Raw genomic sequence first — 56,316 nt, forward strand, 5'->3', positions numbered from 1 at the left:
GCCGCGATGTCGGCGAGGTTCTGTGCGGCGGCCTTGCGGCCGACGTCGTAGGCGGTGGACCAGTCGCGCCTGAAGTGCCGGCCCTCCAGGAGGATGTCGGTGCTGGCGACCACCCTCCGGTCCGGCGCGGTGACCACCGCGGCGTCGTCACCCGGCCCGATCCGTACGGCCGGAGTGGTGGTGAGCCGGGAGGTGAGCTCCCTGATCAGCCCGAACTCCCCCAGCTCGCCCACGGTGCCCTTCATGCTGTTGCCCTTCCCATGTGTACGGACGGTCCGTACGTGGCTGACGACTGTGCCGTACTTGCCGTGTTCACCGCGCGGGTCTCCCCGCTCCGCTCGGTGACGCGGTACCGTGGCGTCCCTTCTTCCCACATGATCCTCGTAGCCGCCCTGGAGGTTCCGTGGTACAGGCCTACATCCTGATCCAGACCGAGGTCGGCAAGGCCTCGGCGGTAGCCGAGACGATCTCCACGATCCATGGTGTGCTGCAGGCCGAGGATGTGACCGGTCCCTATGACGTCATCGTGCGCGCTCAGGCCGGCACGGTCGATGAGCTGGGGCGCATGGTGGTCGCCAAGGTCCAGCAAGTGGAAGGCATCACGCGCACCCTTACCTGCCCGGTCGTCCATCTCTAGCTCCCCCGTATCCTCGGCCGGGTGATCTCTACGCGCCGCCGGTACCTGGCCCTTCCGGTACTCACCGTGCTGTTCGCCGCGGTGAGCTGCACCCCGTCCGAAGACGTGGCCGTGCCCTCCCCCCAGGGGGCGGCGGCGCGGTACTGCAGGGCGCTGCACAAGGAGTTGCCGGCGACCGTGGACGGGCTGAAGCGGGGTACCCCCGAGCCCGTATCCGACTTCACTGCCATATGGGGCGATCCTGCCGTGAAACTGCGCTGCGGGGTGCCGAAGCCCGACGTCCTGACGTACGGGAGTGAACATTACAACCCCAGCGCCGACGCGGCGGAAGTCAACGGGGTCGAATGGCTCTTTGAGAAGCAGGACGACGGTTACCGCTTCACGACGGTGCTGCGCAAGGCATTCGTCGAGGTGACCGTTCCCGGGAAGTACGCCCCCGAGGTCGATGCGCTCACCGATCTCGGGGGCGCCGTGAAGAAGACGGTTCCCACCGGGGTCTAGGGGCGTTGCCGGGGTCTCGCCCCCGCGGGTGCCGACCGGCCGCCGGGGCGGGCGGTCGGCTCAGCGCAGTCCCGTGGAGCGCTGCAGCGCGGCCTGCAGGAGCCGGTCGATCAGCTCCGGGTAGCTCACACCGCTCTCCTGCCACATCCGCGGGTACATCGAGATGGGCGTGAAGCCGGGGAGCGTGTTGATCTCGTTGATCACGAACTCGCCGTCGTCCTGCAGGAAGAAGTCCGCCCGCACCAGCCCCTCGCAGGACGCCGCCTCGAAGGCCGCGACGGCCAGCTCCTGGACCTTCGCGGTCTGCTCGTCGCTCAGCGGGGCCGGCACGATCCCGTCCGCCGAGTCGATGTACTTGGCCTCGAAGTCGTAGAAGTCGTGCGCGGTGACCGGCGGAATCTCGGCCGGCACGCTGGCCCGCGGGCCGTCCTCGAACTCCAGCACCCCGCACTCGATCTCGCGGCCGCGCAGCAGCGACTCCACGAGGATCTTGGGGTCGTGCCGGCGGGCCTCCTCGATCGCCTCGTCCAGGCCGCCGAGCTCGTCGACCTTGGTGATGCCCATGGACGAGCCGGCCCGGGCGGGCTTCACGAAGAGCGGCCAGCCGTGCTCGCCGGCGAAGTCCACGATCTTCCTGCGGGCGGCTGCCGGGTCGTTTTCCCACTCGCGGGGGCGGATGACCTCGTACGGGCCGACCGGCAGCCCGAAGGAGGCGAAGACCCGCTTCATGTAGTCCTTGTCCTGGCCGACCGCTGAGGCGAGCACGCCCGAGCCGACGTAGGGCACACCGGAGAGCTCCAGCAGGCCCTGCAGGGTGCCGTCCTCGCCGTAGGGGCCGTGCAGCACGGGGAAGACGACATCGACCTCGCCCAGCGCCTTGGGGACCGAGCCCGGCTCGCTGTAGACGACCTCACGGTTGGTGGGGTCGACGGGGAGCACCACGGCGCCCTCGGTGGACTCGGCGAGCGCGGCCACCGAGGGCAGCTGCCGGTCCGCGATGGCCATCCGCTCGGGGTCGTCGGCGGTCAGCGCCCAGCGGCCGTCGGTGGTGATGCCGATGGGCAGCACGTCGTACTTTTCGCGGTCGATGGCGCGCAGCACGGCGCCGGCCGTGAGCACGGAGATCTGGTGCTCGGAGCTGCGGCCGCCGAACACGACGGCGACGCGGGGCTTGTGTGGGGAGGTCTCGCTGCTCATATCGGGTTGAGGGTACCTGCTGACCGGCGCGGAGTCAGTGCTGCGGCGGCCGTTGGTGGCGTCGCGCCGGCGGCCGCCGGGGTGCCGGGGGCCGGGCTCCCGGACGGAACGGGACCGGACCGGACGTTTCGGTGCCGGTCTCAGTGCCGTTCGGACTTGGCGCTGCGCGACATCAGCTCCTTGAGGGCGACCATCGGCGGCTTGCCCTCGTGGACGATCTCCACGACCGTCTCGGTGAGCGGCATGTCGACGCCGTGCCTGCGGGCCAGATCCAGTACGGATTCGCAGGACTTGACGCCCTCGGCGGTCTGCTTGGTGACCGCGATGGTCTCCTGGAGCGTCATCCCGCGGCCGAGGTTGGTGCCGAAGGTGTTGTTGCGCGACAGCGGCGAGGAGCAGGTGGCGACGAGGTCTCCCATGCCGGCCAGCCCGGCGAAGGTGTGCGCGTCGGCGCCCATGGCGAGGCCGAGCCGGGTGGTCTCGGCCAGACCGCGGGTGATCAGGGACGCCTTGGCGTTGTCGCCCAGGCCCATGCCGGTGGCGATGCCGACGGCGAGCGCGATGACGTTCTTGACCGCGCCGCCCAGTTCACAGCCCACCACGTCGGTGTTGGTGTACGGGCGGAAGTACGAGGTGTGGCAGGCGGTCTGGAAGCGCCGGGCGACCGCCTCGTCGGCGCAGGCCACCACGGCGGCGGCGGGCTGCCGGGCGGCGATCTCCTTGGCGAGATTGGGCCCGGTCAGCACCGCGACGCGCTCCGCGGGGACCTTGGCCACCTCCTCGATGACCTCGCTCATGCGCTTGGCCGTGCCCAGTTCGACGCCCTTCATCAGGGAGACCAGGACCGTCCCGTCGGGCAGCAGCGGCGCCCATTCGGCGAGATTGCCGCGCAGCGTCTGGGCGGGCACCGCCAGCACCGCGAACTCCGCGCCGCGCGCCGCTCGTGCCGGGTCGGTGGTGGCACGTACGGACGCGGGCAGCTCGACCCCCGGCAGGTAGTCGGGGTTCGTACGGCCGTTGTTGACGGCGTCGACCAGGGCCGCACGGCGACCCCACAGGGTCACCTCGCATCCCGCGTCGGCGAGCACCATCGCGAAGGCGGTACCCCAGGACCCCGTGCCGTAGACGGCGCAGCGCGTCACTTGCTTTCATCCTCCTGTGCCTGCTGGGTGCTTCGGGCCTGCTGCGGGCCGACGGCCGGTTCCGGGGCGGCGGCCCGCTCGGCGGGAGCCGTGGCCGCAGCGGCGCCCCGGGCCGCCTTGGCGGCTTCCCGGGCGGCGCGGCGCTCCCGGGCGACCGCCTTGCGCCAGTCGTACGGTTCGGCCGGCGCGGGCTCGCCGCGCACGACGGCCAGCTGCTCGGTGATCGCGGCCATGATGACCTCGGTGACGGCCCGCAGCACCTCGGCGGTCGGCTCCTGGTCGTAGAACGCGCTCAGATCGACCGGCGGTCCGGCCTGCACCCGCAGTGTCTTGCGCGGCAGGAGGCGGAGCTTGTTCTCCTTGGCGTAGGGCGGCATCGCGTCATTGGCGCCCCACTGGGCGACGGGAATGACCGGCGCCTTGGTCAGCAATGCCACCCGGGCGGCACCCGTCTTGCCCTGCATGGGCCACAGCTCGGGGTCGCGGGTGAGGGTGCCCTCGGGGTAGAAGGCGACGCATTCGCCCTTCTCGATGGCGCTGACGGCGGCGCGGAAGGCGGTGGCGGCGTCGGTGGTTTCCCGGTAGACGGGGATCTGCCCGGTGCCGCGCATCATCAGGCCGACAAAGCCGCTCTTGAAGAGTCCGGCCTTGGCGAGGAATCGGGGGACCCGCCCGGTGTTGTACTGATAGTGCGCATAGGAGAGCGGATCGAGATACGAGTTGTGGTTGACCGCGGTGATAAATCCGCCGGCGGCCGGAATGTGCTCCATTCCCTGCCAGTCCCGCTTGAACAGAACCAAGAGCGGCGGTTTGCAGATGACCGCGGCCAAGCGGTACCAGAAGCCGATTCTGCGGCGGGACACTGGGACACCCTCCTTGTGGGACCTGCAAAGCTGCTGCGGGCCGGCAGCCGCACAAGTGTCGCCCCAGGTACCCGCTATGTCGAGGACACCGTAACCCCGACGCTCCCGGAGAGCGGCGGCAGCAGGTGAGAATGGCGCCGATGCGAAGAGACGGAGCGGATGTGGGCTGGAGCCTGGTGGTACCGCTGAAACCGCTGCTGCAGGCCAAGAGCAGGCTCTCCCCGGCCGCCGGTGAGGAGTTCCGGCCCCGGCTGGCCCTCGCTTTTGCCCTGGATACCGTGGCAGCGGCGCTGGCCTGCAAAGACGTCCGCGATGTGGCGGTTGTCACGGATGACCAGCTGGCCGCGGGACGTCTGGCGGCGCTCGGCGCGCGCATTGTGCCCGACACACCGGCCCGCGGGCTCAACGCGGCACTGGCCCACGGAGCGGGCGCGGTCCGGGCGCGCCGCCCGGGCGCGGCCCTCGCCGCGCTGAACGCCGACCTTCCGGCGCTGCGCCCCACCGAACTGGAACAGGTGCTCCATTCCGCTTCGCTATTTCCCCGCGCATTTCTCGCGGATGCGGCGGATATCGGGACAACACTTCTGACCGCGACTTCCGGAGTGGAATTGGAACCGGCATTCGGAGGTCCGTCCCGGGCCCGCCACCTGGCATCCGGGGCACGGGAGATCACCACGTCCACAGCGCCCTCGGTACGCCGGGACGTGGACACCGGCGAGGACCTGCTGGCCGCGCTGGCGCTGGGCGTGGGCCCGCACACGGCGCTCCAGGCGCCGCAGCTGGCGGGCGGGGCGGGCCGGGCGACCACGGCCACCGACGCGCAGGACGGCTCACCACGGCTGGTGCCGCCGCAGGTCAGAGCGTCCGGAGCGTGACCGGTCGGAGCGCCGGGGCGTGGCCGGTCAGAGTGTCTGGAGCGTGACCAGGGCGATCTGCCGGTCGTCCCCTTCGCCGGTGACCTCGATACGGACCCGCTGACCGGGCCGCAGCAGCAGCAGACCGCCGGCGTCGAAGGCCGCCGCGTCGAAGGGCAGCGGGGTGCCGTCGTCCAGCAGCACACTGCCGGAGCGGGTCTGGGAGTCGTACGTATACGCGGTGGCCTGCATGGGAGAGAGCCTAGACGAGCAGGCCCCGGGCCCCTTCTCCCGCCCGTGGACCGGGAGGACCGGGGGGGGCCGCGAGGGACCGGGGAGGCGTCCGCCCGAAGGGCCGCGGACGCACCGCGGGCCGGGCTCCCCGAAGGGAGACCGGCCCGACGCGTGGCGTCGCCGCTGCTGAATTACCGCTTGCGTGCGGTGGTCTTCTTGGCGGTGGTCTTGCGTGCGGTGGCCTTCTTCGCGGGTGCCTTCTTCGCCGTCGCCTTCTTGGCGGGGGCGGTCTTCTTCGCGGTGGCCTTCTTCGCGGTGGTCTTCTTGGCCGGGGCCGCCTTCTTGGCGGTGGCCTTCGTGGCGGCCTTCTTCGCCGTCGTCTTCTTGGCCGTGGTCTTCTTCGCCGCGGTGGTCTTCTTCGCCGTGGTCTTCTTCGCGGCGGCCTTCTTCGCCGTGGCCTTCTTGGCGGTGGCCTTCTTGGCGGCGGCCTTCTTGATGGCCGTACCACCGGTGAGGCTGCCCTTGGGGGCCTTCTTGACCGAGACCTCTCCGCCCTTGGGGAGCTTCTTCGAGCCGCTGACCAGGTCCTTGAAGCCCTGACCGGCGCGGAAGCGCGGAACGGAGGTCTTCTTGACCCGTACGCGCTCACCCGTCTGCGGGTTGCGGGCGTAGCGGGCGGGGCGGTCGACCTTCTCGAACGAGCCGAATCCGGTGACCGAAACGCGGTCGCCGGAGACAACTGAACGGACGATTGCGTCCAGTACGGCGTCCACCGCGTCCGCGGCGTTCTGGCGGCCGCCGAGCTTGTCGGCAATGGCTTCTACGAGCTGCGCCTTGTTCACGTCTTCCCCTTCGGAGACATTGCTGGAACGAAAGTTTCCAAGCTTTTTCGCACGTTAGGCAGATATATACCGCAAATCAAACACGAAACGGGCTAATCACCCTTGTGCCGCAACGAAGTCGACCTTCACGGACTTCCGTCGGCGCGCACATCTTCGGGATAACGACCTTCGTCGAGGTCTTCCATGAACCACTCCAGACGCCTTGCCGCGTCCGCAAGATCGTGTTTAGCCGCGGCCGTGATGACGAGCAGCTTCCGGGTCAGCGCCATCCGTACGCCCTCCGGGACTTGCAGTGTGCGCACTCTTGTATGCGCGTCCTTGAGCCGGTCGGCGACGAGACCGTAGAGCTCGAGTTGGTCGTCGCGTTCCATGCGCTAATTGTGCCATCTGCGGCGAGTTGTCGCTTCACGGGGCCTCAACAGCCGCCTCGGCAAGCAGAAGCGCCCCCTGCCAACTGCACAGGGGGCGCATCGTACGCAATATAGCTTTGAGCCATAAAACCCGAGGTCAGACCTCGAGGGTACGCGGCTTGAACGGCGGCCTGTTCGCCTCGTACTCCACGATGGCCGACTCCTCCCGAAGGGTGAGGCTGATGTCGTCCAGCCCCTCCAGCAGGCGCCAACGCGCGTTCTCGTCCAGCTCGAAGTCGGCACTGATGCCCTCGGCGCGGACCTGCCTGCCGACCAGGTCAACGGTCACCTCGGCGGCCGGGTCGGCCTCCAGCAGCTGCTGCAGCCGGTCCACGGTCTCCTGCGGCAGGACCACCGTCAGCAGCCCGTTCTTGAGGGAGTTGCCACGGAAAATGTCCGCGAACCGCGAGGAGATGACGGCCTTGAAACCGTAGTTCTGCAGCGCCCAGACGGCGTGCTCACGCGAGGAGCCGGTACCGAAGTCGGGGCCGGCCACCAGCACCGTGGCGCCCTGGTACCGCTCCTGGTTCAGGACGAACTGCGGGTCCTTGCGCCAGGCCTCGAACAGCCCGTCCTCGAAGCCGTCGCGGGTGACCTTCTTCAGCCAGTGAGCAGGGATGATCTGGTCGGTGTCGACATTGCTGCGGCGCAGCGGGACGGCCCGTCCGGTGTGGGTGGTGAAAGCTTCCATGGTTCAGACTCCCGCGGGCGTGGCGACGGCTGCATCGGACAGATCGGCCGGTGAGGCCAGATGGCCGAGAACCGCTGTTGCGGCGGCAACCTGCGGCGAGACCAGGTGCGTCCGCCCGCCCTTGCCCTGCCGGCCCTCGAAGTTGCGGTTGGAGGTGGACGCGGAGCGCTCACCGGGCGCCAGCTGGTCGGGGTTCATGCCCAGGCACATCGAGCAGCCCGCATGCCGCCATTCGGCTCCCGCCGCGGTGAAGACCTTGTCCAGCCCCTCGGCGACGGCCTCCAGGGAGACCCGGACCGAGCCGGGCACGATCAGCATCCGTACCCCGTCGGCGACCTTGCGGCCCTCCAGGATCGAGGCCGCGGAGCGCAGGTCCTCGATGCGGCCGTTGGTGCACGAACCTACGAAGACCGTGTCCACGTTGATCTCGCGCAGCGGCTGACCCGCCGTCAATCCCATGTACTCCAGGGCCTTTTCGGCGGCGTAGCGCTCCGAGGCGTCCTCGTACGAAGCCGGGTCGGGGACGCTCGCCGAAAGCGGCGCGCCCTGGCCGGGGTTGGTGCCCCAGGTGACGAACGGGGCCAGCGCGGAGGCGTCGATGTGCACCTCGGCGTCGAAGACCGCGTCGTCGTCGGTGCGCAGCGTCTTCCAGTAGGCGACGGCGGCGTCCCAGTCCTCGCCCCGGGGCGAGTGGTCGCGGCCCTGCAGGTAGTCGAAGGTGGTCTTGTCGGGGGCGATCATGCCCGCTCGCGCGCCCGCCTCGATCGACATGTTGCAGATGGTCATCCGGGCTTCCATCGACAGCTTCTCGATGGCCGAGCCGCGGTACTCCAGGACGTAGCCCTGGCCGCCGCCGGTGCCGATCCTGGCGATGATCGCCAGGATGAGGTCCTTGGCGGTCACCTCCTCGGGCAGCTCGCCGTCGACGGTGATCGCCATGGTCTTGAAGGGCGCCAGCGGCAGCGTCTGGGTGGCCAGGACGTGCTCGACCTGGCTGGTGCCGATGCCGAACGCCAGCGCGCCGAAGGCTCCGTGGGTGGAGGTGTGGCTGTCACCGCAGACCACCGTGGTGCCGGGCTGGGTCAGTCCCAACTGCGGTCCCACGACGTGGACAACGCCCTGCTCGACATCGCCCAGCGGGTGCAGCCGGACGCCGAACTCCGCACAGTTCTTGCGCAGCGTCTCCAGCTGGGTGCGCGAGACCGGGTCGGCGATCGGCTTGTCGATGTCGAGGGTGGGGGTGTTGTGGTCCTCGGTGGCGATGGTCAGGTCCGTGCGGCGCACCGGGCGGCCGGCCTTGCGGAGGCCGTCGAACGCCTGCGGGCTGGTGACCTCGTGCAGCAGGTGCAGATCGATGAAGAGAAGGTCGGGCTCGCCTTCCGCGCGCCGAACGACATGGTCGTCCCAGACCTTCTCCGCGAGTGTCCGTCCCATCGCTTTCCCTCCGGCCGGCCGCATTGCCGGCCTTTCTCGTCCGTGCGCGATGCCCGCAGATATCCCCCTGCCGGGCCTTACGCCGGGCCCTGGTCCAGGGCCACACCTACAGATTGACGACTTCCCCGGAAAATTGAACTTGCGTTTCACAGTGTGAGACGCGAGTATCGTTGCATGGACAACTCTAGCGGCGTCGGCGTTCTCGACAAGGCAGCTCTGGTATTGAGCGCTCTGGAGTCCGGTCCGGCCACCCTCGCCGGGCTGGTCGCGGCGACAGGGCTTGCACGACCCACGGCCCACCGGCTGGCCGTGGCTCTGGAACATCACCGGATGGTGGCGAGGGACATGCAGGGCCGGTTCATCCTGGGCCCCCGCCTGTCCGAGCTGGCCGCGGCGGCCGGCGAGGACCGCCTGCTGGCCACGGCCGGCCCGGTGCTCACCCACCTGCGCGACGTGACGGGCGAAAGCGCCCAGCTCTATCGACGGCAGGGCGATATGCGGATCTGCGTGGCGGCGGCGGAACGGCTGTCCGGATTGCGGGACACCGTCCCGGTCGGCTCCACGCTTCCCATGAAGGCGGGCTCGGCCGCCCAGATCCTGATGGCCTGGGAGGAGCCCGAGCGGCTGCACCGCGGCCTGCAGGGCGCGCGCTTCACGGCCACCGCCCTCTCCGGCGTACGGCGCCGCGGCTGGGCCCAGTCGATCGGCGAGCGGGAGCCGGGCGTGGCCTCGGTCTCCGCCCCCGTACGCGGCCCCTCCAACCGCGTGGTGGCCTCCGTATCGGTCTCCGGCCCGATCGAGCGGCTGACCCGCCACCCGGGCCGGATGCACGCCCAGGCGGTCATCGACGCGGCGGCCCGCCTCTCCGAGGGCCTGCGGCGCAACGGCTGAGTACCCCGCGGCGGGGCGGGCAGGGCAGGGGTGGCCACCGGCCGCGGTCACGATGCCGAAAAAGAGCGGCCCCGGGCGGACTGTCCGCACGGGGCCGCCCCGGGCGCTCAGGCCGCCATCCGGTCCGCGGCCCGCTCCCCGCGCCGCCCGACCGGCACCGTCCCCAGGGCCTCCCCCAGCCCGAACGACGGCATATTGACGTAGATGCTCTCGTACGAGCCCGCCGGGACGACGTAGGTCTCGTGCCAGAAGCCGACCTTGTTGCGCCCCTCCCGCGCCCGGCGGTTGAACGCCGCCCAGGCCGGCCGGTGCTCGCCGCTTTGATCCGTGGCGTAGGCGGACAGCTTCTCCTTCGAGTCCCAGTACTGGAGGACCGCGACGTTCCTCGGCAGCCCGAGGAGCAGTCGGTAGCCGGTCATCCCGCTGCCCGGATCCCGGGCCAGCTCCTTGATCATGCGCGGCATGGCCAGGAACACCGGAAGCCAACTGCGCACCGCCCGCCAGTTATTGATCCGCATCCCGATGAGGAAGACCACCACCTCCCGGTCACCGTCCGCCGTCATCCGCCCCTGCACCGGCTTACCGCTCATGACGCCCCCTTCCACACATTGGATAGCGTCGCTATCCATGATTGGATAGTGACACTCTCCAACGGAAGGTGCAAGGGGTATGCGACTGGCGGAGCTGAGTGAGCGCAGTGGAGTGTCCACCGCCACGATCAAGTACTACCTGCGCGAGCGGCTGCTGCCGCCGGGCCGCCGGGTCACCGCCACCCAGTCCGAGTACGACGAGGAGCATCTGCGGCGGCTGCGGCTGATCCGGGCGCTGATCCAGGTCGGCCGGATCCCCGTGGGCACCGCCCGGGAGGTACTGGCCGCCGTCGAGGACGACTCCCGGGACCAGCTCTCCCGCCTGGGGACGGCCGTCGAGGCCCTCCCCCACGGCCCGGAGCCCGACGAGAGCGACCCCTCCACGGCCGTCGGCCGACGCACCGCCACCGAGCTGATACGGCAGGTCGGCTGGCAGTTCAACCTCGGCATCGCGGACGAATTCCCCGCCTTCCGCATGCTCGTGGGCGCCATCGCCGCACTGCACCGCCTGGGCTACGCCTGCGACCTCCCTCACCTGCTGCCCTACGCCCAGCAGGCGGCACAGCTCGCCGTCGCCGACCTGAATCTGGTCGAGGAGTTCACGACTCCGGCGGAGCAGGTGGAGGCGGCGGTGGCCCTGACCGTGCTCTACGAGCCGGTGCTGCTGAGCCTGCGCCGGCTGGCGGAGGCGGAGGAGTCCAACAAGCGCTTCGGCAGCGGCAGTTGACACGAAAAAGCCCCCCGCATGATGCGGGGGGCCTCTTCTCTCTGTACCCCCGACCGGATTCGAACCGGCGCTACCGCCTTGAGAGGGCGGCGTGCTAGGCCGCTACACAACGGGGGCAAGTTTTCCTGCAGTTGACGTGTCCCGAGGACACACCGCGCTGGGCTACCAGGACTCGAACCTAGACTAAATGAACCAGAATCACTCGTGCTGCCAATTACACCATAGCCCATGGTGGTTTAGACCAGTACCCCCGACCGGATTCGAACCGGCGCTACCGCCTTGAGAGGGCGGCGTGCTAGGCCGCTACACAACGGGGGCCCTAGCGATCCTCCACGTGACCGGAGTCACGTGGGCTCTGCATCGTCGCATCCGGGAGCGACCCGAAGGAGACGGAGAGAAAGGATCTGTACCCCCGACCGGATTCGAACCGGCGCTACCGCCTTGAGAGGGCGGCGTGCTAGGCCGCTACACAACGGGGGCCTGGTACTGCGATCAAGAGACCTTCAGCACGATCACGAGGGACCGAAAGATCTCTTGCTGGGCTACCAGGACTCGAACCTAGACTAACGGAACCAGAAACCGTCGTGCTGCCAATTACACCATAGCCCACCAAAACTCAACCCCCGTAGGGGGTTTGTTTGGTTTGCGCTTTCCGGCCGGGCCTTTCGGCCCTCTCGGGCGGCGCAGGAAGAACATTACCTGATCGTGGACGGCGCACCAAAACCGATAACTCCGCGCAACAGCTCCGGGAGCTCCGCCAGGCCCGCGATCCGCCGCACCCCCGGCGGCAGCCCCTCCCCCGCCTCTTCCCCAGTGCCCGCACGGTCCAGCCATACCGCCGTCAGCCCGGCATCCCGGGCACCGAGCGCGTCGATATCGAGCTTGTCGCCCACGTAGACCACGTCGCCGGGCGTTAGGCCAAGCGCCTTACAGGCGCCGTGGAATGCCTCCGCGGCCGGCTTGGCGTACCCCAGTTCGTCGGCGCAGAGCACCGCCTCGAAGGACGCCCGGATCCCGAGGACGGCCAGTTTGCGCTCCTGGTTGGCGGTGCCGGCGTTGGACAGCACCGCCTGCCGTACCAGCGGCGCGAGCGCCTCCAGTACGGGCGCGGAATCCGGGAAGAGGACCCAGGACGCCTCGTAATGGGTGATGTACCGGCCGAACCAGGCGTCGGCCTCGGCGTCGGAGAGGAGCGGGGTGTCCAGGAACGTCCGGGCCCGGGCCCTGCGGTGATCGAGAAAGCCCACCTCGCCGGCGAGGAAACGGGCGAACTCGGTCTCCATGACCGTCCGCCAGCGCTCCATTGCCGCCTGTTCGCCGCCGTGGGCGGCAAGGAGCCCTTCGGCCCGGAGGTGGCGCAGCGCACCCGCCCGGTCCGAGCCGGTGTAGTCGAAGAGGGTGTCGTCGAGGTCCCACAGGACAGCGCGCACGGGCATACCGGCAATGTAGCTCCCGGCGCTCCGGACAGGCCACGGGCCCGGAAGCCGTACGGCGTCCGGGCCCGTGGGTGCTGCTGCGGGTCAGCCGGCCAGCTTGGCCAGGGCCGCGTCGATGCGCTGGAGGGTGCGCTCCTTGCCCAGGATCTCCAGGGACTCGAAGAGCGGCAGGCCGACCGTCCGGCCGGTGACCGCCACCCGGACGGGGGCCTGTGCCTTGCCGAGCTTGAGGCCGTGCTCCTCGCCGGCGGCCAGGACGGCCTCCTTGAGGGGCTCGGGGCCGGACGCCCAGTCGGCGGCGTCGAGCTTGGCGCGGGCCGTGGTGAGCAGCGCGGCCGGGTCGCCCTTCATCGCCTTCGTCCAGGACGCCTCGTCCTCGACCGGCTCCTTGCGGAACAGGAAGTCGACATTGGCCGTGATGTCGGAGAGGACGGTCAGGCGGGTCTGGGCGTGCGGGGCGATGGCCTGCCAGGCGGCCTCGTCGAAGTCCCCGGGCTCCCAGTTGGCGTGCGGGGCCTGCAGCCAGGGCTCGCAGGCCGTGATGAAGTCCTTCACGTCCAGCTGCCGGATGTGGTCGGCGTTGATCGCCTCGGCCTTCTTCAGGTCGAAGCGGGCCGGGTTGGCGTTGACGTCCGCGATGTCGAACTTCTCGATCAGCTCGGCGACGGAGAAGAGGTCCTGGTCCGCCGAGAAGGACCAGCCGAGCAGCGCAAGGTAGTTGAGCAGCCCCTCGGGGAGGAAGCCGCGCTCGCGGTAGAGGTTGAGGTTCGCCTGCGGGTCGCGCTTGGAGAGCTTCTTGTTGCCCTCGCCCATGACGTAGGGCAGATGGCCGAAGGCCGGGACCGCCTTGGCGATGCCCAGCTCGATCAGCGCCTTGTACAGGGCGACCTGGCGGGGGGTGGAGGAGAGCAGGTCCTCGCCGCGCAGGACGTGGGTGATCTCCATCAGGGCGTCGTCGACGGGGTTGACGAGGGTGTAGAGGGGTGCGCCGTTGGCGCGGACGATGCCGTAGTCCGGAACGTTCTCCGGGGTGAAGGTCAGCTCGCCGCGCACCAGGTCGGTGAAGGTGATCGGCTCGTCGGGCATCCGGAAGCGGACGATGGAGGTACGGCCCTCGGCCTCGTACGCCGCCTTCTGCTCGTCGGTCAGCGTGCGGCAGGTGCCGTCGTAACCGGAGGGCCGGCCGGCCTTGCGGGCCGCGTCGCGGCGGGCGTCCAGCTCTTCGGTGGTGCAGTAGCAGTGGTAGGCGTGGCCGGCGGCGAGGAGCTTGCCGGCGATGTCCTTGTAGAGGTCCATGCGCTGCGACTGGCGGTAGGGCGCGTGCGGTCCACCGACCTCGGGGCCCTCGTCCCAGTCGAAGCCGAGCCAGTGGAAGGAGTCCAGCAGCTGGTTGTAGGACTCTTCGGAGTCGCGGGCCGCGTCGGTGTCCTCGATCCGGAAGACCAGGGTGCCCTTGTTGTGCCGTGCGTAGGCCCAGTTGAACAGGGCGGTACGGATCAGGCCGACATGGGGGTTACCGGTCGGGGAGGGACAGAAACGGACGCGGACGGGGGTCGCGTTAGCCACGCTTGATCACCTTGTTGGTGAGAGTGCCGATGCCTTCGATGGTGACGGCGACCTCGTCGCCGACGTTGAGCGGGCCGACCCCGGCCGGGGTGCCCGTGAGGATGACGTCGCCCGGGAGCAGGGTCATCGCCTCGGTGATGTGGACGATCAGGTCCTCGACCGGACGGACCATGTCGCTGGTGCGGCCGAGCTGGCGCTGTTCGCCGTTGACCGTGCACTGGACGGTGAGGCCGGCGGCGATGTCGTCGGGGGTGAGCCCGGTCTCGACCCAGGGGCCGAGCGGGCAGGCGCTGTCGAAGCCCTTGGCCCTGGCCCACTGCTTCTCGCGCTGCTGCACATCGCGGGCGGTGACGTCGTTGGCGCAGGTGTAGCCGAGGATGACGTCCTTGGCGCGCTCGCGGGGCACCTCCCGGCACATGCGGCCGATCACGACGGCCAGCTCCGCCTCGTGGTGCACCTCCTGGGAGAAGGAGGGGTACGCGATGGGGTCGCCGGGGCCGGTCACCGAGGTGGACGGCTTGAAGAAGGTGACCGGCACGTCCGGGACGGCGTTGCCCAGCTCGGCGGCGTGATCGGCGTAGTTGCGGCCGATCGCCACGACCTTGTTGGGCAGGACCGGCGGCAGCAGCCGGACCTTGTCGAGGGGGACCTTCTGGCCCGAGCGCTCGAATTCTGCGAAGGGATGCCCCTTGATGACGTCGAGTTCGTCGCCTTCGAGGACGCCGAAGCCGACGTTGCCGTCGATGGAGAATCTGGCGATGCGCACGGGTTGCCGCTGCCCCTCAATTGATCACTGGCCGGAGTTGACACTCCAGGCTATCGCGGGGCCGCTGCCGATCCGGTGACGCTTTACGCCGGGACGTCCTGCGCGGGCGCGTCCATCAGGACGGTGCGGCGGGGATTGGCGGTCTGGGCCGGCAGGTCGACGGTGTGCTCCGGCGCCTGGAGTGCCTCGGTGCCGAGCTCGCCGGCGTCGTTGAGGTGAGCCAGGGTGGTGCGCCGCGGGTTGGCTATGTTGCGGAACGTCGTCGTCTTCACTGCTGCTTGCCTCGCGTCATCAAAGGTCGGGGAAGGGTCTGCGAAAAGCTGCCTTGTCACATCCGGCAACTGTGTAAAGCGTCAGGCTATGCACGCTATTCCCTGCGAAGTGCCGGGAAACTCAATGATCTTCCTGTGAGTTTGCTCACGAACTGTGCGACAAATGCCACATTTCCCATGATCAACATCCCTGGGCGAAACGGACAATGGCGGATTGAACTGCACGTTCCGCTCCCGATCACCGCACCTGGGACAGCCGCCGTGAGTGAACGACTCGCGGGCAAACGTCCGTTATGAACACGGGTACGTTCTACAAGTCGTGACGTGCTCCGTACATTGCGTCACCCACGTCACAGTGCGCGGTTCCGCTCTTGTTGGAGATCCTGCACTGTGCTGGAATTCCACGGACCGCCGCACGTTTCAGCCGGCGCGCAGGGCGCAACGTAGCGCCGCGCGGTGGTGCCGTTCTCTCGGCCAGAGAGAGCAGCCCGCCGGTCACTCACGACCGCCATGGGGGACTTAGCGGTCCCCCATACGACTCGACACCGTCCCGCCCAGGTGGGACGCCTGGTCCAGAGGTTGCGACGCTAGTGCAGGGACGTTTCAAGAGGGATGGCAGCGCTGCGGCGGACCCGGAGCTGCGCGGCGGGACAGACCGCGCCTCCTCGCCCCAGCGCGCCCAGAGCAGCGGTTCCGCGGGGGGCACTCTGCCCGTCGACGGAGGCGGTCAGGCGCCGGGCAAAGATGCCGCGGACAGTGGCAAGGCCAAGGCGCCGAAGGGTGCCGGCGGCCCCGGTTCGCGAATAGCATTGCGCAACTGGCGCATCAGCACCCGCCTGGTGTCCCTGCTCGCGCTTCCCGTGGTCGCCGCGACCACGCTGGGCGGCATGCGCATCGGCACGTCGATGGAGAACATCGACCAGCTCGACAAGATGCAGCTGCTCACCGAGATGACCCGGCAGGCGACCGAGCTCGCCGACGCGCTGCAGGTGGAGCGGGACAAGTCGGCCGGCCCGCTGGCCGGCAGCGGCAACTCCAAGGACGACGCGAATGTCGTCGCGCCCCGTGAGGCGACCGACCGCGCCAAGCTGTCGTTCAACCAGGCCACCGGCGACATCCAGGGCCAGGACGCCACGATGGCCGGTGTCCGGGCAACCGTGCTGGAGATCGGCCGCCAGCTCAACACCCTCAACGAGATCCGCGCGAACTCCTACAAGGACGGCGACAACGCCGCGCGGACCGTCACCAGCTACAACCAGCTGATCAACTCGCTGCTCTCGCTCTCCCAGGACATGGCGCAGGCGACCAGCAACCCGGAGATGATCCGCAGTACCCGTGCGCTGGCGGCGTTCTCGTCGGCCAAGGAGTACGCGTCGATCCAGCGCGCCCTGGTCAGCGCCGGTCTCGCCCACAAGGGCGGCCCCCAGCTGTCCTCCAACGACCGGCTGGCCGGCCGTAACGCCGAGGACAGCGAGAAGGCGGCCCGCGACCGCTTCTCGCAGATCTACACCAACAACGCCGGCGCGCTCACCCGCGGCCTGGACGGCAACAACGACGAGATCAAGGCCGCGGTCGCATTCGCGCACCGTGCCTTCGCCAGCGGTTCCGGCATCCGCAGCCAGGACTACCGCTACCTCGACTGGTACGACTCCGACACCGTCAAGATCGACGAGATGTCGCGGATCGAGACCACCCTGCTCTCCGAGATGGAGCAGAAGTCCCGCGCGCTGCGCAACGAGGCGACCCAGTCCGCGATCATCAGCGGTGCGCTGATCCTGCTCGTCCTCGGCGTCTCGCTGGTCGGCGCGTTCGTCGTGGCGCGCTCCATGGTCCGCTCGCTGCGCCGGCTGCAGGACACCGCGCAGAAGGTCGCCCAGGACCGGCTGCCCGAGCTCGTCAAGCAGCTGTCCGAGTCCGACCCGCAGGACGTGGACACCTCCGTCCAGTCGGTCGGTGTGCACAGCCGGGACGAGATCGGCCGGGTGGCCGCGGCCTTCGACGACGTGCACCGCGAGGCGGTCCGCCTCGCCTCCGAGCAGGCGCTGCTGCGGGGCAACGTCAACGCGATGTTCACCAACCTCTCGCGCCGTTCGCAGGGCCTCATCCAGCGTCAGCTCTCGCTGATCTCCGAACTGGAGTCCCGCGAGGCCGACCCGGACCAGCTGTCCTCCCTCTTCAAGCTCGACCACCTCGCCACCCGCATGCGCCGTAACGGTGAGAACCTCCTGGTCCTCGCGGGTGAGGAGCCGGGGCGCCGGTGGACACGGCCGGTGCCGCTGGTCGACGTCCTGCGTGCCGCCGCCTCCGAGGTGGAGCAGTACGAGCGGATCGAACTCAACGCCGTTCCGCAGACCGAGGTCGCGGGCCGGGTCGTCAACGACCTCGTGCACCTGCTCGCCGAGCTGCTGGAGAACGCCACCTCGTTCTCCTCGCCGCAGACCAAGGTCAAGGTCACCGGTCACGCGCTGCCCGACGGCCGGGTGCTGGTCGAGATCCACGACACCGGTATCGGCCTGTCGCCCGAGGACCTGTCGGCGATCAACGAGCGGCTGGCCAGCCCGCCGACCGTGGACGTCTCGGTGTCCCGGCGCATGGGTCTGTTCGTGGTCGGCCGGCTGTCGCTGCGGCACGGCATCCGTATCCAGCTGCGGCCCTCCGACTCCGGCGGCACCACCGCACTGGTCATGCTGCCGGTCGATGTCGCCCAGGGCGGCAAGAAGCCGGCACCGAGCAACGCCAAGGCCGGCGGCGACCACGGCGGCGGGCAGTCCAGCCGGCTCGCGGGGCTGCAGCCGCGCGGTCAGGTCGGCTCGGGTCCCTCGGCCGGCGGGCGCCCCGCGCTGCCCGGCCGCGGCGGGCCCGGTGGCGGCCCCGGCGGCGGTGCGCCGAACGCCTTCGGTGCCTCGGCACCGGCAGGCCGTACGGCGCCTCCCGGCGCGGGTGCGCCCGGCGCCCCGGCGCGCGGCGGCGACGCCCGCCCGGCCGCCGGCCGCCCCGGCGACTCGCGTCCCTCGCTGCCCACCCGCGGCGCGGACAGCGGCCCGGCGCCCACCGTGGCACCGCCCACCGGCGCACCGCGCCGTGAGGAGCGTCCGCAGCTTCCGGCCCGGGGTCCCGCTGCCGAACTGCCGGGCGGTTCTCCGGCCGGCGGCCAGGGCGGTCAGGACACTTCGCAGCCGGGCGGTACGAGCTGGGGTGCGCGCCGTGAGCGCGGCGGCTCCGACGACTGGCCGCTGACGCCCCGCGAGGCGCAGGACCGGCCCCGTGGCCACGAGGAGCCGGAGAGCACCGGCAGCTTCGAGCGGCCCGCGCCGACGAGCGGCGGCCCCGGTGACACCGCGGCGTTCGCCCGTCCCGACTTCAACGGTCCGCCGCCCGCCGCGGACGGCTCCCAGGGCGGACGCGGCCGGCCCGGCGCGCGTCCGGCCGGCCGGGGTGCGGGCAACGAGCGTGGCGACACCGGGCAGTTCGCCGTGCCGGACACCGAAACGGGCCGGCCCGACACGGGTCAGCGCGAGGCGGGCCGGTACGAGACGGCTCAGTACGACGCCGGGCGGTACGACACCGGCCAGTACGACACCGGCCGGTACGAGACGGGCCAGTTCCCGCAGTCCGGCAGTGACACCGGGCAGTACGAGCGGCCCGGCAGCGACACCGGCCAGTACCAGCGGCCCGGCAGCGACACGGGCCAGTACGAACGGCCCGGCAGCAACACCGGCCAGTACCAGCGGCCGGACGCCGAGCGCGATGCGTACGCCGACGAGTCGCAGGGCACCGGGCAGTTCCCGGCGCCGCAGCCGCAGGACAGCGGTGCGCCGTCCGCCGATGTGCTCGGCAACGCGGACGCCGGTCCCGGTGACGGCCGTACGCCGATCTTCGACACCATCGAGTCCAACTGGTTCAACACCCCCGCGGCCGCCGCTGCCGGGGTGCCGCCCCAGGAGCCCGCCGAGCCCGAGGCCCCGCGGCTGCCCCGCCGCGGGTCCGCTCAGGACGGCGAGGCACGCGGCGGCGCCCGCGGCGAGGCACCGGTCAACGGCGCCCGCAACACGGCGCCCGCCGAGGCCACGCAGTGGCGCAGCTCGCCCAACGACGAGACCTGGCGGCAGGCGGAGCAGATCCGCCAGCCCGCCGCGGGCGGCATCACCACCTCCGGACTGCCCCGCCGGGTCCCGCGCGCGAACCTCGTCGCGGGCACCGCGCAACAGCAGTCCACCCAGAGCGGACCACAGGTCTCGCGTGCGCCCGGCGACGTGCGGGGGCGGCTGACCAATCTCCGTCGGGGTATCCAGCAAGGCCGGCAGGCCGGGACGTCGTCCACCGGCGATCACGGCATTGTCGATCCCACACACCAGCAGGAGCGTTAGTTGAGTCCGATGAGCCAGGCGGCGCAGAATCTGAACTGGTTGATCACCAACTTCGTGGACAACACCCCCGGGGTGTCGCACACGGTGGTGGTCTCCGCGGACGGACTGCTCCTCGCGATGTCCGAGGGCTTCCCCCGCGACCGTGCCGATCAGTTGGCGGCGGTGGCCTCCGGCCTGACCTCGCTGACCTCCGGCGCGTCCCGCATCTTCGAGGGCGGGACGGTGAACCAGACCGTTGTGGAGATGGAGCGGGGGTTCCTCTTCATCATGTCCGTCTCGGACGGATCGTCACTGGCCGTGCTCGCACACCCCGAGTGCGACATCGGCCTGGTCGGCTACGAAATGGCGCTGCTGGTCGATCGCGCAGGCACGGTCCTGACGCCCGATCTGCGCGCCGAACTGCAGGGCAGCCTGCTGCACTGAAGCGGCGCCCGCAGCGCCGCACCGTTCAGCTCCCAACCACCCATGTGCCGCACCCCCCACCGGCCCAACCCGACGACAGTCAGTTGTCCCGCCCGGAGGACCCATGACCCCGCCACCTGCCACTTCCGGCCCGTACGGCGCCTACAGCCAAGCGCCGTACGGGAGCGAAGGTGACCAGCCGCTGGTGCGCCCGTACGCCATGACCGGAGGCCGGACCAGGCCGCGCTACCAGCTCGCCATCGAGGCGCTGGTCAGCACGACCGCCGACCCCTCTCAGCTGCCCGGGCTGCTGCCCGAGCACCAGCGGATCTGCCACCTGTGCCGTGAGGTGAAGTCGGTTGCCGAGGTCTCCGCGCTGCTGCACATCCCGCTGGGTGTGGCGCGGATCCTGGTCGCGGACCTGGCAGAGGCGGGAATGGTGGCGATCCACCAGCCCGGTGGCAGCGGTGAGGCCGGCGGTACGCCGGACGTGACCTTGCTCGAGAGGGTGCTCAGTGGACTTCGCAAGCTCTGACAACAGCTCCGACGGGATCAGCGCCCGCGCCACCACCTCCGCCAAGATCGTGGTGGCGGGCGGCTTCGGCGTGGGCAAGACCACGTTCGTCGGGGCTGTCTCAGAGATCAATCCGCTGCGCACGGAGGCCGTGATGACCTCCGCTTCGGCGGGGATCGACGACCTCAGCCACGTCCAGGACAAGACCACGACGACCGTGGCGATGGACTTCGGCCGGATCACCCTGGACCAGGACCTGATCCTGTACCTCTTCGGTACGCCGGGCCAGGACCGCTTCTGGTTCATGTGGGACGACCTGGTCCGCGGTGCCATCGGCGCCGTGGTGCTGGTCGACACCCGCAGGCTGGCCGACTGCTTCGCCGCGGTCGACTACTTCGAGAACAGCGGTCTGCCGTTCGTCGTCGCCCTCAACGGTTTCGAGGGGTATCAGCCGCACACGCCCGAAGAGGTGCGTGAGGCGCTGCAGATCAGCCCGGGGACGCCGATCATCATGACCGACGCCCGGCACCGCAGCGAGGCCAAGAGCGCGCTCATCACGCTCGTGGAGCACGCCCTGATGGCCCGGCTGCAGTAGTGCGCAGGCGGCCCGCTCCCGCACCGGGAGCGGGCCGATGGGCTGTTCTCACCGGCGGGGGCGTTCCCCCCTGCCCGGGCCGGGTTCCCGGCATCCGTGAGTGGATCTGTGTCCTTCGACACGCCATCAAATTTGCTTCATAACGTTTCGACAGTGAATCAGCGTGGTTTCGACACCCCGCGCGCATGCCCGGCTTCGCTGCGCTCACAGATCTCCTGCCTTTTGGCGCCGCTCGCCCTTAACGCCCCTTTTATCTCAGGCCCTTTCGGCCCCGTTCCGGCTTTACCCAGTGTTTGGAACGCACCGCCCTGACGTGCTGAAATTCGCTGAAACTCCGGAGTAGGAACGCCCAGAAGAAACGGCACAGCAAATCAGTGCCGGCGCCGAGAGGTTGTTGGTCGAGTGAGGCGAAGCAAGGAGAGCCCCGAGCCGCAGGAAACGCGGCGGGGCAACTTCACCCCGCCACCCAGAGGTGGCCTGCCGGCTTCCGACGCGCCCGAAAATACGGTCGCGAAGCCTCCGGTCAGTGGCGGTAAGTACTCCCCGCGCAACTGGCGCGTGGCGACCCGCCTGAACGCCATTCTGCTGATCCCCGTACTGCTCGCCCTGGTCTTCGGCGGTCTGCGGGTGGCCAGCTCGTTCGGCACCTGGCAGGAGGCGCAGGACGCGGAGAACACCGCGAAGCTGGTGCGCGCCGCGCTCTCCTACAGCACCGCCCTGGTCGACGAGCGGGACCGCACCGCGGCGCCGCTGCTGAAGGGCAAGAAGGACGACCCCGTCGTCCAGCAGGCGCGGGACACCACCGACGCCGCCGCCGACAGGTTCCACCAGGCCGCCAAGGCCATGCCGGACAAGCCGGGCCTCAAGCGCCGTCTCGCCTCCTTCGAGAAGGCCGAGCCCAAGCTCCAGAAGCTGCGCCAGGCCGCCTACACCTCCCAGCTGCACGGCGTGCAGACCGAAGAGGGCTACGTCGAGGTCCAGCACCCGCTGAACGAGTTCGCCAACGAACTCGGCCTGGGCACCGGCAACATCACCTCCTACGGCCGTACGGTCTACGCCATCGCGCTGGCCAAGGCCGCCGAGTCGCTGGAGCGCTCCATCGGCACCCACCTCCTGGTGGACCCGGCGACCCCGCAGGGCGGCAAGGAGCACAAGCTGCAGCTGACCGCCTTCGCGTCGTACCGCTACCTGGAGGGCATCTCCATCGGCGAGTACACCTCCGGCGGTACGCCGGAGGACGTCGAGCGGCTCAACAAGGAAGTCAGGGCACTCAAGCAGGCCTCACAGCAGAAGATTGCACGGGCGAAGGCGCAGGCGCAGGCCGCCGGCCGGCCGTTCCGCACCCCGCCGTCGATCGACCAGATGTCCACGCTGATGGCCACCGGTGCGGCGCCGGAGACGCTCGGCGCGCGCGGCATCACCTCGGACAGCTACTTCGCGGCTGCGACCGCCAAGTTCGACATGTACCGGTCCATCGAGAAGGACCTGGCGGACAAGGCCGTGAACGAGGCGGGCCAGATCGCCGAGGACGCCAAGCAGTCCACCTTCGTCGACTCCGCCATCGTGCTGGCCGCGCTGATCATCGCGTTCATCGTGGCCGGCCTCATGGCCCGCCGGATGAGCCGCAACATGCGCCAGCTGCGGACCGCCGCCTTCGGCATCGCCGAGCAGCGGCTGCCGATGCTGGTCGACCAGCTCTCGCGGACCGACCCGGGCCGGGTCGACACCCGGGTGCAGCCGATCCCGATCGCCACCACCGACGAGATCGGCGAAGTCGCCCGCGCCTTCGACCAGGTGCACCGCGAGGCCGTCCGGCTCGCCGCCGAGCAGGCGCTGCTGCGGGGCAACGTCAACGCGATCTTCACCAACCTCTCCAGCCGCAACCAGGGTCTGATCGAGCGCCAGCTGGAGCTGATCACCGACCTGGAGAACAACGAGGCGGATCCGGACCAGCTGGAAAGCCTCTTCCGGCTCGACCACCTCGCCACGCGTATGCGGCGCAACGGCGAGAACCTCCTCATCCTCGCGGGCGAGGAGCCCGGCCGGCGCTGGAACCAGCCGGTGCCGCTGGTCGACGTCCTGCGGGCGGCGACCTCCGAGGTCGAGTCCTACGAGCGAATAGAGCTCACCGGCGTCCCCGAGAGCGAGATCCACGGCACCGCCGTGACCGACCTCGTGCACCTGCTGTCCGAGCTGCTGGAGAACGCCACCACGTTCTCCTCCCCGCAGACCAAGGTGCGGGTCGCCGCGACCCGGCTGCCCGACGGCCGGGTGATGATCGAGATCCACGACAAGGGCATCGGGCTCACCCCCGAGGACTTCGCGGACATCAACCACAAGCTGGCCAACCCGCCGAGCGTGGATGCCGCGATCTCCCAGCGCATGGGCCTGTTCGTGGTCGGCCGGCTGGCCGACCGGCACGGGATCCGGGTACAGCTGCGCCCCTCCGGCGAGCAGGCGGGCACCACGTCCCTGGTCATGCTGCCCGAGGCGATCACCCACGGTGGTGGCGGCGAGGAGCAGTACGACGACGACTTCACGGTCTCCCGGATCGTTCCGGAGCACCAGCAGGCGTCGTACGACACCCATCAGCGCACCGCCGCCGAGCTGGGCTTCGACGACAGCCGCTACGGCCGCACGGACGGCGCGGACCTGGACATGATGGGCCGCTCGCTGCTCCGTGAGGAGCGCCGGGCAGCCCTGGAAGCCCAGACGGGCGGTGAGCAGTCCGAGTACCAGGGCGGCGAGCGTCCCCTCTTCCGTGACGAGGCGCCGTCCGCCGGTGACTACCAGGAGTCTCCCGGTGCCTACCAGGACTACCCGTCCCAGGCATATGCGGAAGCCGATCAACCGCTCTACCAGGACCGGTCTCACGGCCATCAGGCGTTCGGCGAGGGTAGCTTCGCCGAGACCACGGGCCAGCAGCCTTTCGTCTCCCGTGAAGCGGCACCGTCGGACGACTGGCCCGAACGCCCTGCTTTCGAGGGCTACTTCGGGACCGAAGCGGAATCCGACCGGAATACCACTGCCGCTCCCGCTGACGCGCCCGAGCGCGTACCATTCGAGCGTCCGGGCCCCACACCGAGCGACGCCCCGTCGCTGACGGACGCCGGCCTTCCGCGCCGCGGAGGCCGCGACCAGCAGGCACCGCAGGTGCAGCAGCAGCGGAGCACGCCGGAGACCGGCCAGGACGGCTCCGACTGGCGCAGCTCCAATGATGATCGCTGGGAGAGGGCGGAGCGGCTGCGCGAGCCGAAGGCGGGCGGAGTCACCTCCTCCGGTCTCCCCCGGCGGGTGCCCAAGGCCAACCTGGTCGAAGGTGCCGCGGAGCAGACGCCGCAGGGCGGCCCTCAGGTCTCCCGCGCCCCGGAGGACGTCCGCGGCAGGCTGAGTAACCTGCGCCGCGGTGTCCAGCAGGGACGCAACGTCGGCACGGACCCCTCCGGGGTCCCCCAGAATGACCAACAGGGCTTCGGCCCCGGCAGCACCTACGATCAGGAGCGTTAGTGTGAGCCCGATGAGCCAGGCGGCGCAGAATCTGAACTGGTTGATCACCAACTTCGTGGACAACACCCCCGGGGTGTCCCACACGGTCGTGGTCTCCGCGGACGGGCTGCTCCTTGCCATGTCCGAGGGTTTCCCTCGTGACAGAGCCGATCAGTTGGCGGCGGTGGCCTCCGGCCTCACCTCGCTGACCTCCGGCGCGTCCCGCATCTTCGAGGGCGGGAGCGTCAACCAGACCGTGGTGGAGATGGAGCGCGGCTTCCTCTTCATCATGTCCGTCTCGGACGGTTCGTCGCTGGCCGTGCTCGCACACCCCGAGTGCGACATCGGTCTGGTCGGCTACGAGATGGCCCTGCTGGTCGACCGCGCGGGCACGGTACTGACGCCGGATCTGCGTGCCGAACTGCAGGGCAGCCTTCTCAACTAGAAGACAGGCAGTGCGTTTCCCGCCACCGCGCCTTATGGTTCGGTGGCGCGACCGGCGATCAGACAGGCAAGTTGGAGGAGGAGACGTGGCAACGCCCCCGAGCGGATACCCGTATGGTTCCGGACAGCAGTCCGGGCCTGTGGGCGAGACCCATAACAACCGCTTCAACTTCCCGTCTGCGCCGAGCCGCCGGCCGCAGCGGCCCCCGCAGCAGCAGCCCCGGCCGTACGACTCCCAGCCGTACGAGCCGTCGGTGTACGACCAGCCGCAGGCACCGCGCATCCAGCCGGTGCAGCCGCAGCGGCGCGCTCCCGAGCCCTCCCCCACGGGTTCGAACAACCCGCTCGTGCGCCCGTACGCCATGACCGGAGGCCGGACCAGGCCGCGCTACCAGCTCGCCATCGAGGCGCTGGTCAGCACGACCGCCGACCCCTCGAAGATGCAGGGCCAGCTGCCGGAGCACCAGCGCATCTGCCACCTCTGCCGCGAGATCAAGTCAGTTGCCGAGATCTCCGCGCTTCTCTCCATCCCCCTCGGCGTCGCCCGGATCCTCGTCGCCGACCTGGCGGAGGCCGGACTCGTCGCCATCCATCAGCCCGGCGGGGACGAGACCGCCGGCGGACAGCCAGATGTGACACTGCTCGAAAGGGTGCTCAGTGGACTTCGCAAGCTCTAGCGGTGCAGCCCGCTCCACCACCTCCGCGAAAATCGTGGTGGCGGGCGGCTTCGGCGTGGGCAAGACCACGTTCGTCGGGGCCGTCTCAGAGATCAATCCGCTGCGTACCGAAGCCGTGATGACTTCCGCTTCGGCGGGGATCGACGACCTCACGCACGCGCCGGACAAGACGACCACGACCGTGGCGATGGACTTCGGCCGGATCACCCTGGACCAGGACCTGATCCTGTACCTCTTCGGTACGCCGGGCCAGGACCGCTTCTGGTTCATGTGGGACGACCTGGTCCGTGGCGCCATCGGCGCCGTGGTGCTGGTCGACACCCGCCGTCTCGCCGACTGCTTCCCCGCGGTCGACTACTTCGAGAACAGCGGCCTGCCGTTCGTCATCGCCCTCAACGGCTTCGACGGACACCAGCCCTACACGCCGGACGAGGTGCGTGAAGCGCTGCAGATCGGCCCGGACGCGCCGATCATCACGACCGACGCCCGGCACCGCAGCGAGGCCAAGAGCGCGCTCATCACGCTCGTGGAGCACGCGCTGATGGCCCGGCTGCGCTAAGGCGGCCCACGGGGCGTGTCCGGGCTCCCCGTGCCCGCACGCGCCGTACGACGAAAGGCCCCCACACCTCTTGGGTGCGGGGGCCTTCGTCGTACCCGGCCCCGGGGCCCGTACGCGGCGCTGTACGGGTCCCGGGGCCGGCGCCGGGGCTCACTTGCGCGCGGGGCACTCCTTCCATGCGAAGTGGTACACCGTGTTGATGTTGCCGTCGGTGGAGTCCATGGCCATGTAGCTGGTGGCCTTGGGGTCCGCCGATTTGGCGTCCACCCTCATCTCGGTGTTGATGTTGAAGTAGCGCTCCTCGCCGCAGGGGGCGTACACCAGGGCGTCGACGTCGGTCTCGTCCGAGGTCTGCCAGTTGGAGTCGTAGGGGCCGACGAAGGTGTGGCTCTTACGGGCCGTCTGCTGCTGGCCCTGGAAGTAGTAGCCCGCCTGCTCCAGCCCTCTGGCCCCCGGGGCCAGGGACGCATAGCCCCGGTAGTCGGCCCGGGCGACCGCGTAGGTGAAGCCCTGCGGGACGTGCACGTTCAGCGCGATCTGGCAGTTCTTGCGGGAGTCGGTCGGCTTGCTGCCGGCGCCCGCCTGGGCGAGGTACTCGCTGTACGTGACGGTGAAGGCGGTGTTGTCCGGGGCGATGGCCACGGCGGCGCTGCCGGGTCTGCAGCCCGAACCGTTGACGGTGGCGACGGTAATGGTGATCTTGCCGCTCGGCGGGTCGTCGCCGAACCGGGTGGCGGTGGTGGGGGATGCCGATCCGGCGAGGAGCAACGATGCCACGGCGGCACCAGCACTGAGCGTGCTGAGCATGGGCTTTCCTTCCGGTCGTCCTAGGCCCGCGGTGCGGGAACGCCAGGAGTGGATTGACGAGCGCATGCCAGCACGGGTGGAGCGGCTTGAACAGCTCTGCTCCCCATGGTTGGGGTGAACCTACGCCTTGATCCGGACACCACCTGCCAAACCGGAATACCGCGCCCCGAAAAGTGATGAGGTGTCATATCGGCGCGGTTGGTGGGCGGTTGGGCGGTATACCCCTCATAGCGGCTGACGGCTGGAGCCGCGTGCGGATTGCCGGTGGCTGGGGCCGGGGCGCCTTTTCGTTGTGGGTGGCGGGCCGGAGGGGACGCACCGGTACCCTCCGGCCCCAGCGGCAATCACGAACCCCCCAGAGGCGCCGGCCCAACGCACCCGCACCGAACCGGACCAGACCGGTGGTGCGTGCCCCAAAGGGGCGCGGGGAACTGCGCGCCCGGCCACAACCGCCCCGCAGACAAGCCAACGCCCCGGAAACCACGAGGGACCCCGCAAAACGCGGGGCCCCTCGGCGGCATCAGCGAAGCGTCACCGCTGCCAGCTGGTCGCCCCGTGGAAGCCGGTCTGCCGCTCCAGGCGCCGCCAGCGCGCGGCGGTGGCGTGCGGCCGGGACGGCGTGGCGATGGCCGGCCGGTGGGCGGCGCGGGCCAGCAGGACGGCGGTCAGGGCGGCGAGCTCTTCCTCGCTGGCCTGACCCTTCTCCACGCGGATGGAGTCGGTGCGGTGGGCAGGATTCACGGTGTGTTCTCCGTCGTCGCGGTGGGCGTAGTGCCGAAAGCGGGTGCGGGGTGGGGCTACTGGGGCGGGTTGCCGTGCTTGCGGGCCGGCAGGTCCGCGTGCTTGGTGCGCAGCATCTCCAGGGCCCGGATGAGCGTGTGGCGGGTTTCGGACGGGTCGATGACGTCGTCGACCAGGCCGCGCTCGGCCGCGTAATACGGGTGCATCAGCTCGGACTTGTACTCCTTGACCATGCGGGTGCGCATGGCGTCGGAGTCGTCCGCCTCGGCGATCTGCTTGCGGAAGATGACGTTGGCGGCGCCCTCGGCGCCCATCACCGCGATCTCGTTGGTGGGCCAGGCGTAGGTCAGGTCGGCGCCGATGGACTGCGAGTCCATGACGATGTAGGCGCCGCCGTAGGCCTTGCGCAGGACGAGGGAGATCCGCGGGACGGTGGCGTTGCAGTAGGCGTAGAGCAGCTTGGCGCCGTGCCGGATGATGCCGCCGTGCTCCTGGTCGACGCCGGGCAGGAAGCCGGGGACGTCCAGCAGGGTGACGATCGGGATGTTGAAGGCGTCGCACATCTGGACGAAGCGGGCCGACTTCTCGGACGCCTCGATGTCCAGGACACCGGCCAGCGACTGCGGCTGGTTGGCGATGATGCCCACCACCCGGCCGTCGAGCCTGGACAGCGCGCAGATGATGTTGGTGGCCCAGCGCTCGTGGACCTCCAGGAACTCGCCGTCGTCGACGATCTCCTCGATGACCTTGCGCATGTCGTACGGGCGGTTGCCGTCGGCCGGGACCAGGTCCAGCAGGGCGTCACCGGAGCGGTCGGCGGGGTCCTCGCAGGGCACCGACGGCGGGTTCTCCCGGTTGTTCGCCGGCAGCAGCGAGAGGAGGTAGCGGACCTCCTCCAGGCAGGTGGCCTCGTCGTCGTAGGCGAAGTGGCACACGCCGGAGGTCTCGGCATGGACGTCGGCGCCGCCGAGGCCGTTCTGGGTGATCTCCTCGCCGGTCACCGCGCGCACCACGTCGGGGCCGGTGATGAACATCTGCGAGGTCTCGCGGACCATGAAGACGAAGTCGGTCAGGGCGGGGCTGTAGGCCGCGCCGCCGGCGCAGGGACCGAGCATGACCGAGATCTGCGGGATGACGCCGGAGGCCTTGGTGTTGCGCTGGAAGATGCCGCCGTAGCCGGCCAGCGCGGAGACGCCCTCCTGGATACGGGCGCCGGCGCCGTCGTTCAGCGACACCAGCGGCGCACCGGCCTGGATGGCCATGTCCATGATCTTGTGGATCTTGGTGGCGTGGGCCTCGCCCAGTGCGCCGCCGAAGATCCGGAAGTCGTGCGCGTAGGTGAACACGGTCCGGCCGTGCACGGTGCCCCAGCCGGTGATCACGCCGTCGGTGTAGGGCTTCTTGGCCTCCAGGCCGAAGCCCGTGGCCCGGTGCCGCCGCAGCGGCTCGACCTCGTTGAACGAACCCTCGTCCAGCAGCAGCTCGATCCGCTCGCGCGCCGTCAGCTTGCCCTTGGCACGCTGCGCTTCGGTCGCCCGCTCGCTGGGTCCTCGCCGGACCTGCTCGCGGATGGCGTGCAGCTCGGCGACGCGCCCGCGGGCGTCGTTGGCGCCGGCGGGCAGATCTTCGACAGTGGTCATGCCTCGACGGTACGTGTGCGAGGCGCCCCGCACCGATGTCGGTTTCGTACAACGTCGCATGCGATTTGGTGGGCAGGCAGTACAGAACCGTGCTGTACGGGCCCCGCGCCCCGGCCTCCGTTCGGGTGGCGGCGCTGCCCCGCGTCTGTATGGGGCCCACAAACCGGAGGGGAGCGATGTTGTCGTGACCGGTTGATCGGCGGGGCCCCGGGGCCGGTCAGCCCAGCCGCACCGTGCAGGTGTGGGTGGCGCAGCTCGTACCGGGGGCCAGGCGCAGCCGCAGGGTGCGCCCGGTGGTCAGCACCTCGATCGCCGGGTCGTGGGCGAATACCGCGCGCACCGGCCGTGACCAGGTGATTTCCAGAGTGTCGCCGGTGCGCTCCGGGGCGGCGAGGCACAGCAGCGCGGTCGGCCGCCGCCGCCCGTGGCGCTCACGCACCAGCACGCTCGCCGGGCCGCTGCTGGTGAGCGGCCCCGCGCGGCCGGCCCGCCAGAAGTTGGCGGCCGTTACGCCGAGCGGGTCGACGGCGACCGCCTGGCGGCCGGCGTCGTTGGCGAGCACGGTCAGCCAGCGCCGGTCGGCGGCGCGGGCGGCGAGGGTGCGGGCGGTGGCGCCCGGCATGAGCAGGTAGGCGTAGCCGGCGTCGGTCGGGTCGGTGCCGTGGTCGTGCCAGAGGGTGAGGTAGCGGCGGGTGAACGGCTCGGTGGACGAGGTCGTGTTGATGTCGTGCCAGGAGCCGGTGCGGGCCTCGCGCAGCGCCTTGAGGGGCGCGCCGCCGGGGAAGACGTAGCCGCCGTGTCCTGCGAGGTGGGCCCAGTGGGCGTGGCGGAAGGAGGTGGTCACGCCGAGCGCGCCGGACTGGCGTACGCCGTCGACGGTGAGCGCGGCGGTGCCCCGCTCGCCCAGGCAGCGGTTGTCGACGACCGTCTCGGCCGGTACTCCGTCGCGGGCGGTGATGCCGGCGCCCAGGCAGACCAGGCAGTCCGCGAGCGCGAACCAGGATTTCCTGGCGCTGAGGGTCGAGGACAGGCCGCGCAGGTCCTGGCCGATCGCGGCGAACTCCCCGTCGGTGGTGCCGCCGACCCAGCGCGCGGCGGGCTTGGGCTCGCCCCAGCCGCCGCCCTCGTTGTCGGCGAGCCGCCGGGTGGACACCGTCGTGCCGGGGAGCCGGTAGGGGTCGACGGTGGGCCAGAAGGCGTCGGTGTACTGGTCGCCCCCGAAGTCGGCGCCCCACCAATAGAGCATGCCGGCGCCGGTGTGCCAGCCGCGCGGGTTCTCGCCGTTGCCGTTCTCGTAGTAGGTGATGCGGTCGGAGGCCATGGCCAGGCCTGCGGCCCACCCGGGGCGGCGGTGCACGGCACGGTCCATGGCGGGGAAGAGGCGGTGGCCGACGGGTTCGGGGGCGGCGGCCGCGGGGCCGTCGGCGATCTTCGCGAGCCGGGCGAGGTCGGCGACCGGGTACTGCCGGTCGGTGCGGACCGGCAGCGTACGGTCCCGGGCGATCCAGCCCTTGACCATGGCGTGCCAGCGGTCGCGCTCGGCGCTGCTCGCGGCCTGGGCGAGCAGCGCGATGGCGGCGATCAGCGCATGGCCGTGGTAGTGGTCGCTGCGCAGGATGCGCCGTTCGTCGCTGCGGAGATAGCCGCGGCTGATGGCGCGCCCGTTGACGGTGTCCATCATCAGGCCGTTGTGGAGCAGCGGGGCCCAGGCCCGCTCGACGCTGTCGAAGACGATCTGCCGGGCCGGGTCGGTGACCTGCCAGGACGAGCCGCCGAGCAGGGTGAACAGCCGTCCCAGGCCGTCCAGCAGGACATAGCCGTAGGTGCCGGAGTAGGCGACCCAGGTGTGCTGGACGAAGGAGCCGTCGGCGTAGAGGCCGTCACCCCGGGTGACGCAGGGGAAGACCGGTGAGAGGGCGTCGCGGGCCAGGGCGGTCTTGGCGGGGGCGCGGCCGAGGATGCCGCGCAGCGCGACCACCCGGCACAGGTCGACGCGGTTGGCGCCGGTGCTGGTCCCGGTGTAGTCGCCGAGCAGGGCGTCCGGGACGAAGTGGTCGACGGCGGCCAGGCAGCGGTCGCGCAGCACGTCGTCGAGACCGCCGTCGGGCAGGTGCTGACCGAGGATCGCGAGGGTGTCGAGGAGGAGTCTGGGGCTGCCGATCTGCCACTCCCACCAGTTGCCGTAGCGGGTGGTGGCGGTGTTGTAGACGGTGGCTTCGAGGTGGTCGAGGCCCGTGAGCAGGGCGGTGGCGAGGCCGCCGTCGCCGGTGCTGCCCGTGCCGGGCTGGGCGTAGGCGTGGGCCATGGTGGCGAGCCTGCTGTAGCTCTGGGTGATGCCGGACGGCGGGTCGTAGCGGCAGTCCGGCCAGAGGGACGTGGCGGCCGGCCGCATGTTCGCCCGGAAGGCGCCGGCGAGGGTGCCGGTCTCCTGGAGGGCGGCGGCGTACGGCGGGGCGGCGGGGTCGAAGCCGCTGCCGAGGGTGAGCTCGCACCAGCGGGCGCGGAGGGTGGCGAACTCGTCGCCGGGAGTGGTGGCCGGAGAGGGGGCGGCCACGGCGGGGCGGGCGGTGAGGCCGAGTGCGCTCGCCGTGGCGGTGGCGGTGGCGGTGGCGGTGGCGGTGGCGAGGAATCCTCGGCGTGACCAGACGGACGTGGCGGGGAAAGGCGGCACGGTCGGTCCTCTCCATGGCGTCAACTGGAGGGTGGCGCTGCGCACTTGGGAGTTCCCGATGGTCTAGCACGAGCGGTCACAGGGCGGCAATGACCGCGCCGCAACGCCGTCCGCCACCCGCTCGGCGGAGCCCGTTCCAATAGAGAGGTTGAATGTTGAACCAGATGCCGCTACGGTGAATCTCGTTGAAGCTTAAACAAACCTGCGCACCCAGCCGGTGCGCCGTCTTCGAGGAGGAGCCATGGCTCTGTTCCACCGCAAGCGCACCGCCGACACCGGCGACACCACCGCCCCCGCCACCAGTGCTGCCGTCCTCGACGCCGACCCCGCGCTCGCGGCGCTGACCGGCGACTACACCATCGACCCGGCACACAGCAGCATCGGCTTCACCGTCCGGCACGCCATGGTCACCAACGTCCGCGGCACCTTCGGCGACTACGAGGGCACCCTCCACCTCGACGGCGCCGACCCCTCCCGCTCCACGGCGTCCCTCGACGTCAAGATCGCCGGCATCGACACCGGGATCGCGGACCGCGACGGCCACCTGCGCAGCGCCGACTTCTTCGACGCCGAGACCTTCCCGCTGATGACCTTCCGCAGCACCGCCGCCGAGCAGGTGTCCGGTGACCGCTACCGCATCACCGGCGACCTCACCCTCCGCGACGTCACCAGGCCGCTCACCATCGACCTTGAGTTCCACGGCGCGGCCACCGACGTCTACGGCGCCGAGCGGGTCGGCTTCGAGGGCAGCGCCGAGATCCTGCGCTCCGACTGGGGCCTGACCTGGAACGCCGCGTTGGAGACCGGCGGGGTGATGGTCAGCGACAAGGTCAAGCTCCTCTTCGACATCTCCGCCGTCAAGGCCGCCCCGCAGGCCTGACCCCGCATGGCCCGCCACATGACCGCGGCCCCGCACAACCCCTCTCCCCCGAGGGTCGTGCGGGGCCGCGGTCGTGCCGCTGCCGCGGCGCTCACTCCTGCGGCTCGACCCCGGCCCGCAGCAGCCCGTAGGCGTACGCGTCGTCCAGCGCCTGCCAGGAGGCGGCGATGACGTTCTCCGCGACGCCGACCGTGGACCACTCGCCCCGGCCGTCGCTGGTGGAGACCAGCACCCGGGTGATCGAGCCGGTGCCCAGGGCGCCCTCCAGGATGCGGACCTTGTAGTCCACCAGTTCCATATGGGCCAGCTGCGGATAGATCCGCTCCAGGCCCACCTTCAGCGCCCGGTCCAGGGCGTTGACCGGGCCGTTGCCCTCGGCCGTGGTGACGATCCGCTCGCCCTTGGCCCACAGCTTCACGGTCGCCTCGTTGGCGTGCGTACCGTCCGGGCGGTCCTCGACGATCGCGCGCCAGGACTCGACCGTGAAGTAGCTGCGCGGCCGGCCCCCCTCCGCCCGCTGCAGCTCCTCGCGCAGCAGCAGCTCGAAGGAGGCATCCGCGGCCTCGTAGGTGTAGCCCGCCAGCTCCCGCTCCTTGACCCGCTCGACGACCCGGCCGACCAGCTCGCGGTCGTCGCCGAGGTCGACGCCGAGCTCCTTGCCCTTGAGCTCGATGGACGCCCGCCCGGCCATGTCGGAGACCAGCATCCGCATGGTGTTGCCGACCAGCGCCGGGTCGATGTGCTGGTAGAGGTCCGGGTCGACCTTGATCGCGGAGGCGTGCAGCCCGGCCTTGTGGGCGAAGGCGGAGACACCGACATAGGGCTGGTGGGTGGAGGGCGTGAGGTTGACGACCTCGGCGATGGCGTGCGAGATCCGGGTGGTCTCGGCGAGCTTGCCCTCGGGCAGCACCGGGCGCCCGTACTTGAGCTCCAGGGCGGCAACGACCGGGAAGAGGTTGGAGTTGCCGACCCGCTCGCCGTACCCGTTGGCGGTGCACTGGACGTGGGTGGCGCCCGCGTCCACCGCGGCCAGGGTGTTGGCGACCGCGCAGCCGGTGTCGTCCTGGGCATGGATCCCCAGGCGCGCGCCGGTGTCCGCGAAGACGGTGCGCACGACGGCGGTGACCTGCGCCGGAAGCATGCCGCCGTTGGTGTCGCAGAGCACCACGACATCGGCGCCGGCCTCGCTCGCGGTGCGCACGACCTCCTTGGCGTAGACCGGGTCCAGCGCATAGCCGTCGAAGAAGTGCTCACAGTCGAGGAAGACCCGGCGGCCCTGGTCGCGCAGGTAGGCGACGGTGTCCCGGACCATCGCCAGGTTCTCCTGCGGCGTGGTCCGCAGCGCCAGCTCCACATGCCCGACATGGGACTTGGCGACCAGCGTGATGACCGGCGCCCGGGACGCCAGGAGCCCGGCGACCTGCGGATCGTCCTCGACGCGGACGCCCGCCTTGCGGGTGGCGCCGAACGCGACCAGCTGCGCGTGCCGGAAGTCGATTTCCGCACGGGCCCGCTCGAAGAACTCGGTGTCCCGCGGGTTGGCGCCGGGCCAGCCGCCCTCGATGAAGCCCACGCCGAAGTCGTCGAGGTGCCGGGCGATGGTCAGCTTGTCGGCGACGGTCAGGTTGATGCCCTCGCGCTGCGCACCGTCGCGGAGCGTGGTGTCGAAGACATGGAAGTCGTCGGGCACCGCGTCGGCGGGAAGGGTGGCATGCGCCGGGGAGGGGTCGGGTGCATCCGTCATGCTGGTCTGGCTCCTGTCGGGATCTCGGTCTACCGGAATGACCGGTTCCACCGTCCCTCCATGGTCCCTCGCGCTCCGCCTCCGGTGCGGTGTGGTCCGGAAACGAAAAAACCTCTCGCGGGTGCGAGAGGTCTGCGCGCGGGTCTGGGACGACGATGGCCGCGCCGTACTCGGTTCGTACGGGGCGGTCACTGCGGACCGGCGCGCCTGCTGCCAATAATCATGGCGAACGAGAGCACGGTCCGCAGTGTGCCACACGCCCGGACCGGACACGCGGCAGTCTCACTATGCGGTCGGGCTGTCCACCGCCGCCCAGCGCCGGAGCGCCGCGGTGGCCCGTGCACGGTCCCGGGGCGCCAGCTTCTCGATGCTCACGACGTGGCTGGTGCGCGGGGCCAGGTAGACGTGCGCGTCCCGGCTGCCCTTGCCCGTGCGGAAGGGCTCGGCCCGGGCGGGATCCACCTCGCCGTACACGAACAGCAGCTCGCTGCCGTGGTGCCGCACCCAGCGGTCGATGTCGGGCATGGCGTCCGGCCGGAAACGCAGCGGAATGCTGCGCGGCACATAGGTGCGCATCTCCTGGATGCCGGGGTGGCGCAGCAATCCGGCGAGCTGCGGAGCGGCGAACGACACAGAGCCGAGCTGGGTGCCCAACTGGTAGTAGGACGCGGCCATGAGGGCCAGGTAGCGGTCGCTGAAGGCCCCGAGCATGGTCTTCACTGCGAACCAGGTGAGCAGCGCGTCGCCGGCGGCGGAGGGCAGGGGAATCGTGCCGCAGTCGTCCGCCTCTTCCTTCTGCATCCAGAAGAGCATGGGCAACTCCAGCACGGTGAGTTCCAGGGCGCGGTCGGCGCTGCCGATGGTGTGGAACGTGTAGCCCTGGTCTGCGGCCCAGCGTGCGAGGCGGCCCGCCATCTCCGTGCGCCGGGGCCCCAGCATCGCGCGCTGCACCGCCGTGAGCGCGCTCCGGCAAGCGGGCGTGCCCACCTGCCGGAGGAAGCGGTCCTCGGCGGTGTCGTCCCGGTTGTCGGTGTTGTTGGGTGCCGAGTACGCGACGGAGCCGGCCACATCGTGCGGGTAGAAACGCCGGTGGTAGACGGTGGCCATCCCGCCTTTGCTGCCGCCGGTGGAGATCCAGGCGGCGCGGTAGACCGTCTTGAGGGCCCGGACCAGCCGGTGGTGATCGCTCGCCGCCTGCCAGATGTCGAGTTCCGACCAGTCGGTGATGCGGGGGCGGGACGTGCCGAAGTACCGCTGCTCGACGCTGATCTGGTTGCCGTCCACGATCCTGGTCGGCTCGGAACGGAATGCGGAATCCTCGGTATTGAGGTCGTAGCCGCCGGTGTAGAGCACCATCGGCCGGTCGGTGGACCGGTGGAGCAGCGACAGCCGCTGCTCGAAGCTGCCCTTGCCGGGGTGCCGGTGGTCGACGGGCTGGCGGTAGAGCAGCGCGAAGGAGCGGTAGCCGGCCGGGGCGGGGTTCTCCTTGACCACCCGCATCCCGGGCACGGCCGCGATCCGGGCCCGGAGGTCGTCGGCGGACGGGCGGGACACGGCCGTGCGCACCGTGGGGGACGGCGCGGTGGCCGGGTGCGCCCCGCCGGTCCGGGCCGTCGCCGTGGACGGGGCCGCGACTGCGGAGGCCAGCAGGCCGGTGAGCAGCAGCGGCAGGCATAACTGTCTCGTGATCTTCATGCCGCCAGCCAACCAGCGGGCGCCTCGCGTGCCTATCCCGGAACCGGCCCTACCGCAGGCGGGGAGGGCCGGTTCCGGTCAGGACGGACACCCTCAGTCCAGGACGGACACCCTCGGTCCGGGACGGACACCCTCGGTCCGGGGCGGACGCGCCTTCAGTCGGCGACCGGCTCCCCCACCCGCGTCCGGCCGGCTCCCGTGCCCTGGCCCTGCTTGCCGACGCGGTTCAGGTCGATGCCGCGGGTCTCGCGCATGGTCAGGTAGACGACCAGCGAGACGGCTGCGCAACCGGCCACGTACCAGGGAAAAGCCGACTCGATGCCGGACTGCTTCAGCCGCAGTGCCAGCGGCTCGGCGGTGCCGCCGAAGAGCGCGTTGGCAAGGGCGTACGGGAGAGCGACGCCGAGTGACCGGATGCCGGTGGGGAACAGCTCGGCCTTCACACAGGCGTTGATCGAGGTGTAGCCGGTGACGATCACCAGGGCGAGCAGGGCGAGGCCGAGGGCCGGCCAGAAACTGCCTGCGTACTTGAGCAGTGACATGATCGGCACGGTCAGGAAGGTGCCGCCGACCGCGAAGGTGATCAGCAGCGGGCGCCGGCCGATCCGGTCCGAGAGCGCCCCGGCGAGCGGCTGGAGGCACATGAACACGAACAGCGCACAGAAGCTGACCAGGGTCGCGGTCTGCTTGGGCAGCCCCGCGGTCCCCGACAGGTACTTGGTCAGGTAAGTCGTGTAGGTGTAGTAGGCGACGGTGCCGCCCATGGTCAGGGCGATGACCAGGAACGCCTCGCGCTTGTGCTGCCACAGCGCCTTGAGGGTGCCGCGCCCGGCCGCTTCCTTGCCCGTGTCGCCGCCGACCGTCTGGCCCGCCTCGTGGAAGACCTCGGTCTCCAGCATGTTCCGTCGCAGATAGAAGACGACGGCCGCGCCCAGTGCGCCGATGACGAACGGGATGCGCCAGCCCCAGCCGTGCAGTGCCTCGTCCGAGAGGGTGTTCTGCAGGAGGATCTGCAGCGCCAGCCCGATCAGCTGGCCCGCGGTCATGGACACGTACTGGAAGCTGGAGGCGAAGCCGCGCTTGCCCTCCGCGGAGGCCTCGGTGAGATAGGTGGCGCTCGCCGCGTACTCGCCGCCGACGGACAGCCCCTGAAGGAGCCGGGCAATCAGCAGGACAGCCACCCCGCCGTAGCCGGCGACCGCGTAGGTCGGCGCGATCGCGATGAGAATCGCGGACGCGGACATCAGGGTGACGGTGAGCGTCAGTGCGGCTTTCCGTCCACGCCGGTCACCGATCCGGCCCAGCAGCCAGCCGCCGATGGGGCGCATGATGAAGCCGACGGCGAAGATGGCCATGGTGTTGAACAGTTGTGCGGTGACATTGCCTTCGGGGAAGAAGGAGCCCGCAAAGTACACCGCGAAGCTGGAGTAGACGAACCAGTCGAACCACTCGACCATGTTCCCGGCTGAGCCCACCCAGATCTTCCGCCAGTTGGCCCTGTCACCGCTTGTATCCGTCTCACCCGGGCGTTGTGCCACGCCAGCCTCCTCGCTTCACGGGCCGATCGACCGGCCAGCGGTTACGGTCGTCGATCGGTGCGGTGGCTGACAAGGGCACGGCGGGCAACGATCAGGCGTACTTGTGTGCGTTGCGTACACGGCACACGGCACGGGCGGGCGGGCGCGGCCGGGCCCAGCAGCGCGGTGGCTCCGAGGACGGCCGGGGCCGCGAGCGGAGCCCTCTTCCGTGAGATCACTCTTGCCCCTCGTGTGGACATGCACGTGGAGCATGCACGTCAGATGGGCGCGCGCGGGGGGCGTTCGGTCACGCGCGCGCATCCGGCGGCACCAGGGGACGAAGATCACGGCTTCAAGGGGTGTGCGGTACCCCCTGCGTCAGCGCTTCGTCCAGGAACTCCCGTACGTGGCCGCGCACTTGTTCCCGGTCCGTGCCCGGGAGGCCGACGACGAGCTGGGAGCCGAAGCCGTCGAGGAGCGCGCGGGTGCGGGTCGCGAAGCGTTCGGCGTCGACGGGGCGGAACTCGCCCTTCGAGATGCCCTCGACGAGGAGGGCCACCAGGTCGCGGTGCCAGGCGAGTTCGAGGTCGAGCTGGCGTTCGCGGGTCTCGTCGTCGGCGTTCTGGGAGCGGTTCCACACCTCCAGCCACAGCGTCCAGCGCGGGTCGCGGTGACCCTCGGGGAGGTAGAGCTCGACCAGCGCGTCCAGCCGTTCGCGGGCGGGGACGCGGCGGGAGAGGGCGGCCCGGCGTTCGGTGCCGAGCTGTTCCTCGCTCCACTGCAGGGTCTGCAGCAGCAGCTCGTCCTTCGTACCGAAGTAGTAGAGGATGTGGCCGCTGCTCATGCCGACCTCGCGGCCCAGACCGGCCATGGTCAGCCGGTCCAGGCCCTCCGCGGCGATGGTCGTCATCGCCGCGGCGAGGACCTGCTCGCGGGGCTGGCTGAGCCGGCGCCGGGGGCGGCGCACGGGACCGGGCACGGGGACCTCCGGGTCGGCCGGCCGGGGTCTGCGGGTCAGACCCCGGGCTGCTGCTGGGTGATGCAGTGGATGCCGCCACCCGCTGCGAAGATCGTACGGGCGTCCACCACGGTCACCGTCCGCCCGGGGAAGAGCCGGCGGAAGATCGCGGCCGCCTCCTCGTCGCGCGGGTCGTCGAAGCCGCAGAGGATCACACCCTCGTTGCAGAGGTAGTGGTTGATGTAGGAGTAGTCGACCAGCTCGCCGTCCTCCTCCAGGACGGTCGGCGCCGGCACCTCGACGACCTCCAGGCGGCGGCCCCTGGCGTCGGTCGAGGAACGCAGCAGCTTGGCGATCTCGTGGCAGATCGCGTGGTCGGGGTGGTCGGGGTCGGGCTGGGTGTGTACGAGGACGACGCCGGGGCGGGCGAAGGCCGCGACGATGTCGACATGGCCGCGGGTGCCGAACCGGCCGTAGTCGGCAGCCAGGCCGCGCGGCAGCCAGATCGCCTTGGTGCTGCCGAGGTGCGCGTGGATCTCGGCCTCGACCTCCTCCTGGCTGCGGCCGCGGTTGCGGCCCGGGTCGAGCTGCACGGTCTCGGTGAGCAGGACGGTGCCCTCGCCGTCGACGTGGATGCCGCCGCCCTCGTTGACCAGGGGCGTGGCATAGCGGCGGGCGCCGGCCAGCCCGCAGACCTGCTCGGCGATCTTCTGGTCGAGGTCCCAGCGGGCCCATTCCTGGGCACCCCAGCCGTTGAACACCCAGTCGGTGGCGGCCAGCCGGCCCTTGCCGTCGGTGAGGAAGGTGGGACCGATGTCGCGCATCCAGGCGTCGTTCAGCGGGCGCTCGACGAGGTCGATGCCGTCGCCGAGGAGCGCGCGGGCGCCCTCGGACTGCCCCGGTCCCGCGACGACGGTGACCGGCTCGAAACGGCGCACGGCGCGGGCGACCGCGGCCCAGGCGCGGCGGGCGCCCTCCAGGGTCTCGCCGCCCTCCTCGCCGAAGGTGAAGTTGGGTCCTGGCCAGGCCATCCAGGTGCGCTCGTGACGGGCCCACTCCGGGGGCATGCAAAAGCCGTCGGCGGCAGGGGTGTTCATGCGGGGGTCCTCACGGTTCACGGTGACGGTCGGTGTCACGGCTGTCGGTGGCGGGCGATGGGCGGCAGGCGGCCGGCAGGCACGGGGGCCCGCCGCGCCGGCCGCGGCGGCGTCACGGGCCGTGCCGTCACAGGAAGTACAGGCGCGAGAGCGAGACGGTGTCGGCCGGCTCCGAGCGCATCGGGTCGCCGTCGAGGGTGACCAGGCCGCTGCGCCCGTCGACCTGCACCTGCCCGACCCGGGAATTGTGGACGAGGTCGCCGGGGCCGATACCGCGGGTGCCGCGGACGGCGACCCGGCGGCGGCGGGTGGGCATCCCGTCACCGCCCGCTTCGGCCGCGGCGCGCGCGACGAAGGCGACGGAGATCTCGGCGGGGGCCGCCCCGTGCGCGCCGAACTGCGGGCCGAGCACCAGGGGTTCGCAGGTGTCGGTGGCGGCGTTCGGGTCGCCGGTGACGCCGTAGGCGGGGAACCCGGACTTCAGCACCAGCTGCGGCTTGGCACCGAAGTACTGCGGCTTCCACAGCACGATGTCGGCCATCTTGCCGGCCTCGATCGACCCGATCTCGTGCGAAAGGCCGTGCGCGAGGGCGGGGTTGATGGTGAGCTTGGCGACGTAGCGCAGCACCCGGGCGTTGTCGTCATGCGGGCCGTCGCCTTCCATGGGCCCGAGTTCGGCCTTCATCTTGCCCGCCATCGCGAACGTGCGGCGTACGGTCTCGCCCGCGCGGCCCATGCCCTGGGCGTCGGAGGAGGTGATGCCGATCGCCCCGAGGTCGTGCAGCACGTCCTCGGCGCCCATCGTGCCGGCCCGGATGCGGTCGCGGGCCATGGCGGCGTCGCCCGGCAGATCGGTCTTCAGGTCGTGGACCGAGACGATCATGCCGTAGTGCTCGGCGACCGCGTCCCGCCCGAAGGGAAGGGTGGGGTTGGTGGAGGAGCCGATGACGTTGGGGACGCCGGCCATCTTGAGGACGTTGGGGACATGGCCGCCGCCGCAGCCCTCGATGTGGAAGGCGTGGATGGTCCGGCCGTCCAGGACGCGCAGGGTGTCCTCGACGGTGAGGCATTCGTTGAGGCCGTCGCTGTGCAGCGCGACCTGGACGTCGTGCTCCTCGGCGACGCGCAGCGCGGTGTCCAGGGCGCGGGCGTGCGCGCCCATGTCCTCGTGCACCTTGAAGCCGCAGGCGCCGCCCTCGGCGAGCGCTTCGACCAGCGGGGCCTCGCCGGAGGAGGAGCCACGGCCGAGGAAGCCGATGTTGACCGGCCAGGCGTCGAAGGCGCGGAAGGCGTGCCCCAGCGCCCAGGGGGAGTTGACGCCGACGCCCCAGACCGGCCCGAATTCCTGACCGATGATCGTGGTCACGCCGGAGGCCAGCGAGGCTTCCATGACGCGCGGCGAGAGCAGATGGACATGGGTGTCGACCGCGCCCGCGGTGGCGATCATGCCCTCGCCGGAGACGATCGAGGTGCCGGTGCCGACGACGACATCGACGCCGTCGAGGGTGTCGGGGTTGCCGGCCCGGCCTATCGCGTGGATCCGGCCCTCGCGGATGCCGATGGACACCTTGCGGATGCCCTGGACGGCGTCGATGACCAGCACATTGCTGATCACCACGTCGCAGGTCTCGCGGACCGCCGCGGCCTTGAGGTGCAGCCCGTCCCGGGCGGTCTTGCCGAAGCCGGCCAGGAACTCGTCGCCGGGCTTCTGGGCGTCGGACTCGACCCGGACGACCAGGCCCGAGTCGCCGAGGACGACCCGGTCGCCGGCCCGCGGGCCGTGTACCGACGCGTACTCGTGAGGGTCGATGGTGCCGGTCATGCCTGTTCCTCCGCTCCCAGGTAGCCGCAGGCGGCGGCCCGCCGCAGCGCTTCGGTCTTCGCGCCCGGTGCGTCCAGCGGGCCGTCCACCAGACCGGCGAAGCCGATCGCGATCCGGTCGCCGCCGATCGGGACCAGACCGACCTCCTCGGCGCCGCCGGGATCGAACCGCACCGACGAGCCGGCCGGGACGCACAGCCGCATGCCGTACGCGGCGCCGCGGTCGAAGTCCAGCCGCGGGTTGGCCTCGAAGAAGTGGAAGTGCGAGGTGACGCTGACGGGCACGGTCGCGGTGTTGCGCACGGTCAGCACGACCGCGGGCGCGGGCTCCGGGGCGGCCGGCCCGGGCAGCACCGCGCCGGGCGCGGGCCCCCGGCGGCGCTCCCCGTCCCGCGCACCGGCGCCGATCGGGTCGCTGACCACCGCGAGCCGGGATCCGTCGTCGAAGACGGCCTCCACATGCACCTCGGTGACCACGTCGGCCACGCCCGGCAGCACATCGCCGGGGCCGAGCACACTGCGCGCCGCCTCGATGGCCTGAGCGAGGCGGCGCCCGTCCCGCGCCGCCTCGCAGACTGTGTCCGCGATCAACGCGGTCGCCTCGGGCACATTCAGCTTCAGCCCGCGGGCCCGGCGCGTACGCGCCAGCTCGGCCGCGCCGAACAGCAGCAGCCGGTCGCGTTCCGTCGGGGTCAACCGCATCCCGCCACTCCTCCCGATCGATTAGAGCAGCACTCTAACCACGAAAACGCCCGGGAGGAAAGCATTGACCGCGGGCACTGGGATGAGCGACATTGAGCGCTGCTCTAAAAAGGCGGCAGGTAGCGCGCCGCACCACACGATCCCGACAGCGCGAGCACGGCGCGCAGCCCGGCGGTGCGCCGTGCGGTGGGACCGGCACGCGGCCGCCCACCGCACCGCGCGACGCGTACCCGGAGCACCGCACGGCGCGGCACGCACCCGGAGCGCCGCACGCCCCGCCCCGCTCGCCCACTGTTGTCCGGCCTCTCAGGGGAGCCCTCATGCCGATAGAACAACGCGGAGTCGACACCGTCCCGGAGGAGGAACGCACCAGCGGCCCTCGCGACCTGATCTCGATCCTGCTCGGGTCGAACCTCGCCCTCGGCGTGGTGATCTTCGGCTGGCTCCCGGTCTCCTTCGGGCTCGGTTTCTGGCCCTCGGTGAGCTCCCTGGCGGCCGGCACCGCCGCCGGCACCCTGCTCACCGCCCCGCTCGCGCTGGTGTCCCTGCGCAGCGCCACCAACCTGTCCACCAGCAGCGGCGCCCACTTCGGCGTGCGCGGCCGGCTCATCGGCTCGGTCATCGGCCTGCTGCTGTCGCTGGGCTACACCGCGCTGACGCTGTGGGTGGGCGGGGACGCGGTCGTCGGCACCCTGCACCGCCTGACCGGGCTGCCGTCGAGCGGGGTGACGTACGCGCTGGTCTACGCCCTGCTGGCGGGCGCCACCGCGGTCGGCGCGGTCTACGGCTACCGGGTGCTGCTGCGGCTGAGCAAGGTGCTCGCCATCGGTCTGACCGTGCTGCTGGCCGTCGGCGTCGTCGCGTACGCGGGCACCTTCACCACCGCAGCGCCGCACGGCAGCAGCTATCTGCTCGGCGGCTTCTGGCAGACCTGGCTACTGGCCGCCGTCTCCGCGGGGCTCAGCGGCCCGATCGCGTTCATCACCCTGCTCGGCGACTACAGCCGCTACATCTCCCCGCACCGGCACAGCTCCACGAAGGTCTTCGGCGCCACCTGTCTGGGCCTGCTGATCGGCCTCCTGGTGCCGCAGCTCTTCGGTACGTTCACCGCGCTCGCCGTCGGCGCGGGAAAGGACTACGCGGGCCCGCTGGTGGCCGGCGCACCGTTCTGGTATCTGGCGCTGCTGCTGCTCAACGCCTCGGCCGGCTCGGTCGGCAACGCCGGTCTGATGCTCTACAGCATGGGCCTCGACCTGGACGCGATCCTGCCGCGCGCCACCCGTACCCAGGCCACTTACGTCGTCGCGGGCCTCTCGACCGCGCTGGTCTACGCCGGTCACTTCCTGTGGGCCGCGCAGGACGCGATGACCTCGTTCGTCCTGCTGATGACGGCCGTCGGCACACCCTGGGCGGTGATCACCGTGATCGGCTTCGCCCGCTGCCGCGGCACGTACGACCCGGAGTCCCTGCAGGTCTACAACCGCGGCACCCGCGGCGGCGTGTACTGGTACCGGGCGGGCTGGCACGTCCGGGCCGCCGTCGCCTGGGCACTGGGCTCGGCGGTCGGCCTGACGGGCGTGGACACGCCGTTCTTCCAGGGGCCGCTGCTCCCGCTGACCGGTGGCATCGACCTCAGCTTCCTGCTCGCGGCGGCCGTGAGCGGCCTCGCCTACCTGGCCCTCACCGCCCGGGACCCGCGCCCGGTCGCGCCGCCGCTAGCCGTGCCGCCCGCTCCCCCGGCCTCCGCCACGGCGAAAGCCCTCGCCCAGGCCCCGGCAGAGGCCCCAGCGGAGGCCGGCTGAGCCGCCCGGGGCAGGGCCTGGGCCGCCCCCGGCGCAAGGTCGGCGGCGGCCTCGGTCGTGTGCGGGGGCGGCCCCGGCCGGGTGCACGAAGCCCTCGGTCCGGTGCGGGAGCGGCCCGGCCGGGTGCGGCGAGAGTTCAGGCCCTGTCCCGGGAAGCCCGGATCAGCCCAGCGGGTGCATCCAGCCGTGCTTGTCCTCGCCGATACCGCGCTGGACGTCGAGGAGCGCGTCCCGCAGCTTCAGCGTGACCTTGCCGGGCTCACCACCGGACTGGACCCACTCGCCGCCCGCGCTCTTGACCGTGCCGACGGGAGTGATCACAGCGGCCGTACCGCAGGCGAAGACCTCGGTGAGGGTGCCGTTCTCCGTGTCGGTCTTCCACTGGTCGATGGAGACCCGGGCCTCCTCCGACGCGTAGCCCAGGTCGCGGGCGACGGACAGCAGGGAGTCACGGGTGACACCGGCGAGAAGGGAGCCGGTCAGCGTGGGCGTGACGATCTTGTCGCCGTACACGAAGTACAGGTTCATGCCGCCCAGCTCCTCGACCCACTTGTGCTCCACGGCGTCGAGGTAGGCGACCTGGTCACAGCCGTGCGCGGCGGCCTCGGCCTGGGCGAGCAGCGACGCGGCGTAGTTGCCGCCGGTCTTGGCGTCGCCCATACCGCCGGGGACGGCGCGCACCCGGTCCTCGGACAGCCAGATGGAGACGGGCTTGACGCCACCGGCGAAGTACGCGCCGGCGGGCGAGGCGATGACCACGAAAAGGTACTCGTTGGCGGGCTTCACGCCCAGCCCGACCTCGGTGGCGATCATGAAGGGGCGCAGGTAGAGCGACTCCTCGCCGCCGTGCGCCGGCACCCAGTTCTTGTCCTGCTGGACGAGCAGGTCACAGGCCTCGATGAAGGTCTCGACGGGCAGCTCCGGCATGGCCAGCCGGCGCGCGGAGGCCTGGAAGCGCCGGGCGTTGGCGTCGGGGCGGAACGTGGCGACGGAGCCGTCGGGCTGCCGGTAGGCCTTCAGGCCCTCGAAGATCTCCTGCGCGTAGTGCAGGACGTTGGTCGCCGGGTCGAGGGAGAGCGGCCCGTACGGCACGAGCTGGCCGTCGTGCCAGCCGCGGCCCTCCGTCCACTTGATCGTCACCATGTGATCGGTGAAGTGGCGGCCGAAGCCGGGGGCGGCGAGGATCTGCGCCCGCTCCGTGTCGGAGAGCGGATGCGCGGAGGGCTTGAGCTCGATGGTGGGCGTCGTCATGGATGCGTGTCCTTCACTGCGTGTTCCGATACCTGGGGGTACCTCCCAGCGTTCACTGGGGGAGCGTCACCGGCCCGGCTTTCCGGCCGGGGGTCAGGGGGTCGGCCCCCACCATGCGGCACCGGTGCGGTGTGGCGACCACGCTCGAAATCCTGAACGTACCGGTCGTTACTGGGACGTCCGAGTTTCCTCGCGGGCGGCGATGCCACGTCCGATTATCGCCCGTGGGTCTCCGCCGCCGGAACCGAGGGCGTGTTCCGGCTCCGATGGTCGCACCCCACGGGGCCGTAAGCCCAGAGCGGACCCACGCGAACAGCGCCGGGCCTGGTGGGGCCCGGCGCTGTTCGTGGTGCGTGTCTGCGCTGCGGGCCTCAGCCGGCTACGCGTACGGCGAGCGCGTCGCCGATCTCGTCCGTGCTGCGCGCCGAGCCGTCCCTGGCCTCCAGGTCGGCCGCCACGGCCTCCTCGATGCGGGCGGCCTGCGGCGCGAAACCGAGGTGGCGCAGGAGCAGCGCCACGGAGAGGATCGTCGCCGTGGGGTCGGCCTTGCCGGTGCCCGCGATGTCCGGTGCGGAGCCGTGGACCGGCTCGAACATCGAGGGGAACTCGCCCGTCGGGTTGATGTTCCCGGAGGCGGCCAGGCCGATACCGCCGGTGACGGCCGCCGCGAGGTCGGTGAGGATGTCGCCGAAGAGGTTGTCGGTGACGATCACGTCGAACCGCTCGGGCTGGGTGACGAAGAAGATCGTCGCGGCGTCGACGTGCAGGTAGTCGGTGGTGACCTCGGGGTACTCCTGGCCGACCTTGTCGAAGATGTTCTTCCACATGTGGCCCGCGTACACCAGGACATTGTTCTTGTGCACCAGCGTCAGCTTCTTGCGCGGGCGGGCGTTGGCCCGCTCGTACGCGTCGCGGACCACGCGCTCGACGCCATAGGCGGTGTTGAGGCTGACCTCGGTGGCGACCTCGGCGGGGGTGCCGGTGCGCAGGCTGCCGCCGTTGCCGGTGTACGGGCCCTCGGTGCCCTCGCGGACGACCACGAAGTCGATGTCGGGGCGGCCGGCGAGCGGCGTGGCGGTGTTCGGGAAGAGCTTCGACGGGCGCAGGTTCACGAAGTGGTCGAAGGCGAAGCGGAGCTTGAGCAGCAGCCCGCGCTCCAGCACACCGGAGGGTACGGACGGGTCTCCGATCGCGCCGAGCAGGATCGCGTCGTGCTGCTTCAGCGACTCCATCTCCTCGTCGGGAAGGGTCTCACCGGTCGCATGCCATCGCCGGGCACCGAGGTCGTACTCCTTGGTTTCCAGCTTGACGTCCTGCGGGAGGACCGCGGTCAGGACCTTCAGGCCCTGGGCCACGACTTCCTGGCCGATACCGTCACCGGGGATCACTGCGAGGCGAATGCTGCGAGACATGGGGGGACCCTACTCTCCGTCCCATTGATTGACACGTAACGTCCGCCATACGGACACGTGGGTAGTCGGTCAACCGCCGTTCACCCGCTGTCCCCGTCGCGGTCGGGTGTCCCTGCGACATTCGGCGGCATGACTGGAAACACCCGGGGGACCCACCCGCCCTCGCACACCCCGCGCGTCGGCATACCGGAGCGGCTTGCGGCCCGGATGAGCATGCCCGAGCAGCACGACTACCTCCGCACGAAGCTGAGCCGCCGCGGTCTGCTGCGCACCTCGGCCGCGACCGCGGGAGTGGTGGCCGGCTCCGGCCTGCTGGCCGGTTCGGCCCAGGCCTCCCCCACCCTGCTCGCCGCGTCGTCCGCCGCCCGCGTCGACGGTGCGCTGGTCGCCCCGTTCGGCCGCCACCTGGCCTTCGGCGCCGACCCCAAGAGCCAGATGCGGGTGAGCTGGCAGGTGCCGCTCGCCGTGCGGCGGCCGTATCTGCGGGTGGGTCTCAAACCCTGGGACCTCGGGCGCAAGATCGACGCCGAGGTGCGCGATCTGCACACCCCGTCGCTGTCGGCCAAGCTGCCGGCCGTGCAGCAGTACTACCTGCACGCCGCCCTGGACGGGCTGCGCCCGGGAACGACGTACTACTACGGCGTGGGCCACGACGGCTTCGACCCGGCCGACCCCCGCCACTTCTCCGCCCTCGGCACCTTCCGCACCGCCCCGGCCCGCCCCGGGACGTTCGTCTTCACGGCCTTCGGCGACCAGGGCGTGAGCTACCACGCCCTCGCCAACGACCAGTTGATCCTGGGTCAGAACCCCTCCTTCCACCTGCACGCGGGCGACATCTGCTACGCGGACACCGACGGCGACGGCTCCGAGCACGACGCCTACGACGCCCGGGTCTGGGACCAGTTCCTCGCGCAGACCGAGTCGGTGGCCAAGTCCGTGCCGTGGATGGTGACCACCGGCAACCACGACATGGAGGCCTGGTACTCCCCCCATGGTTACGGCGGCCAGAACGCCCGCTGGACACTCCCGGGGAACGGCCCGGACGCCAAGAACGCCCCCGGCGTCTACTCGTTCACCTACGGCAACACCGCGGTCGTCGCCCTGGACGCCAACGACGTCTCGTACGAGATCCCCGCCAACCAGGGCTACACCAACGGCAGGCAGACCCGTTGGCTGGACCGCAGGCTGGCGGAGCTGCGCGCCACCGACGGCATCGACTTCCTCGTGGTCTTCTTCCACCACTGCGCCTTCTCCACCACCAACTCGCACGCCTCCGACGGTGGGGTGCGCGACGCCTGGCTGCCGCTGTTCGAGAAGCACCAGGTGGACCTGGTCATCAACGGGCACAACCACGTCTACGAGCGGACCGATGCCCTCAAGGGCGGCCGGGTCAGCAAGAAGATGCCGATCGGTGAGAGCGTCGACACCACGCGCGAGGGCATCGTGTACGTCACCGCCGGCGGCGCGGGCCGGGCGCTGTACGACTTCCCCGCGCCCGACAGCTACGAGGGCCACGTGAAGGACGTCGACCACATCGACACCTACCACTGGGCCAAGGGCCAGGAGAAGAACAAGGACACCGCGGAATGGTCCCGGGTCCGCTACACCGGCTACTCCTTCATCGCCGTGGAGGTCTCGCCCGGCCACCGTCCGCGGATGAAGGTCACCGCCCTCGCCGAGTCCGGCGAACGCATCGACCACTTCGAGGTGACCCGCCCCCCCGCGCAGTGAGACAGGGAACGATCACCCGCAGGGGCGCCCGGGATCCGGGCGCCCCGCACGTTCGGCACGCTCAGGGGGATCCGGGATCCGAACGCCCCTGATACTCAGCGGTGCTCAGGAGAGGAAGAGCCACCGGGCCACGGACAGCCGGATCCGCCAGCAGCAACGGCAGGGCACCGACGCCGGCCGCGACAGCACCGACCCGGGTCGCGCGCGCATCATCTCAGTGCCCGGTGGAGCCGCCGTTGTCACGGCGGTCGAGGGCGCGCTGGAGAGCTGCCGCGGCGTTCCTGCGGTCGGCGTCGCTGGTCGTACGGGCGGAGTGACGGGTCCTGCGGACGGCAGTCTCAGCCATGATTCACGTCTCCTATGCCAGAGCCCCGAGAACAAATGGGATGCGTAGATCCAGAAGCGGCCGGAAGGGGCGGGGGCCTCGGCGCGGCAGGGGTCACCTGCGCTTGCGCACCGGGCCACATCCGCAATCGCTCGATGGAGCGTTACGTTCGGCTTCCTACAACGCTAGGACAGCTCAGCCGTGATGTCTGCACAATTACTTGGGCTTCCTACTATCTGAGACGGCGGGCGGGTACTCGAACGAGTGATCTATGAACATCCGCAGGTCGAGGGCGTGGCCGGCTTCCTGTCTTGGCGGTGTCGCTTGTGCCACGACGCCGAGCCCGCCCACACTGAGCGCGACCGGGAACGCAAGCGCCGCGCCTACGCCCGCGCCGGCATCCCGGTCTGCGTCCTCATCGACGACTTCGATGACCGCGGCACCGTCAGCGTGCTCACCTCGCCCCGCCCCGACGACGGGGTCGACAGCGACGCGCACTGTGTCGCGTACGGCACCGAAGTCACCCTCCCCGACGGCCCCGCCAAGGGCTTCACCATCGGTGAGGCCCTCACCGGCCCGCCGCGCAGCACCTGAGAACAGGCCGACGGCCCGGCGCCCCCGGAGAGAGGGGTGCCGGGCCGTCGGCGTGCGTGCCGCCCGAGGGTCAGCCCATGTGCGGGTAGCGGTAGTCCGTCGGCGGGACCAGGGTCTCCTTGATGGAGCGGGTGGAGGTCCAGCGCATCAGGTTCTGCTTGGCGCCGGCCTTGTCGTTGGTGCCGGACGCGCGGCCGCCGCCGAAGGGCTGCTGGCCGACGACGGCGCCGGTCGGCTTGTCGTTGATGTAGAAATTGCCGGCCGCGAAGCGCAGCAGCTCGCAGGTGCGGGCGGCCTCGGCACGGTCCTGGGCGATGACGCAACCGGTCAGGCCGTACGCCGAGGCGGACTCCATCTGGGTGAGCATCGCGTCGTAGTCGGCGTCGTCGTAGACGTAGACGCCGAGGATCGGGCCGAAGTACTCGTCCTTGAAGATCTCGTTCTCCGGGTCGGTGGAGACCAGGACCGTCGGGCGGACGAAGTAGCCCTCGCTGTCGTCGTAAGTGCCGCCGGCCACGACCTCGACGGTCGGGTCGGCCTTGGCGCGGTCGATCGCCGCCTTGTTCTTGGCGAACGAGCGCTCGTCGATGACGGCGGACATGAAGTTCGACAGGTCCGCGACATCGCCCATGGAGAGGGAGTCGACCTCGGCGGCGAACTCTTCCTTGAGGCCGCTGTTCCACAGCGACGCCGGGACGTACGCGCGGGAGGCCGCGGAGCACTTCTGGCCCTGGAACTCGAAGGCGCCACGGGTCATGGCGGTCTTCAGCACGGCGCGGTCGGCCGAGGGGTGGGCGACGATGAAGTCCTTGCCGCCGGTCTCGCCGACGAGCCGCGGGTAGGTCTTGTAGTTCTCGATGTTGTTGCCGACCGTCTTCCACAGGTACTGGAAGGTCTTGGTCGAACCGGTGAAGTGGATGCCCGCCAGGTCGGGGTGGGTCAGCGCCACCTCGGAGACGTCCTTGCCGTCACCGGTGACGAGGTTGATGACGCCCTTGGGCAGCCCGGCCTCCTCCAGCAGCTGCATCAGCAGCACGGCGGCGTAGGTCTGCGTCGGGGACGGCTTCCAGACCACGGTGTTGCCCATGAGGGCGGGCGCGGTCGGGAGGTTGCCGGCGATCGCGGTGAAGTTGAAGGGCGTGATCGCGTAGACGAAGCCCTCGAGGGGGCGGTGGTCCGAGCGGTTCCAGACGCCCGGGGAGTTCGCCGGGGGCTGCTCGGCGAGGATCTGGCGCGCGAAGTGCACGTTGAAGCGCCAGAAGTCGATGAGCTCACAGGGGGTGTCGATCTCGGCCTGCTGGGCGGTCTTGGACTGGCCGAGCATGGTCGCGGCGGCCATCGTCTCGCGCCAGGGGCCGGAGAGCAGGTCGGCGGCCTTGAGGATGATCGCGGCGCGGTCGTCGAAGGACAGCGCGCGCCACGCCGGGGCGGCGGCCAGCGCGGCGTCCACCGCGTCCTGGCCGTCCTTGACGGTGGCGTTGGCGTACGTACCGAGCCGGGAAGCGTGGTTGTGCGGCTGCACGACGTCGAAACGCTCGCCGCCGCCCATCCGGCGCTCGCCGCCGATGGTCATCGGCAGCTCGATCGGGTTGCCGGCCAGCTCCTTGAGCTTGGCCTCCAGACGGGAACGCTCCGGGCTGCCGGGGGCGTAGGTGTGGACCGGCTCGTTCACCGGCACGGGGACCTGGGTCACAGCGTCCATAGCGGCCGTGTCTCCTTCGATTTCGCTCGTCGGTTGTTCGTACGTCGGTGGTGCGGCCGCGGCCGCGTCGGGTGGGCGGCTGCGGGCGGCGCCGTCCGGGAGGCACCCCGGGCTTCCAGCATCCACCCGCGCCCGCCCTCGCGGGGCGCTCAGCCGCGGGTTGCCAGCGACCTCAGGAAGAACGCGAGGTTCGCGGGGCGCTCGGCGAGCCGGCGCATGAAGTATCCGTACCAGTCGGTGCCATAGGGGATGTACACCCGCATACGGTGTCCGTCGGCGACCAGGCGCTGCTGCTCGCCCTCGCGGATGCCGTACAGCATCTGGAATTCGTAGTCGGCCGGCTTGCGCCCGTTGCGGTGAGCCAGCTCCTGGCCGATGGCCACCATCCGCGGGTCGTGCGACCCGATCATGGGGTAGCCCTCCCCGGCCATCAGGATCTTCAGGCAGCGCACATACGCCTTGTCGACCTCCCGCTTGTCCTGGAAGGCGACGGTCGCGGGCTCTTTGTACGCGCCCTTGACCAGCCGTACCCGGGAGCCTTCCCCGGCGAGCGCATGGCAGTCGTCCTCGGTACGGAAGAGGTAGGACTGCAGCACCGCGCCCGTCTGGGGAAAGCGTTCCCGCAGGTCGGCGAGGATCGCGAGGGTGGAGTCGACGGTGGTGTGGTCCTCCATGTCGAGGGTCACGGTCGTGCCGGCCTCGGCGGCGGCTTCGACCACCGGAGTGACGTTCTTCAGCGCCAGCTCATGGCCGCCGGCCAGTGCCTGCCCGAAAGCGGACAGCTTGACCGACATCTCGGCCTTGACCCCGAGTCCCTGCTCCTTGAGGGCCGCGGCCAGGTTCAGGTAGGCGTCGCGATTGCGCAGCGCCTCGGCCGGGTCGGTGATGTCCTCGCCCAGGTGGTCGAGGGTGACCTCCAGGCCACGCGCGGCCAGCGACCGCACGGCCGCCATGGACTCGTCCAGGCGCTCGCCGGCGACGAACCGGTCCACCACGGGGCGGGTGACCGGGGCGGCCGCAACGATGCGGCGGATGCTGTTGCTGCGCGCTGCGGCGAGGAGCACGGGACCCAGCATGGGCACCTCCACGAATCAGGGTGACAAGTACCGGCGGACGCCGGACGGGACGGAACGCGTCGGCAAGATTGAGCCACCTGAAACTTAAGGATCTCGCCACTTCCCGGCCATCGACAGCTGTCACGCCTTCGTGGTCGGGATCTCAGACAGATGTATGAGAATGAAGGAGTGACGACCGGGTCAGGGGTGCCGTCGATGCGAGAGGTGTTCGAGGTACTGGTGTTGCCAGTGGTGCGGTGGCAGGAGACCGCTGGTGTGACGGCAAGAGACCGGAAGTGACCGGTGGTGTGACGACAGAAGAGGAGCCGGGCGGCGTATGCGGGGCGACTACCAGCAGCTCGTGGACGAGATCTCGGCGGCGCTCGGCGCCCCGGCAACACTGGAGGACCGGGACTTCGGACTGATTGCGTTCGGCGCGCACGAGGGCGACGACGACGAGGTCATGGACCCCGTGCGGACCCGCTCGATCCTGCAGCGCCGCTCGTCGGCGGCGGTACGTGCCTGGTTCGAGGCGTTCGGGATCGCCCGTGCCACCACGGCGCTGCGCATCCCGCCGGACCCGGCTGCCGGGGTCTTCAAGGGCCGCATCTGCCTGCCCGTACGCCATCGGGGCATCGTGCACGGCTATGTCTGGCTGCTGGACGACGGGCATCTGACCGATCTCGAACTGGGCAGCCGCGGCGCGCCGCCCGACCCGCGGATCGCCCAGGCGATGGAGACCGCCGCCCGGATCGGCGCGCTGCTGGCCGACGAGGCCCGCGCCGGGTCCGAACTCGGCGATCTGCTGCGGGAGTTGCTGGCAGCGCAGCCTGCCGGACTGGCGGCCGCGGCGGCCGCGCTGAGCGACGCCCTGCGGGACAGCCTGCGCTTCACCCCGGGCGTCCCGCTCACCCTGGTCGCGGTGCTCCCCTGGGACACCTCGGACACCGACGTGGCACCGCTGCCGGGCCTGCCGGGCCTGCTGGCGGCGTGTGCGCTGCCGGCGGGCGGGCCGGCCCCGGCCGGGCGGGCGGACGAGGCGGACGCCGCCGCGCAACCCGGCAACGGGCCCACCGGCCGCGCCGGGGCGGGCGCCCGTCCACAGCCCGCGGCCGCCGCGCCGGCCCTGGCCGCGCTGGTACGCCTGCGCTCGGCCGGTGCGCTCGCCCCGGCCCATGCGGTGGCCGAGCATCTGCTGCGCTCCCCGCGCGCGGGCGCCGTACCTGCCGAGGGGCGGGCGGCCCGTGGCGGCGCGCGCAACGGCGGCCCCGCCGGGCACCCCCCGCCCCGGCCGGGTGCCGCCGGAATCGGCGCCGGGACACCGGAGTTGACCGACCTCCCGGCCACCTGGCGAGAAGCGCTGGACGCGGCCCGCGCAGCCCGCGCCGAACCCCGGCTGGGCCCGGTCACCCAGTGGGACGCCCTCGGTCCGTACCGCATGCTGACCGCGCTGCCGGACACCGCCCCCGACCCGGCCATCGGACCGCTGCTGGCCCCCGCGCACGCCGAACTCGCACGCACCGCCGAGGTGTTCCTCGACTGCGCGGGCCAGGCGAGCCGCACCGCACAGGCCCTGGGCATCCACCGCCAGACGCTCTACTACCGCCTGGGCCGGGTGGAGAAGCTGACCGGCCTCGACCTGGACGACGGCGAGCACCGGCTGCTGCTGCACATGGCGCTGAAGGCGGCGCGACTGTGAGGCGTGCGGGCCGGCCGGATGAGGGCAACGGCACCCGCCGCCGGGTGCGTCACTTCCGCTGCAGTACCTCGCCCGCGGTGACCCGGCGCAGGGCGGCCGCCAGGTCCTGTCCGGAGGGCATGGCGTCCGGGGTGAGCAGCGACTGGACCATCAGGCCGGTGAGCAGGGCCTGGTAGAAGGAGCCGACGATGCGTGCCGCCTCCGGGTCGACCTCGGTGTCCGGCACCCCCTCGAAGACCGCGACAAGCCCCTCGCTGCCCTCCGGAAGCACCTCGCCGATCGCCTCGCGCAGTGCCGCGTCGCGCGGCAGCAGCCCCAGCACCTCGACCTGCGCGGCGATGAACTCCCGTTCCGCGCCGATCCGTTGCAAGAACGCGTCCCAGACCGCGGCGAACCGCTCCAGCGGATCCGCGTCCGCCTTCTCCGCGCCGTCGTCGGTGGCCGGCGCCTGTACCACGCTGGCGCCCCACTCCTCGCTGGACGCGATGAACGCCTGACGCATCAGGGCGTCCTTGGAACCGTAGTGGTATCCGATGGAGGCGAGGTTGGCGCCGGACGCGGCCACGATGTCGCGGGCGGTGGTGCGCGCGTACCCCTTCTCCAGGAGGCAGCGCTTGGCACCCTCCAGAAGGTCTTCACGGTGTCCCATGGGAGCAGCCTATCGCCGCGCATACGCTCGTACCAGACGCCCGTATTAAACGCGCGTACATCTGCCAGGACGGGGTGCCGCGGGCGGTGCCCTCACGTCCGCGGGTTGCGGCACTCCCTGCCGCTAGCCGCCAGAAGTGTCGCCGGGGTTCGGGGTGCCCGAGCCCGGAAGCTGCGTATCGCCGGAGCCGGACATCCCGCCGGGGTCCGAGGGGCCGCCGGGGTGGGCCGTACCCGGCCGGGCCATCCCGTAGTGGCGGTAGAGCTCGTCCTCTTCGGAGGGGTCGAGATGGCCGTCGGCGTCGATCCGCGGCGCGGCCTTGATGGTCTCCTTGGCGTGCGGAACATACAGATCATCGGCGGTCCGACGGGCGCCGGCGAGCGGGATGAACGTCTCCTTCATCCCGAACAGCCCGGTGCGCACCGTGATCCACTCGGGGTCGTTGGTGGCGTCGTCCCGGTAGACCTGCTGGACCTTGCCCACCTTCGCGCCGTCCGCATCGACCACATGCAGCCCGGTCAGGCTCCGGGGGGCGTCGTCCAGGGGAGCATTCATGGCGTTCCCTCCTTCCGCACGCACCGGCGGGGGCACGCACACTCCCCATTGCGCGACGCCGCCCCCGTGGACGCAACCGGGCCCGGACCCCGCCGCAGCGGGGTCCGGGCCCGGACACGTTGGCCTGCGAGGACCTGCGGGTCAGCCGCCGAGGTTCACCGCGCGCACGGAGGTCGCGCCGATCTCCTCGGCGATCTCGGTGAGCACGTTCGGGGGAATCGTGTCATCGACGGTCAGCGCGACCAGCGCCTCGCCGCCGACATCGGCCCGGGACACCTGCATCCCGCCGATGTTGATGCCCGCCTCGCCCAGGATCCGGCCGACGGTGCCGACGACACCGGGGCGGTCGCTGTAGCGCATGAAGGCCATGTGGTCCGCGAGCGACAGGTCGATCGAGTGCTCGCCGACCGCGACGATCTTCTGCGTGTTCTTGTGGCCCGACAGCGTGCCGGAGATCGACACCTCGTCGCCGCCCGCCAGGGTGCCGCGCACGGTCACCACATTGCGGTGCTCGGGCGACTCGCTGCTGGTCGTCAGCCGCACCTCCACGCCGCGCTCCTGCGCGAACAGCGGGGCGTTGACGTAGGACACCGTCTCGTCGACGACATCCTCGAACACGCCCTTGAGCGCGGAGAGTTCCAGCACCTTGACATCGTGCTGGGTGATCTCGCCGTACACCTCGACGTCCAGGCGCATCGCGACCTCGCCGGCCAGCGCGGTGAAGATCCGGCCCAGGCGCTCGGCCAGCGGCAGGCCCGGCTTGACGTCCTCGGCGATCACGCCGCCCTGGACGTTGACCGCGTCCGGGACCAGCTCGCCGGCCAGCGCCAGCCGCACCGACTTGGCGACCGAGATCCCGGCCTTCTCCTGCGCCTCACCCGTCGAGGCACCGAGGTGCGGGGTGGCGACGACCTGGTCGAACTCGAAGAGCGGCGAGTCGGTGCAGGGCTCGGTCGCGTAGACGTCGAGGCCCGCGCCGGCCACCCGGCCCTCCTTCAGCGCGGTGGCCAGCGCCGCCTCGTCGACGATCCCGCCACGGGCGGCGTTGACGATCCGGACGGACGGCTTGACCTTGTGCAGCGCCTCGTCGCCGATGAGACCGACGGTCTCGGGCGTCTTGGGGAGGTGGACGGTGATGAAGTCCGCGACCTCCAGCAGCTCGTCCAGGCTC

Annotated in this window: 51 protein-coding genes and 5 tRNA genes (2 of these 56 running past the window's edge); 18 read left to right on the forward strand and 38 right to left on the reverse strand. The window is 70.8% G+C overall.

Features of this window, described 5'->3' with window-relative positions:
* A protein-coding gene (locus tag ACGFR7_RS18150; RefSeq protein ID WP_393319768.1) for a thiamine-phosphate kinase crosses the window boundary here: on the reverse strand, positions 1-245 show its 5' end (the start). The gene continues 724 nt to the left of window position 1, outside the view; 245 of the gene's 969 nt are visible here — the first part of the coding sequence; the start codon lies at positions 243-245; the stop codon falls past the left edge of the window.
* Between the two features lie 158 nt (positions 246-403).
* Here ACGFR7_RS18150 and ACGFR7_RS18155 point away from each other — a divergent pair, with 158 nt between their 5' ends.
* On the forward strand, positions 404-637 hold the full coding sequence (locus tag ACGFR7_RS18155) for an Lrp/AsnC ligand binding domain-containing protein (RefSeq protein ID WP_088800256.1): 234 nt from the start codon (positions 404-406) through the stop codon (positions 635-637).
* Between the two features lie 21 nt (positions 638-658).
* A complete protein-coding gene (locus ACGFR7_RS18160) occupies positions 659-1,138 on the forward strand; it encodes a DUF3515 domain-containing protein (RefSeq protein ID WP_393319772.1) in 480 nt (159 codons plus the stop codon).
* 60 nt (positions 1,139-1,198) lie between these two features.
* On the opposite strand, the gene ACGFR7_RS18165 is transcribed toward ACGFR7_RS18160, so the two are convergent.
* The 3 genes from ACGFR7_RS18165 to ACGFR7_RS18175 all read right to left on the reverse strand — a co-directional run bounded on the left by ACGFR7_RS18165 (position 1,199) and on the right by ACGFR7_RS18175 (position 4,340).
* Complete coding sequence (locus tag ACGFR7_RS18165; protein WP_393319775.1) at positions 1,199-2,335, reverse strand: D-alanine--D-alanine ligase family protein; 1,137 nt, start codon at positions 2,333-2,335, stop codon at positions 1,199-1,201.
* Between the two features lie 140 nt (positions 2,336-2,475).
* A complete protein-coding gene (locus ACGFR7_RS18170; RefSeq protein WP_393319778.1) occupies positions 2,476-3,477 on the reverse strand; it encodes an NAD(P)H-dependent glycerol-3-phosphate dehydrogenase in 1,002 nt (333 codons plus the stop codon).
* On the reverse strand, positions 3,474-4,340 hold the full coding sequence (locus tag ACGFR7_RS18175) for a lysophospholipid acyltransferase family protein (RefSeq protein WP_393319781.1): 867 nt from the start codon (positions 4,338-4,340) through the stop codon (positions 3,474-3,476). The genes ACGFR7_RS18170 and ACGFR7_RS18175 overlap by 4 nt, the downstream gene beginning before the upstream one ends.
* Before the next feature lie 140 nt (positions 4,341-4,480).
* On the opposite strand from ACGFR7_RS18175, the gene cofC reads away from it, so the two are divergent.
* A complete protein-coding gene (gene cofC, locus ACGFR7_RS18180) occupies positions 4,481-5,215 on the forward strand; it encodes a 2-phospho-L-lactate guanylyltransferase (protein ID WP_393319784.1) in 735 nt (244 codons plus the stop codon).
* Between the two features lie 27 nt (positions 5,216-5,242).
* Here the strand turns inward: cofC and ACGFR7_RS18185 are convergent, their stop codons facing one another.
* The 5 genes from ACGFR7_RS18185 to leuC form a co-directional block, all read right to left on the reverse strand.
* Positions 5,243-5,446 (reverse strand): hypothetical protein, encoded by a 204-nt coding sequence (locus ACGFR7_RS18185; RefSeq protein ID WP_350254241.1) that lies wholly within the window; start codon positions 5,444-5,446, stop codon positions 5,243-5,245.
* 173 nt (positions 5,447-5,619) lie between these two features.
* Positions 5,620-6,270: an HU family DNA-binding protein gene (locus tag ACGFR7_RS18190; protein WP_393319787.1), complete on the reverse strand. Its 651-nt coding sequence runs from the start codon at positions 6,268-6,270 to the stop codon at positions 5,620-5,622.
* Between the two features lie 125 nt (positions 6,271-6,395).
* The gene (locus tag ACGFR7_RS18195; RefSeq protein WP_088800248.1) at positions 6,396-6,641 is read right to left on the reverse strand and encodes a hypothetical protein; all 246 of its coding nucleotides are present in this window, start codon (positions 6,639-6,641) and stop codon (positions 6,396-6,398) included.
* Between the two features lie 136 nt (positions 6,642-6,777).
* Entirely contained in the window at positions 6,778-7,371 is a 594-nt protein-coding gene (leuD, locus tag ACGFR7_RS18200) for a 3-isopropylmalate dehydratase small subunit (RefSeq protein WP_393319790.1), read from the reverse strand.
* A 3-nt stretch (positions 7,372-7,374) separates the two neighbouring features.
* Complete coding sequence (gene leuC / locus ACGFR7_RS18205) at positions 7,375-8,805, reverse strand: 3-isopropylmalate dehydratase large subunit (RefSeq protein WP_393319793.1); 1,431 nt, start codon at positions 8,803-8,805, stop codon at positions 7,375-7,377.
* A gap of 174 nt (positions 8,806-8,979) precedes the next feature.
* Here leuC and ndgR point away from each other — a divergent pair, with 174 nt between their 5' ends.
* A complete protein-coding gene (gene ndgR, locus ACGFR7_RS18210; RefSeq protein ID WP_088800245.1) occupies positions 8,980-9,696 on the forward strand; it encodes an IclR family transcriptional regulator NdgR in 717 nt (238 codons plus the stop codon).
* Positions 9,697-9,803: 107 nt separating this feature from the next.
* On the opposite strand, the gene ACGFR7_RS18215 is transcribed toward ndgR, so the two are convergent.
* Positions 9,804-10,286 (reverse strand): DUF4188 domain-containing protein, encoded by a 483-nt coding sequence (locus ACGFR7_RS18215; RefSeq protein WP_393319796.1) that lies wholly within the window; start codon positions 10,284-10,286, stop codon positions 9,804-9,806.
* A 79-nt stretch (positions 10,287-10,365) separates the two neighbouring features.
* On the opposite strand from ACGFR7_RS18215, the gene ACGFR7_RS18220 reads away from it, so the two are divergent.
* Positions 10,366-11,013 carry a MerR family transcriptional regulator gene (locus ACGFR7_RS18220; protein ID WP_393319799.1) on the forward strand — a complete coding sequence of 216 codons (648 nt, stop codon included), beginning with the start codon at positions 10,366-10,368 and terminating at the stop codon, positions 11,011-11,013.
* Between the two features lie 44 nt (positions 11,014-11,057).
* Here the strand turns inward: ACGFR7_RS18220 and ACGFR7_RS18225 are convergent.
* The 9 genes from ACGFR7_RS18225 to ACGFR7_RS18265 all read right to left on the reverse strand — a co-directional run bounded on the left by ACGFR7_RS18225 (position 11,058) and on the right by ACGFR7_RS18265 (position 15,053).
* Positions 11,058-11,130, reverse strand: a tRNA-Glu gene (locus ACGFR7_RS18225).
* Positions 11,131-11,170: 40 nt separating this feature from the next.
* Positions 11,171-11,242: transfer RNA gene (locus ACGFR7_RS18230), tRNA-Gln, on the reverse strand.
* 16 nt (positions 11,243-11,258) lie between these two features.
* Positions 11,259-11,331 (reverse strand) — tRNA-Glu (locus ACGFR7_RS18235).
* Positions 11,332-11,420: 89 nt separating this feature from the next.
* A tRNA-Glu gene (locus ACGFR7_RS18240) sits at positions 11,421-11,493 on the reverse strand.
* Between the two features lie 57 nt (positions 11,494-11,550).
* A tRNA-Gln gene (locus ACGFR7_RS18245) sits at positions 11,551-11,622 on the reverse strand.
* Between the two features lie 86 nt (positions 11,623-11,708).
* On the reverse strand, positions 11,709-12,449 hold the full coding sequence (locus ACGFR7_RS18250) for an HAD family hydrolase (RefSeq protein WP_393319802.1): 741 nt from the start codon (positions 12,447-12,449) through the stop codon (positions 11,709-11,711).
* An 84-nt stretch (positions 12,450-12,533) separates the two neighbouring features.
* On the reverse strand, positions 12,534-14,015 hold the full coding sequence (gene gltX / locus ACGFR7_RS18255; RefSeq protein WP_393319805.1) for a glutamate--tRNA ligase: 1,482 nt from the start codon (positions 14,013-14,015) through the stop codon (positions 12,534-12,536).
* Complete coding sequence (locus ACGFR7_RS18260; RefSeq protein WP_393319808.1) at positions 14,008-14,781, reverse strand: fumarylacetoacetate hydrolase family protein; 774 nt, start codon at positions 14,779-14,781, stop codon at positions 14,008-14,010. The genes gltX and ACGFR7_RS18260 overlap by 8 nt, the downstream gene beginning before the upstream one ends.
* 83 nt (positions 14,782-14,864) lie before the next feature.
* On the reverse strand, positions 14,865-15,053 hold the full coding sequence (locus ACGFR7_RS18265; RefSeq protein ID WP_393319811.1) for a hypothetical protein: 189 nt from the start codon (positions 15,051-15,053) through the stop codon (positions 14,865-14,867).
* Between the two features lie 590 nt (positions 15,054-15,643).
* Here ACGFR7_RS18265 and ACGFR7_RS18270 point away from each other — a divergent pair.
* The 8 genes from ACGFR7_RS18270 (at position 15,644) to ACGFR7_RS18305 (ending at position 26,097) form a co-directional block, all read left to right on the forward strand.
* Positions 15,644-19,420, forward strand: coding sequence for a nitrate- and nitrite sensing domain-containing protein (locus tag ACGFR7_RS18270; RefSeq protein ID WP_393319814.1), 3,777 nt, complete (start codon positions 15,644-15,646; stop codon positions 19,418-19,420).
* A 9-nt stretch (positions 19,421-19,429) separates the two neighbouring features.
* Positions 19,430-19,843, forward strand: coding sequence for a roadblock/LC7 domain-containing protein (locus ACGFR7_RS18275; protein ID WP_018087200.1), 414 nt, complete (start codon positions 19,430-19,432; stop codon positions 19,841-19,843).
* 103 nt (positions 19,844-19,946) lie between these two features.
* Positions 19,947-20,357 (forward strand): DUF742 domain-containing protein, encoded by a 411-nt coding sequence (locus ACGFR7_RS18280; protein WP_030087818.1) that lies wholly within the window; start codon positions 19,947-19,949, stop codon positions 20,355-20,357.
* Positions 20,338-20,931, forward strand: a complete 594-nt coding sequence (locus ACGFR7_RS18285; protein ID WP_393319817.1) for an ATP/GTP-binding protein — start codon at positions 20,338-20,340, stop codon at positions 20,929-20,931. The genes ACGFR7_RS18280 and ACGFR7_RS18285 overlap by 20 nt, the downstream gene beginning before the upstream one ends.
* Positions 20,932-21,333: 402 nt before the next feature.
* On the forward strand, positions 21,334-24,438 hold the full coding sequence (locus ACGFR7_RS18290) for a nitrate- and nitrite sensing domain-containing protein (RefSeq protein ID WP_393319820.1): 3,105 nt from the start codon (positions 21,334-21,336) through the stop codon (positions 24,436-24,438).
* Positions 24,439-24,448: 10 nt separating this feature from the next.
* Positions 24,449-24,862, forward strand: a complete 414-nt coding sequence (locus ACGFR7_RS18295; RefSeq protein WP_018087204.1) for a roadblock/LC7 domain-containing protein — start codon at positions 24,449-24,451, stop codon at positions 24,860-24,862.
* 85 nt (positions 24,863-24,947) lie between these two features.
* Positions 24,948-25,538 (forward strand): DUF742 domain-containing protein, encoded by a 591-nt coding sequence (locus ACGFR7_RS18300; protein ID WP_393319822.1) that lies wholly within the window; start codon positions 24,948-24,950, stop codon positions 25,536-25,538.
* Positions 25,519-26,097: an ATP/GTP-binding protein gene (locus ACGFR7_RS18305; RefSeq protein ID WP_073447656.1), complete on the forward strand. Its 579-nt coding sequence runs from the start codon at positions 25,519-25,521 to the stop codon at positions 26,095-26,097. Before ACGFR7_RS18300 ends, ACGFR7_RS18305 begins: the two co-directional genes overlap by 20 nt.
* A gap of 150 nt (positions 26,098-26,247) precedes the next feature.
* Here ACGFR7_RS18305 and ACGFR7_RS18310 read toward each other — a convergent pair whose 3' ends face one another.
* From ACGFR7_RS18310 to ACGFR7_RS18325, 4 genes are all read right to left on the reverse strand, one after another.
* Positions 26,248-26,904 carry a DUF4360 domain-containing protein gene (locus ACGFR7_RS18310; RefSeq protein ID WP_350254216.1) on the reverse strand — a complete coding sequence of 219 codons (657 nt, stop codon included), beginning with the start codon at positions 26,902-26,904 and terminating at the stop codon, positions 26,248-26,250.
* A gap of 531 nt (positions 26,905-27,435) precedes the next feature.
* Positions 27,436-27,645 (reverse strand): acyl-CoA carboxylase epsilon subunit, encoded by a 210-nt coding sequence (locus ACGFR7_RS18315; RefSeq protein ID WP_393319825.1) that lies wholly within the window; start codon positions 27,643-27,645, stop codon positions 27,436-27,438.
* 56 nt (positions 27,646-27,701) lie between these two features.
* Positions 27,702-29,285 carry an acyl-CoA carboxylase subunit beta gene (locus ACGFR7_RS18320; protein ID WP_393319828.1) on the reverse strand — a complete coding sequence of 528 codons (1,584 nt, stop codon included), beginning with the start codon at positions 29,283-29,285 and terminating at the stop codon, positions 27,702-27,704.
* A 217-nt stretch (positions 29,286-29,502) separates the two neighbouring features.
* Positions 29,503-31,956, reverse strand: a complete 2,454-nt coding sequence (locus ACGFR7_RS18325) for a polysaccharide lyase 8 family protein (protein ID WP_393319831.1) — start codon at positions 31,954-31,956, stop codon at positions 29,503-29,505.
* A 241-nt stretch (positions 31,957-32,197) separates the two neighbouring features.
* Between ACGFR7_RS18325 and ACGFR7_RS18330 the strand changes: the two genes are divergently transcribed.
* Positions 32,198-32,836, forward strand: a complete 639-nt coding sequence (locus ACGFR7_RS18330; RefSeq protein WP_393319833.1) for a YceI family protein — start codon at positions 32,198-32,200, stop codon at positions 32,834-32,836.
* Positions 32,837-32,927: 91 nt separating this feature from the next.
* Here ACGFR7_RS18330 and cimA read toward each other — a convergent pair whose 3' ends face one another.
* The 7 genes from cimA to ureA all read right to left on the reverse strand — a co-directional run bounded on the left by cimA (position 32,928) and on the right by ureA (position 42,370).
* A complete protein-coding gene (gene cimA / locus ACGFR7_RS18335) occupies positions 32,928-34,580 on the reverse strand; it encodes a citramalate synthase (protein ID WP_393319836.1) in 1,653 nt (550 codons plus the stop codon).
* Between the two features lie 285 nt (positions 34,581-34,865).
* Positions 34,866-36,275, reverse strand: coding sequence for a S28 family serine protease (locus tag ACGFR7_RS18340; protein WP_393319837.1), 1,410 nt, complete (start codon positions 36,273-36,275; stop codon positions 34,866-34,868).
* Between the two features lie 155 nt (positions 36,276-36,430).
* Positions 36,431-37,732 carry an MFS transporter gene (locus ACGFR7_RS18345; protein WP_393320178.1) on the reverse strand — a complete coding sequence of 434 codons (1,302 nt, stop codon included), beginning with the start codon at positions 37,730-37,732 and terminating at the stop codon, positions 36,431-36,433.
* 412 nt (positions 37,733-38,144) lie between these two features.
* On the reverse strand, positions 38,145-38,771 hold the full coding sequence (locus ACGFR7_RS18350) for a TetR/AcrR family transcriptional regulator (RefSeq protein ID WP_393319840.1): 627 nt from the start codon (positions 38,769-38,771) through the stop codon (positions 38,145-38,147).
* Positions 38,772-38,806: 35 nt separating this feature from the next.
* Complete coding sequence (locus tag ACGFR7_RS18355) at positions 38,807-39,847, reverse strand: agmatine/peptidylarginine deiminase (protein WP_393319843.1); 1,041 nt, start codon at positions 39,845-39,847, stop codon at positions 38,807-38,809.
* 127 nt (positions 39,848-39,974) lie between these two features.
* Positions 39,975-41,669 (reverse strand): urease subunit alpha, encoded by a 1,695-nt coding sequence (locus tag ACGFR7_RS18360; protein ID WP_393319846.1) that lies wholly within the window; start codon positions 41,667-41,669, stop codon positions 39,975-39,977.
* Positions 41,666-42,370: an urease subunit gamma gene (gene ureA / locus ACGFR7_RS18365; protein WP_393319849.1), complete on the reverse strand. Its 705-nt coding sequence runs from the start codon at positions 42,368-42,370 to the stop codon at positions 41,666-41,668. The genes ACGFR7_RS18360 and ureA overlap by 4 nt, the downstream gene beginning before the upstream one ends.
* A gap of 320 nt (positions 42,371-42,690) precedes the next feature.
* Between ureA and ACGFR7_RS18370 the strand changes: the two genes are divergently transcribed.
* The gene (locus ACGFR7_RS18370) at positions 42,691-44,172 is read left to right on the forward strand and encodes a cytosine permease (RefSeq protein WP_393319851.1); all 1,482 of its coding nucleotides are present in this window, start codon (positions 42,691-42,693) and stop codon (positions 44,170-44,172) included.
* Positions 44,173-44,334: 162 nt separating this feature from the next.
* Here the strand turns inward: ACGFR7_RS18370 and ACGFR7_RS18375 are convergent, their stop codons facing one another.
* Positions 44,335-45,423, reverse strand: coding sequence for a branched-chain amino acid aminotransferase (locus ACGFR7_RS18375; protein WP_393319854.1), 1,089 nt, complete (start codon positions 45,421-45,423; stop codon positions 44,335-44,337).
* A gap of 371 nt (positions 45,424-45,794) precedes the next feature.
* Positions 45,795-46,835, reverse strand: coding sequence for a 3-isopropylmalate dehydrogenase (locus ACGFR7_RS18380; protein WP_393319856.1), 1,041 nt, complete (start codon positions 46,833-46,835; stop codon positions 45,795-45,797).
* 129 nt (positions 46,836-46,964) lie between these two features.
* Here ACGFR7_RS18380 and ACGFR7_RS18385 point away from each other — a divergent pair, with 129 nt between their 5' ends.
* Complete coding sequence (locus ACGFR7_RS18385; protein WP_393319858.1) at positions 46,965-48,566, forward strand: fibronectin type III domain-containing protein; 1,602 nt, start codon at positions 46,965-46,967, stop codon at positions 48,564-48,566.
* Positions 48,567-48,780: 214 nt separating this feature from the next.
* On the opposite strand, the gene ACGFR7_RS18390 is transcribed toward ACGFR7_RS18385, so the two are convergent.
* Positions 48,781-48,912, reverse strand: coding sequence for a hypothetical protein (locus ACGFR7_RS18390; protein WP_088800221.1), 132 nt, complete (start codon positions 48,910-48,912; stop codon positions 48,781-48,783).
* A gap of 243 nt (positions 48,913-49,155) precedes the next feature.
* Between ACGFR7_RS18390 and ACGFR7_RS18395 the strand changes: the two genes are divergently transcribed.
* Positions 49,156-49,485, forward strand: a complete 330-nt coding sequence (locus tag ACGFR7_RS18395; RefSeq protein ID WP_393319861.1) for a hypothetical protein — start codon at positions 49,156-49,158, stop codon at positions 49,483-49,485.
* A 70-nt stretch (positions 49,486-49,555) separates the two neighbouring features.
* Here the strand turns inward: ACGFR7_RS18395 and pruA are convergent, their stop codons facing one another.
* Positions 49,556-51,187 (reverse strand): L-glutamate gamma-semialdehyde dehydrogenase, encoded by a 1,632-nt coding sequence (gene pruA, locus ACGFR7_RS18400; RefSeq protein WP_393319864.1) that lies wholly within the window; start codon positions 51,185-51,187, stop codon positions 49,556-49,558.
* Between the two features lie 149 nt (positions 51,188-51,336).
* Positions 51,337-52,263, reverse strand: coding sequence for a proline dehydrogenase family protein (locus ACGFR7_RS18405; protein ID WP_393319866.1), 927 nt, complete (start codon positions 52,261-52,263; stop codon positions 51,337-51,339).
* 316 nt (positions 52,264-52,579) lie between these two features.
* Between ACGFR7_RS18405 and ACGFR7_RS18410 the strand changes: the two genes are divergently transcribed.
* Complete coding sequence (locus tag ACGFR7_RS18410; RefSeq protein WP_393319869.1) at positions 52,580-53,941, forward strand: helix-turn-helix domain-containing protein; 1,362 nt, start codon at positions 52,580-52,582, stop codon at positions 53,939-53,941.
* 49 nt (positions 53,942-53,990) lie between these two features.
* On the opposite strand, the gene ACGFR7_RS18415 is transcribed toward ACGFR7_RS18410, so the two are convergent.
* The 3 genes from ACGFR7_RS18415 to serA all read right to left on the reverse strand — a co-directional run.
* Complete coding sequence (locus tag ACGFR7_RS18415; RefSeq protein WP_393319871.1) at positions 53,991-54,590, reverse strand: TetR/AcrR family transcriptional regulator; 600 nt, start codon at positions 54,588-54,590, stop codon at positions 53,991-53,993.
* A 123-nt stretch (positions 54,591-54,713) separates the two neighbouring features.
* Positions 54,714-55,145: a PRC-barrel domain-containing protein gene (locus ACGFR7_RS18420; protein ID WP_393319874.1), complete on the reverse strand. Its 432-nt coding sequence runs from the start codon at positions 55,143-55,145 to the stop codon at positions 54,714-54,716.
* Positions 55,146-55,286: 141 nt separating this feature from the next.
* Positions 55,287-56,316, reverse strand: the 3' portion of a protein-coding gene (gene serA / locus ACGFR7_RS18425) for a phosphoglycerate dehydrogenase (RefSeq protein ID WP_393319877.1). The gene runs 563 nt beyond the window's last position; 1,030 of the gene's 1,593 nt are visible here — the last part of the coding sequence; its start codon lies beyond the right edge, outside the window; its stop codon occupies positions 55,287-55,289.

It is taken from the genome of Streptomyces sp. NPDC048516, from assembly GCF_043199875.1.
Lineage (GTDB): Bacteria > Actinomycetota > Actinomycetes > Streptomycetales > Streptomycetaceae > Streptomyces.

What these genes read in the sequence shown, in the direction of transcription:
- ACGFR7_RS18310 (WP_350254216.1), bottom strand. Translation starts at nt 26,904, where the DNA reads ATGCTCAGCACGCTCAGTGCTGGTGCCGCCGTGGCATCGTTGCTCCTC.
- ACGFR7_RS18250 (WP_393319802.1), bottom strand. Translation starts at nt 12,449, where the DNA reads ATGCCCGTGCGCGCTGTCCTGTGGGACCTCGACGACACCCTCTTCGAC.
- leuC (WP_393319793.1), bottom strand. Translation starts at nt 8,805, where the DNA reads ATGGGACGGACACTCGCGGAGAAGGTCTGGGACGACCATGTCGTTCGG.
- ACGFR7_RS18370 (WP_393319851.1), top strand. Translation starts at nt 42,691, where the DNA reads ATGCCGATAGAACAACGCGGAGTCGACACCGTCCCGGAGGAGGAACGC.
- ACGFR7_RS18215 (WP_393319796.1), bottom strand. Translation starts at nt 10,286, where the DNA reads ATGAGCGGTAAGCCGGTGCAGGGGCGGATGACGGCGGACGGTGACCGG.
- ACGFR7_RS18340 (WP_393319837.1), bottom strand. Translation starts at nt 36,275, where the DNA reads ATGAAGATCACGAGACAGTTATGCCTGCCGCTGCTGCTCACCGGCCTG.
- ACGFR7_RS18185 (WP_350254241.1), bottom strand. Translation starts at nt 5,446, where the DNA reads ATGCAGGCCACCGCGTATACGTACGACTCCCAGACCCGCTCCGGCAGT.
- ACGFR7_RS18355 (WP_393319843.1), bottom strand. Translation starts at nt 39,847, where the DNA reads ATGAACACCCCTGCCGCCGACGGCTTTTGCATGCCCCCGGAGTGGGCC.
- ACGFR7_RS18345 (WP_393320178.1), bottom strand. Translation starts at nt 37,732, where the DNA reads ATGGTCGAGTGGTTCGACTGGTTCGTCTACTCCAGCTTCGCGGTGTAC.
- ACGFR7_RS18415 (WP_393319871.1), bottom strand. Translation starts at nt 54,590, where the DNA reads ATGGGACACCGTGAAGACCTTCTGGAGGGTGCCAAGCGCTGCCTCCTG.
- ACGFR7_RS18410 (WP_393319869.1), top strand. Translation starts at nt 52,580, where the DNA reads ATGCGGGGCGACTACCAGCAGCTCGTGGACGAGATCTCGGCGGCGCTC.
- ACGFR7_RS18380 (WP_393319856.1), bottom strand. Translation starts at nt 46,835, where the DNA reads ATGTCTCGCAGCATTCGCCTCGCAGTGATCCCCGGTGACGGTATCGGC.
- ACGFR7_RS18385 (WP_393319858.1), top strand. Translation starts at nt 46,965, where the DNA reads ATGACTGGAAACACCCGGGGGACCCACCCGCCCTCGCACACCCCGCGC.
- ureA (WP_393319849.1), bottom strand. Translation starts at nt 42,370, where the DNA reads ATGCGGTTGACCCCGACGGAACGCGACCGGCTGCTGCTGTTCGGCGCG.
- ACGFR7_RS18165 (WP_393319775.1), bottom strand. Translation starts at nt 2,335, where the DNA reads ATGAGCAGCGAGACCTCCCCACACAAGCCCCGCGTCGCCGTCGTGTTC.
- ACGFR7_RS18405 (WP_393319866.1), bottom strand. Translation starts at nt 52,263, where the DNA reads ATGCTGGGTCCCGTGCTCCTCGCCGCAGCGCGCAGCAACAGCATCCGC.
- ACGFR7_RS18390 (WP_088800221.1), bottom strand. Translation starts at nt 48,912, where the DNA reads ATGGCTGAGACTGCCGTCCGCAGGACCCGTCACTCCGCCCGTACGACC.
- leuD (WP_393319790.1), bottom strand. Translation starts at nt 7,371, where the DNA reads ATGGAAGCTTTCACCACCCACACCGGACGGGCCGTCCCGCTGCGCCGC.
- ACGFR7_RS18280 (WP_030087818.1), top strand. Translation starts at nt 19,947, where the DNA reads ATGACCCCGCCACCTGCCACTTCCGGCCCGTACGGCGCCTACAGCCAA.
- ACGFR7_RS18420 (WP_393319874.1), bottom strand. Translation starts at nt 55,145, where the DNA reads ATGAATGCTCCCCTGGACGACGCCCCCCGGAGCCTGACCGGGCTGCAT.
- ACGFR7_RS18330 (WP_393319833.1), top strand. Translation starts at nt 32,198, where the DNA reads ATGGCTCTGTTCCACCGCAAGCGCACCGCCGACACCGGCGACACCACC.
- ACGFR7_RS18375 (WP_393319854.1), bottom strand. Translation starts at nt 45,423, where the DNA reads ATGACGACGCCCACCATCGAGCTCAAGCCCTCCGCGCATCCGCTCTCC.
- cofC (WP_393319784.1), top strand. Translation starts at nt 4,481, where the DNA reads ATGCGAAGAGACGGAGCGGATGTGGGCTGGAGCCTGGTGGTACCGCTG.
- pruA (WP_393319864.1), bottom strand. Translation starts at nt 51,187, where the DNA reads ATGGACGCTGTGACCCAGGTCCCCGTGCCGGTGAACGAGCCGGTCCAC.
- ACGFR7_RS18320 (WP_393319828.1), bottom strand. Translation starts at nt 29,285, where the DNA reads ATGACCACTGTCGAAGATCTGCCCGCCGGCGCCAACGACGCCCGCGGG.
- ACGFR7_RS18295 (WP_018087204.1), top strand. Translation starts at nt 24,449, where the DNA reads ATGAGCCAGGCGGCGCAGAATCTGAACTGGTTGATCACCAACTTCGTG.
- ndgR (WP_088800245.1), top strand. Translation starts at nt 8,980, where the DNA reads ATGGACAACTCTAGCGGCGTCGGCGTTCTCGACAAGGCAGCTCTGGTA.
- ACGFR7_RS18220 (WP_393319799.1), top strand. Translation starts at nt 10,366, where the DNA reads ATGCGACTGGCGGAGCTGAGTGAGCGCAGTGGAGTGTCCACCGCCACG.
- ACGFR7_RS18195 (WP_088800248.1), bottom strand. Translation starts at nt 6,641, where the DNA reads ATGGAACGCGACGACCAACTCGAGCTCTACGGTCTCGTCGCCGACCGG.
- cimA (WP_393319836.1), bottom strand. Translation starts at nt 34,580, where the DNA reads ATGACGGATGCACCCGACCCCTCCCCGGCGCATGCCACCCTTCCCGCC.
- ACGFR7_RS18275 (WP_018087200.1), top strand. Translation starts at nt 19,430, where the DNA reads ATGAGCCAGGCGGCGCAGAATCTGAACTGGTTGATCACCAACTTCGTG.
- ACGFR7_RS18360 (WP_393319846.1), bottom strand. Translation starts at nt 41,669, where the DNA reads ATGACCGGCACCATCGACCCTCACGAGTACGCGTCGGTACACGGCCCG.